Genomic DNA, 52,030 nt, shown 5'->3' with positions numbered 1-52,030 from the left:
TCACATTCCGAACCCGGAAGCTAAGCCCTCCAGCGCCGATGGTACTGCACTCGTGAGGGTGTGGGAGAGTAGGACACCGCCGGACAATCTTCCAGTCGAGGGGCGCCCCATCCGGGTCGGCCCTCGACTGCGTAGCGCCATTGGTGGCGCAATCAGGAAGGATGTACCTGTGAGTTCAGGACCGCAGGGCGGAGATCGTCCCCGTCGTTACGAAGACCGCACCGACGGCCCGGGTGGACGCGACCGTGGTGCGCGCCGCGACGACCGGCCCCCGTACCGGGGAGACCGGGACAACGCTGGCGGCGCCCGAGGCGGATACGCCGGCGGTCGCGACGGCGGTTCCCGTGGTGGCGACCGTTCTGGTGCGCCGCGTGACGGCGGTTTCCGCGGCGGCGATCGCGAGGGCGGCTTCCGCGGTGGTGACCGCCGCGAGGGTGGCGGCTTCCGTGGTGGCGACCGTGATGGGTCGCGCTCGGGTGCGTCGCGTGAGGGTGGTTTCCGTGGCGGTGACCGCGAGGGCGGCTTGCGTGGTGGTGAGCGTCGTGAGGGTGGTTACCAGGGCGGCGGCGACCGTGGCCGTTCCGGCCCGCCCCGTGAGGGTGGCTTCCGTGGCGGTGACCGCCGCGAGGGTGGCGGCTTCCGTGGTGGCGACCGTGATGGGTCGCGCTCGGGTGCGTCGCGTGAGGGCGGTTTCCGTGGCGGTGACCGCGAGGGCGGTTTCCGTGGTGGCGACCGTCGTGAGGGTGGTTACCAGGGCGGCGGCGACCGTGGCCGCTCCGGCCCGCCCCGCGAGGGTGGCTTCCGTGGCGGAGACCGCGACGGTGGCTTCCGCGGCGGTGACCGTCGCGAGGGTGGCTTCCGTGGCGGCGACCGTGACGGTGGTTTCCGCGGCGGCGACCGTCGTGAAGGCGGTTTCCGTGGTGGCGACCGCGATGCCCCGCGTACCGGCGCGCCGCGTGAGGGTGGTTTCCGTGGCGGCGACCGCGACGGTGGCTTCCGGGGCGGCGACCGCCGCGAGGGCGGCTTCCGTGGTGGCGACCGCGATGGGTCGCGCTCGGGTGCGCCGCGTGAGGGCGGTTTCCGTGGCGGTGACCGCGAGGGTGGCTTCCGTGGTGGTGAGCGCCGTGAGGGTGGTTACCAGGGCGGTGGCGACCGTGTCCGCTCCGGCCCGCCCCGCGAGGGTGGCTTCCGCGGCGGCGACCGGGAGGGCTTCCGCGGCGGTGACCGTCGCGAGGGTGGCTTCCGTGGCGGCGACCGTGACGGTGGTTCCCGGGGCGGCGACCGTCGCGAGGGCGGCTTCCGCGATGGGTCGCGCTCGGGTGCGCCGCGCGAGGGTGGCTTCCGTGGCGGAGACCGCGAGGGCGGCTTCCGCGGCGGTGACCGTCGTGAGGGTGGTTTCCGCGGCGGCGACCGCGATGCCCCGCGTACCGGTACGCCGCGCGAGGGTGGTTACCAGGGCGGCGGCGACCGTGGCCGTTCCGGCCCGCCCCGCGAGGGCGGCTTCCGCAGCGGCGACCGCGAGGGCTTCCGGGGCGGCGACCGTCGTGAGGGTGGCTTCCGTGGCGGCGACCGCGACGGCTCCCGTGCACCCCGCGAGGGTGGCTTCCGCGGTGGTGACCGTCGTGAGGGTGGTTACCAGGGTGGCGGCGACCGTGGCCGTTCCGGCCCGCCCCGCGAGGGTGGCTTCCGTGGCGGCGACCGCGACTCCGGCGGCTTCCGCGGCGGCGAGCGTGGTGGCTCGCGCCCGGGTGCGCCCCGTGAGGGCGGTTTCCGTGGCGGCGACCGCGACGGCGGCTTCCGGGGCGGTGACCGTCGTGAGGGCGGCGCGCCCCGCGAGGGTGGCTTCCGGGGCGGTGACCGCCGCGAGGGTGGCTTCCGCGGTGGGGACCGTGACGGTGGCTTCCGGGCGGACGAGCGGCCCCGTCGCGAGGGCGACTTCCGGCGCGACGACCGTGGCGCCGGCTCCGAGTCGTCCGAGGGTGGGCGCAGCCTGGCCCCGGTGTTGCCGGACGACATCGTCGCGACCGACCTGGACAAGGACGTCCGTGCCGAGCTGCTCTCGCTGAACAAGCCGGTCGCCGAGACGGTGGCCCGACACCTGGTCGCCACCGGTCAGCTGATCGACGAGGACCCGGCCGAGGCGTTGGCGCACGCGCTGGCCGCCCGACGGCTCGCGTCGCGCATCTCCGCGGTCCGTGAGGCGGTCGGCCTGGCCGCGTACCACGCGGGGGAGTGGCAGACGGCGATCGCCGAGCTGCGGACGTACCACCGGATGACCGGCCTGCAGAGTCACCTGGCCGTGCTCGCCGACTGCGAGCGCGCCCTGGGCCGGCCGGAGCGGGCCATCGACCTGTTCCGCGGCGCCGACCAGGCGAAGCTGGACCAGGCCGTCGCGATCGAGCTGCTGATCGTCGCGGCCGGCGCACGGGGTGATCTCGGCCAGAAGGACGCCGCTGTCGCGATGCTCCAGGTGCCGGACCTCACCAGCGAGGCGACCGTGCCGTGGACCGCGCGACTGCGGTACGCGTACGCCGACGCGCTGCTCGCGGTCGGACGACGCGAGGAGGCCCGCGAGTGGTTCTCCCGCGCCGCCGACGTGGACACCGAGGGCGAGACCGACGCCGCGGAGCGGTTGCTGGAACTCGACGGCGTCGTCATCGAGGGTGATGACGAGGACGAGGCCGAGGAAATCGCCGCCGGCCCGGGCGCGCCCGGCGCGGTGCCGGCCCAGCCGGACACCGACCTGACCGCCGGCGACGTCCTCGACGCCGACGACCTCGAGGACGCCGACGACCTCGAGGACGCCGACGACCTCGAGGACGCCGACGACCTCGAGGACGCCGACGACCTCGAGGACGAGGACGACCTCGAGGACGAGGACGACCTCGACGGCGACGACGAGGACGACGAGGACTACGACGACGACGAGGAGGACGGCGTCACCGGCCGCTCGGACGAGCACGAGGACGGCGAGGACGTCGAGGGCGACGACGAAGACGTCGACGACCGCCACCCGGACGCGGGCGACGTCGCCCCGGCAGCCACCACGGACCGGAGCACGTCCGTCAGCGACGACAGCCGCGCAGGCGGCGCGGTGAGCGGCGACGGGACCGCCCCCACCCGGGGTGACGAGCCGGAGTCGACGCAGCGGTGAGCGCGGACGCCGGGAAGCGGCTGATCGACGGGTACACCCTGGTGGTCTTCGACCTGGACGGGGTGATCTACCTGATCGACCGGCCGATTCCCGGCGCGGTCGACGCGGTGGCTCGGCTGCACGCCGAGGGGCGGGCGGTGGCGTACGCCACCAACAACGCCTCGCGCCGCTCCAGCGACGTCGCCGACCTGCTGACCGGGATGGGCGTGCCGGCGCGGCCGGAGGAGGTGCTGACCTCCGCCGCCGCCTCGGCCGAGCTGCTGCGCGAGCGGTTGCCGGCCGGGGCGCCGGTGCTGGTGGTCGGCGCGGAGGCGCTGCGCGCCGAGCTGCGCGCGGTCGGGCTGACCCCGGTCAGCCGCGCCGACGAGAAGCCGGCCGCGGTGGTGCAGGGCTACGGTCCGCAGGTCGGCTGGGCCGAGCTGGCCGAGGCGTCGATCGCCGTACGGGCCGGGGCAATCTGGGTCGCCACCAACACCGACCGGACGCTGCCCAGCGCCCGGGGTCCGCTGCCGGGCAACGGGTCGCTGGTCGCGGTGCTGCGAACCGCGTTGGAGCGGGAGCCCGACCTGGTGGTCGGCAAGCCGGAGTCGGCGCTGTTCGAGACCGCCGCCCGGCGCGGCGACGGCGGCCGAGCCCTGGTCGTCGGGGACCGGTTGGACACCGACATCGAGGGCGCCCGCCGAGCGGGACTGGACAGCCTGCTCGTGCTGACCGGCGTCAGCGGCGTACCCGAGCTGCTCGCGGCCGAGCCACGACGGCGGCCCACGTACGTCGCGCGGGACCTGGCGGGGCTCTTCGACCCGGCGGCGGCCGTGCAGGTTCCGGGCTCGGCGAACGGCGGCGGCTGGTCCGTCACGGACCGCGACGGGAGGCTGGAACTGGCCGGCGCCGGCCGGGATCTGGACGCCCTCGCCGCGCTCTGCGCGGCGGCGTGGTCGGCTCCGGAGCTGCCGGCGATCCGTGCGGTGGGCCCGGACGCGGCTGCCGCGCTGGAGAGCTTCGGGCTGGCCACCGACGGGTGACGCCGCCGAGCGCGCTCGTCAGAGCAGCTTGCGCAGCTTCATCAGGTCGAACGGGTTGGCCTTGATCGACACCCGGCGGGAGGTGACCGCCTTGGTGACGTCCAGGTCACCGCGGACCAGGGCGAGCAGGTCGTCGCTGGACGTGCTCAGCGCGATCTTGGCCTTCGGGTCGTCGCCGTCGGTCAGCTCGACGAGCCGGCCACCGCTGATCTTGCCGTGGAACGCCGTGTCCAGGTCGGTGATCCGGCAGGCCAACGTCCGGTCCAGGTCGATCCGTTCGCGGACCGTCTCGGCGTTGCGGTCCAACCGGGCGGCCAGCTCCTGCAACGCCTGCCGGCACTCGTCCACGCTGGCCACATCTCCCCCTCGCCGATCGCCACGCCGTCCCCGGCACCGTACCGCACGAGACAGTCCGGGGTGCCCGGTAGCGTGACACCTGCAGACCCCGCCCCATGGAAGGACTCAGGCATGCAGGACGCGTGGCGCGCCTACCTCGAACTGGCCCTGGGCCTGGCGGAGGCGCCCCGGAAGAAGGCCCAGGACGCGGTGCGTCGCCTCGTCGGCTCGGGCGGCGCGACCGCCGCCCAGCTGCAGGCCCTCGGCGAGGAGCTGGTCACCACCGGCGCCGCCAACCGGGAGGCGCTGACCAAGCTGGTCCGCTTCGAGGTCGACCGGGCCCTGGGCGCGGTCGGTCTGGCCACCGCCGACGAGGTGGCCGAGCTGACCCGACGCGTGCGCGACCTGGAACGCCAACTGCGCGAGGCGCGCGCCACCGAGATGACCGCCGGGCCCGCCCCGCAGGCGGCCGCGCCCTCGACCGGGCCCGCGCCGCAGCCCGATCCGACCCGCGCGGCGCAGCCCGGCAGCGGCCCGGTGCGCTCGGACGGCCCCGCCGGAGCCCCGGTCTCGGCGCCGGTGGCCAGGAAGGCCTCGGACGGCCCCGCCGCAGCGCCGGTCTCCGCGGTGGCCAAGAAGGCCGTCGCCAAGAAGGCGCTGGCCAAGAAGGCCATCGTGAAGAAGCCGCCCGCGACCATCAGCCGGACCGGCGACGACACCCCGCCGCCGGTGGTGCAGGACGACACTCCGACCCCGGCGGTCATGCCGGCGAAGAAGGCCGCCCGTAAGCGCCGTCCGGACGGTGACTCGTGAGCGACGGCGCGCGTCCCGGCCCGCCGCCCGGCATCCGCCCCGGCCCGCCGGGAGGCTTCCGGCCCGGCCCGCCGCCGGCCGGGTCGTTCGCCGCCCGGCCCAGCCCGCCGGTGGGCGCCCGCCCCGGCCCGCCGCCCGAGGGCGTCGACGTCGGCGACGACACGGCCCGCCACCCGGCGGTGGACGCGGCCGTGCGGGCCATGGACAACGCGGCGACGCTCGCCCCGGCCGACCAGATCGCGCAGTACGAGGCGGCCTACGAGACGCTGCGCGAAACGCTCGCCACCATCGACCAGACCTGAGCAGGACGACCAGGTCGGACAGACCGGAGAACCACCCATGGCACGTCGCAACCGGCTGGACGCCGAACTCGTCCGCCGCGGGCTGGCCCGCTCGCGTGAGCAGGCCGCCGCGCTGGTCGAGGCCGGCCGGGTCCAGCTGCGCGGAGTGCTCGCGCGCAAGGCCGCCGCGATGGTCGACCCCGCCGATCCGCTGCTGGTCACCGGCGAGGACCCGACCGAGGAGTACGTCTCCCGGGGCGGGCACAAGCTCGCGGGCGCGTTGGCGGCGTTCGCGGCCGGTGGGCTACGCGTCGCCGGCCGGCGCTGCCTGGACGCTGGCGCGTCGACCGGGGGCTTCACCGATGTGCTGCTGCGCGCCGGCGCCGCCGAGGTGGTGGCGGTGGACGTCGGCTACGGGCAGCTCGCCTGGTCGCTGCGCACCGACGAGCGCGTCCGCGTCCTGGAACGCACCAACGTCCGTACCCTCGTCGCGGACGCGATCGGCGGGCCGGTCGATCTGACGGTGGCCGACCTGTCGTTCATCTCGTTGCGGTTGGTGCTGCCGGCCCTGGCCGGCTGCACCCGCGACGACGGCGACCTGGCGTTGATGGTGAAGCCGCAGTTCGAGGTGGGCAAGGAGCGGGTCGGCGCCGGCGGCGTCGTCCGCGACCCGGCGCTGCGCGCCGAGGCGGTGCTCGACGTGGCCGCCGCGGCGGCTCAGCTCGGCCTCGGGTTGGCCGACGTGGCGGCCAGCCCGCTGCCCGGGCCCAGCGGCAACGTCGAGTTCTTCGTATGGTTGCGCCGGGGCGCACCACCGGCCGACCCGCAGCGCGTGCGGGCCGTGGTGGAGGCCGGGCCGAACGGCCCGACGACGGCCGGCGACGTGCCGGGCGTGGCGGCGGAGGAGGTCGCAGGGTGAAGGCGTACAGCGAGCGGCGCACGACGGCACGCGGCCGTGCCGGTGCGGCGGCGACGGCGGTGTGCCGTCCGATGGCGGACGGGCGGCCGCTCCGATGAGCCGCACGGCGCTGCTGGTGACCCACACCGGCCGTCGACGTAGCACCGAGCACGCCCGGTCGGTCGCCGCCGACCTCATCGCCGCGGGCTTCGAGGTGCGTGTCATCGCCGAGGAGGCCGACGACCTCGACCTGCCCGGGATGGTTCCGGTCACCGGCCCGGAGGCCGCCGAGGGTGCCGAGATCGTCTTCGCGCTCGGTGGGGACGGCACCTTCCTGCGCGCGGCCGAGCTGGCCCGCCCGGCGAAGGCGCCGCTGCTCGGCATCAACCTCGGCAAGGTGGGCTTCCTCGCCGAGGCGGAGATCAACGATCTGGACACCGCGGTCCGGGACGTCGTCGAGCGCAACTACACCGTGCACGAGCGGCTCACGCTCGACGTCACGGCCGAGTTCGACGGTGGCCCGACCATCGAGTCCTGGGCGCTCAACGAGATCAGCGTCGAGAAGGGGGAGCGGGCGCAGATGCTCGAACTCCTCGTCGACGTGGACGGCCGCCCGCTGTCCCGCTACGGCTGCGACGGCGTGGTCTGTGCCACCCCCACCGGCTCCACCGCCTACGCGTTCTCCGGTGGCGGTCCGGTGGTCTGGCCGGAGGTGGAGGCCCTGCTGCTGGTGCCGATCAGCGCGCACGCGTTGTTCAGCCGTCCCCTGGTCACCGCGCCCACGTCGACGTTCGTGATCACCGTCGACCCGTTCACCACCCTCGCCGTTCTCGCCTGTGACGGCCGGCGGGTCTACGACCTGCCGCCCGGCGCCCGGGTGACGGTGCGTCGAGGCGCCCTCCCGGTACGCATCGTCCGGCTGCGTGCCCGTCCGTTCACCGACCGGCTCGTCGCCAAGTTCGGTCTGCCGGTGCACGGGTGGCGGGGCAGCCGCCGGTGACGGTGGCGCACACCGTCGGTGTCCGGCGGTTGTCCACCTGACGACATGTCGCCGCTGCGGCGGCGCAAGGCTAGTGACCTGGTTGTGCGCTGCGTCGCAGACTCCGATCGGTCCTCATCTACGGATGGCGGGCCCACCGGAGTTAAGGAGCGCATCGCATGCACTGGTCCCCCCGCTGGCTCAGCGCCGGCGCGGTCGGCGCGCTGGTCGTCGGCCTCGCCGCACCGGCGTCCGCCGAGCCGCCCGTCCGGCCCACCGGCCCGAGCCTGGGCACGTCCGCCCCGGGCGCCGCGCCCGTCCGCATCACCCTCATCACCGGCGACCAGGTCGAGTTGGCGCCGGCCGCGCCGGGCCGGGTCGCCGCCACCGTACGCCCGGGACCCGGGCGTGAGCGGGTCATCTTCCAGACCCTGGAGGTCGACGGCGGGCTGCGGGTGCTGCCCAGCGACGCCCTGCCCTACGTCTCCAGCGGCGTCCTCGACGCCAACCTGTTCGACGTGCAGGAGTTGGCCGCCGAGGGCTACGGCGACGCCGCGCAGGGCGCGCTGCCGCTGATCGTGCGCTACCAGGAGCAGGCGGCCGGCCGGGTCCGGCCGCTCGGCGGCGTCACCGACGCCCGCCCCCTGGAGAGCATCAACGGCGCCGCGTTGCGGGTCGGCAAGGCCGACCTCGGTGGACTGTGGAGCACCCTCGCCGGCACGCCGACGAGCCGGACCACGGCCGCCGCGCCCCGGCTGGGCGGCGGTATCGCCCACGTCTGGCTGGACGGGCGGGTGCACCCGACGCTGGAGCACAGCGTCCCGCAGATCGGCGCCCCGACGGCTTGGGCGGCCGGCCGCGACGGCAGCGGCGTGCAGGTGGCCGTCCTCGACACCGGCGTCGACGCCACCCACCCCGACCTGGCCGGACGGATCGCCGAGGCGCGGGACTTCTCCGGCAGCGGCAGCGCCCGAGACGGCCACGGCCACGGCACGCACGTCGCGGCCACCATCGCGGGCAGCGGCGCCGCGTCGGCGGGGCTGCGCAAGGGCGTCGCGCCGGGCGCGCGACTGCTGATCGGCAAGGTGCTCGACGACGCCGGCTCGGGCTACGACTCGGCCATCATCGCCGGCATGGAGTGGGCCGCCCACTCCGGCGCGAAGGTCGTCAGCATGAGCCTCGGCGGCGACCCGACCGACGGCACCGACCCGATGAGCCAGGCGGTGAACGACCTGACCGCCGAGACCGGCGCGCTCTTCGTGGTCGCCGCCGGCAACGCGGGCGCGGCGCGTACCGTCGGCTCGCCGGGCGCGGCCGCGGCGGCGCTCACCGTCGGCGCGGTGGACCGCGACGACAACCTGGCCGAGTTCTCCAGCCGCGGGCCGCGCCTGGGCGACAACGGCCTGAAGCCGGAGATCACCGCGCCGGGCGTCGGCATCGTCGCCGCGCGGGCCGCCGGCACCACCATGGGTACGCCGGTGGGCGACGCCTACACGACGGCGTCCGGCACCTCGATGGCCACCCCGCACGTGGCGGGCGCGGCGGCGATCCTCGCGCAGGACCACCCGGACTGGTCCGCCGGCAAGCTGAAGGACGCGCTGGTCAGCACCACCAAGGCGAACCCGGCGCTTACCGTCTTCGAGCAGGGCGGCGGTCGGGTCGACGTGGCGCGGGCGCTCACGCAGCGGGTGTACGCCTCGGCCACCGCCGACTTTGGCCGGGTCACCACCGGCGGACCGGTGGCCGAGCGCACCGTGACGTACACCAACGACACGGCGGTCGCGCGGACCCTGCGGCTGGCCCTGGACCTGCGCAACCTGGACAGCGGCGCGGCCGAGAACGACGGCGTCGTCGTCGCGTCCGGCGAGGTGACCGTGCCGGCGGGCGGTAGCGTGGCGGTGCCGCTGCGCGCCGACCCGGCGAAGCTGGCCCGGGGCCCGCACGGCGGTTGGCTGGTGGCGACCGGCGCGGACGGTGTCGCCGTACGCACGCCGGTGGGCCTCACCGTCAGCGGTCCGATCCACGACGTCACGATCAAGGTGCTGGGCCGGCAGGGTCAGTTGACCCTCTCGCCTGCCCTGACCCTCTTCGGTGAGCAGCCCGAGTCGGACTACTGGGGCTGGTGGCCGGGCGAGGGCACCCTGCGGGTCGAGGAGGGCACCTACCTGCTGACCGCGCTGGTCGAGCACGGCGCCCCCCTCGACGAGCAGCTGACCGAGGCCGTCGAGCCGGAGCTGACCGTCGACCGGGACCTGACGGTCGTGCTCGACGCCCGCACGGGCACGCCGGTGCGGATCGAGACGCCGAAGCCCAGCGAGCAGCGGGCCACGCTCAGCTTCTACGTGCACCGGGTCCTGGGCAACGGCCGGCAGATCGACCACGGCGTGATGGCCTACAGCACGGTTCAGCAGGTCAACGTCACGCCGACCCGCCAGGTGCGTCAGGGCGAGTTCGAGTTCGCCTCGCGCTGGCAGCTCGTCGCGCCCATGGTGGACGCCACGATCAGCGGGGTGTCCGGCCCGTCGGACATCAACCTGCTGGGCACGTCCCCGGCGCCGACCGGTCGACGGAAACTGCCGCTGGTCTGGGCCGGCACCGGAACCCCGGCCGAGCTGGCCCGGGTGCGGGGCGCGGCAGCGCTGCTCGCCGCCGACCCGAACCGCAACGAGGATGAGCAGGTGGCCGCCGCGGCGGCGGCCGGCGCCGCGGCGGTGCTGATCGTCCGGCCGCAGGACCAGACCGCGTGGACGGTCTGGCGGCCGGCGGGGGAGCGGCTGCCCATCCCGGCGATGGTCGTCGCGTACGACGACGGGCAGCGGCTGATCGCGGCGGCGCGCAAGGGCCGGGCGACGCTGGACCTGACGCTGACCGTGGACAGCCCGTACCTGTACGACGTGTGGCAGGTGTCGAAGGGCCGGGTGCCGGAGCGGATCGTGCACACGGTGACCGCGGCGAACACCGCCGAGGTGACCACCAGCTACGGCGACACCGGCGCGGGCTGGGCCACCGAGGAGCGGTTCGGCTGGCGCCCGTGGCAGGAGTACTCCTGGAACGACGACCAGCGCCTGGTCCGCAACGGGACCACCCGGCAGGAGTTCGTCAGCGCCGGGGACAACTGGTGGCAGCACCGGGTGCTGCACAAGGAGATGTTCATGCAGTGGGGGCAGGTGACCGGTGGGCTGACCCAGGAGCCCCGGCGGTACGCCGCCGACGACCGGGAGACCGAGACCTGGCACGCGCCGGTGGTCCGTCCGGCCGTGCCGGCCAGCGGGACGCCGGTGCCCACCCGGACGGTCGACAGCCTGGACGTGCGGGTCCCCGAGTTCGTCGACGCCGACGGGCACTACAGCGTGGCCGGCAACAGCGAGGAGGCGGACACCGTCGAGGCTCGCCTCAGCCGCGACGGTCAGCAGATCGCCGACCTGTCCGGCGGCTGGGCGCCGGTGCCGACCACCGCCGGGGCGGCCCGCTACCGCCTCGACGTGACGACGCGGCGGGCCTCGGACCAGTGGCGCTGGGCCACCCGCACCGACACGGCGTGGCAGTTCAGCTCGGCCCGGCCGGCGGGTGACGCCGCCGTGCCGCTGTCGCTGCTGCAGGTGGACTACCGGGTGCCGGCCGACCTGCTCGGCACCGTACCCGGCAACCGGCCGCACCAACTGGGGCTGACCCTGCGCCAGCCGAGGGGAGTCGCCGCGCCGACGGGCACCAGCCTGACGGTGCAGGTCTCCTTCGACGAGGGCGTCACCTGGCGGCCCGCGCCGACCAGAGGGTCGGGGACCCGCTGGACCGCGACCGTGCCGGCCGGGCGCGGAACCGTGTCGCTGCGGGTGCACGCCACCGACCGGGCCGGGAACTCCGTCGACCAGACGGTGCTGCGCGCGTACGGGCTGCGCTGACTCCGAGCGTGTCCGGCAGGGCCCGCCGTCGCTTCCGACGGCGGGCCCTGCCGCGTTCAGAGCCAGCCGCGCCGGGCGACCTGGAACGCCAGCCCGGGTCGGGTGTCCACGCCGGCGGCGTCCATCAGGTCGGCGAGGCGGCGCTGCACCGTCCGGCGGCTCACCCCGAGCTGGGAGGCGATGGACTTGTCCGGTACGCCGGCCACGAACAGCGACAGCAGCCGGGCCTCGTCGGCGTCGGGCTGGTAGCCGTCGACCGGACGGTCGTCGGCCTCGTCGCGCCAGCTCTCGGTGGCGGCGAGCGGGTCGTCGAGTCGCAGCCGGGTGGCCACCCGCCAGTGGCTCTCGAAGAGGGCCAGCAGCGCGTCGAGCAGTTGGCTGCGGCCGATCACCGCGGCGCTCGGCTCGCCGCCGTCGCGGTCGGGCACCAGCGGGCAGATGGCGGTACGCGCGTCCACGATGGCCAGTCGGACCGGCAGCCGGTCCAGCACGCGGGCCTGCTCGCCGGCGGCCACCCCCTTGGCCAGGTCGGCCAGCGCGCCCGGCTCCAGCAGCAGGTCCCGCTCGTAGATGGCCCGGTAGGTCACCCCGCGGGCCAGCGCGTCGAACTCCTCGACGTTCTCCGGGCCGGCCATGGCGAGGGGGTTCGCCCGGCAGAACCACAGCACCTCGTCGCGGGCCGAGTTCTGCAGGTCGCGCAGCCGGTCGCGTAGCACCCGACCGCCCCGGATCACCTCGACCAGGTGGTCCACGTGGTGGCGGCGCAGCCCGGAGCGGTACTCCTCGGCCAGTTGGGTGACCCGGCGCCGGGCCGCCTCCAGGTCCTCCTGGCGGCGCAGCAGCGTGGCGCCGAGGGCGACGTCCGGGGCGGTCGGGCGCAGTGGGGCGTCCGGGTCGTTGTCGGTGGGCTGCACCAGACCCTTGGCCCGCAGCGCCTCGACCTGCTCGACGACCTGCGCCCGGGGCCGTCGCAGCCGGTGGACCAGCTCGTCGACGCGGGCCGTGGTGAGCTGGAGCAGGCAGCGGTAGAGCTCTTCCTCGGCGGGGGTCAGGCCGATCACGTCCGACACGGGGCAAGACTGTACGTCGGTAAGGTGCGGGCCGTGCCGGGGCCCGGTCGTGGGGCCCGTCGGCTGGTCAAGTGTCGGCCCTCGCGTCTACTGTCGGGTGCTGTGCTGGAAGAGCTGCGCATCACCGGACTCGGCGTCATCGAGGACACCACGCTGCCGTTGACCGGCGGGATGAACGTCATCACCGGCGAGACCGGTGCCGGCAAGACGATGGTGGTGACCGGCCTCGGCCTGCTCTTCGGCGGCCGGGCCGACGCCGGGCGGGTCCGTGCCCAACCGGGCCGGGCCGTGGTCGAGGGGCGGCTACGCCTCTCCGGCCGGGTCGCCGACACGGTGCACGCCCGGATCAGTGACGCCGGTGGCGAGCCCGACGAGGACGGCTCGTTGCTGCTCAGCCGCACGGTGACGGTGGAGGGCCGCTCCCGGGCCCACCTCGGTGGCCGGAGCATGCCCGTGTCGATGCTGGGCGAGGTCGGCGAGCAGGCGGTGGCCGTGCACGGCCAGTCCGACCAGTTGCGGCTGCTGCGCCCCGCCGAGCAGCGGGCCGCTCTGGACCGGTTCGCCGGGCCGGCGCACGAGAAGCTGCTCGACGCGCTGCGCGAGGCGTACACCGGGTGGCGGCGGGTGGTCGACGACCTGGCCGACCGGCGGCGCAACGCCCGCGAGCGCAACCAGGAGGCCGACCTGCTGCGACTCGGCCTCGACGAGATCACCCGCGTCGACCCGCAGCCCGGCGAGGACGACGAGCTCAAGACCGAGGCGCAGCGGTTGGAGCACGCCGAGGGCCTGCGGACGGCCGCGCAGGTGGCCCAGCAGTGCGTGGCGGGCGGCGCGGAGGCGGCCGACGAGACACCCGACGCGGCGGCGCTGCTCGGCACGGCCCGGCGCACCCTGGAGGCGCAGGCCGGCACCGACCCGGCGCTGGGCGAGCTGGCGGCCCGCCTGGAGGAGGCGGCCACGCTGGTCACCGACGTCTCCGCGGAGCTGTCGGCGTACCTGGCGACGCTCGACGCGGACCCGGCCCGGTTGCAGCACGTCTACGAGCGGCGGGCCGCGCTGCGGGCGTTGACCCGCAAGTACGCCGACGACGTCGACGGGGTCATCGCCTGGGCCGACCGGGCCCGCACCCGACTGTCCGACCTGGACACCTCCGACGACCTGCTCGACGAGCTGGACCGGGAGGGGCAGAGGCTGGCCGGCGAGGTGGCCGACCTGGCCTCCCGGGTGTCCGTGTCCCGGCAGGAGGCGGCGGTCCGCTTCGCCGACCAGGTCACCGTCGAGCTGGCCGGTCTGGCCATGCCGCACGCCCGGATCGAGGTGGCGGTGCTGCCCCGGCCGGCCGGGCGGGCCGAGCCGACGCTGACGATCAACGGCGTCGAGGCGGGTGTCGCGGCGGACGGCGGCGACGAGGTGGAGCTGCGGTTGCTGGCCCACCCGGGCGCGCCGTCGTTGCCGTTGCAGCGGGGCGCTTCCGGCGGCGAGCTGTCCCGGGTGATGCTCGCCATCGAGGTGGTCTTCGCCGGCTCGGGTGGCCCGCCCACGCTGGTCTTCGACGAGGTCGACGCGGGCGTCGGCGGCCAGGCTGCGGTGGAGATCGGCCGTCGGCTGGCCCGGCTGGCCCGCAGCCACCAGGTGTTGGTCGTCACCCACCTGCCGCAGGTGGCCGCGTTCGCCGATCGGCACCTCGTCGTGGCGAAGGACACCGGCGGCGCGGTGACCACCAGCGGGGTGCGGGTCGTGGAGGACACCGAACGCGCCCGCGAACTGGCCCGGATGCTCGCCGGTTTGCCCGATTCGGATCTGGGTATCGCCCACGCCGAGGAGCTGCTGGCCGTGGCCGCCAAGGAAAGGCGGTTGTGACGCCGCGTATTGTGAGCGCAAGCACACCGGCTTGTGCCGACGTGTGCTTCCCTGGGTAGGCGGCCCTGCTCAGGCATGTCGCGACAGAAAAGCCTGCCTCACATGCCAGGATGGTCACGATGCGTCTACCCACGTTGCGCCGGAACCGAAACGCGGAGCCGGGCAGAGTCCTCGGCACCGCGCGCCTTGATCGCCGGACGAAACGGCTGGTCGGCCGGCTGCGCCCCGGTGACATCGCGGTCATCGACCACGTCGACCTGGACCGGGTGGCGGCCGACTCGTTGGTCGCTGTCGGTGTCGCGGCGGTGCTCAACGCCAAGCCGTCGGTCTCCGGCCGCTACCCCAATCTCGGGCCGGAGGTGCTGATCGCCGCCGGCATCCCGCTCCTGGACGATCTCGGGGAGGGCGTCTTCGAGCGGATCCGCGAGGGCGACCAGGTCCGGATCGAGGGCAACACCGTCTTCGCCGGCGAGGAGCCGGTGGCGCACGGCACCCTGCAGGACGCCGAGTCGGTCGCCAAGGCGATGTCCGACGCCCGGGAGGGGCTGTCGGTGCAGTTGGAGGCGTTCGCCGCCAACACGATGGACTACCTGCGCCAGGAACGCGACCTGCTGCTCGACGGCGTCGGCGTTCCGGACATCCAGACCCAGATCCAGGGTCGGCACTGCCTGATCGTGGTGCGCGGCTACGACTACAAGGCCGACCTGGACGTGCTGCGCCCGTACATCCGGGAGTTCAAGCCGGTGCTGATCGGCGTGGACGGCGGCGCGGACGCGCTGGTCGAGGCCGGTTATACCCCCGACATGATCATCGGGGACATGGATTCGGTCACCGACGACGTGCTGCGCTGCGGCGCCGAGGTGATCGTGCACGCCTACCCCGACGGGCGGGCGCCCGGCCTGCCCCGGGTCAACGGCCTCGGCGTCCCGGCCATCACCTTTCCGGCCGCGGCCACCAGCGAGGACCTGGCGATGCTGCTGGCCGACGAGAAGGGCGCGTCCCTGCTCGTCGCGGTCGGCACCCACGCCACGCTCGTCGAGTTCCTGGACAAGGGACGCGGCGGAATGGCCTCCACGTTCCTGACCCGGTTGAAGGTCGGGGGCAAGCTGGTCGACGCCAAGGGGGTGAGCCGGCTCTACCGGCAGAGCATCTCCGGCTCGTCGCTGCTGCTGCTGGTGCTCTCGGCGATCGCGGCGATGGCCTCCGCGGTGGCCGTCTCCACCGTCGGGAAGGCGTACCTGGGCGTGGTCGCCGAGTGGTGGGACAATTTCGTGTTCCAGCTGTACCGGCTCTTCTAGTTCCCGACCGATCAAGAGGCTGCAAGCGTGATCAACTTTCGCTACCACGTGGTGTCCCTCACCGCGGTGTTCCTGGCTCTGGCGATCGGTCTGGTGGTCGGCACAGCCGCCCTCAACGGCCCGGTCGCCGACTCGCTCAAGGAGCAGGTCACCGGTCTGCGCAAGGACAACCAGCAGTTGCGTCAGCAGGTCAACAGCATGGAGAAGCAGCTCGGTCTGGAGGAGGAGTTCGCCGAGCAGGTGTCCCAGGTCGTCCTGCCGGGCACCCTCACCGGGCGCCGGGTGGTGGTGCTCAGCCTGCCCAACGGGCGCGACCACACCGAGGGCGTGCTCAAGAAGCTCCAGCTCGCCGGCGCCACCATCACCGGCCGGGTCGACCTGCAGGACAAGTTCATCAACCCGGACAACAACTCCAACCTGCTGGAGCTGGCCGTCACCGCCGCGCGGCCGACCGCGCAGACCACCGGCCTGCCGGGCAACGGCCACGGCGTGGAGACCTCCAGCGCGCTGCTGGCCAGCGTTCTGCTGGACCGGGCGCAGGGCACCGCGCCGGTCAGCGACGCCGACCGGCGGGCGGTGCTCGCCGCGTACAACAACGCCGGCTACCTGACCACCGACAACAACAAGGTCACCGGACCGGCCGAGGCTGTCGTCGTGGTCAGCGGGCAGCCGTACGTCGACAAGGACTCCGAGAAGCGGGACGAGTCGGTCGTCAAGATCGCCGAACAGTTCGACCGGACCGGGTCGATCGTGGTGGGCGGCAACGGCTCCGCCGGTGGCAACGTGGTGTCCGTGGTCCGCGGTGACCCGGTGCTGTCGCAGACCATCTCCACGGTCGACAACGCCAACACCGTGCAGGGCCAACTGGTCACCAGCCTCGCCCTGGTGCAGCAGCTCACCGAGAAGAAGGCCGGCCAGTACGGCGTCGGCGACAATGCCGCGTCCCTGCTGCCTAGACTGCCCCAGTGAGCGAACGACGTACCCCGGTGTCCGGAACCGACGCGCCTGAGCGGGCGACCCTGCGCCCGAGCGAGGTGACGGCGTGAGGATGCTGGGCCGGCTGCTGATCGCCGGGGCCGGTGCCGCCGCCGCCCGGTACGCCCTGCGTGAGGTGCGGACCGCCCCGGTGGGGCCGGCGCTGGAGCGCACCAACTTCCGGGGCCGGACGGTGACCCTGGCCGCCGGGCCGGCGCTCGCCGCCGGTGCGACCGCCGCGGGCGTGTTCGGCGCCACCAGCGCCGCCTCCGGTGGCGCCGCCCTGGTCGCCGGTCTCGGCGCCGGCGGTGTCGGGCTCTACGACGATGTGGTCGGAGCGCGTCCGGAGCAGAAGGCGGCCAAGGGCTTCGCCGGGCACCTCGCCGCGCTGCGCGAGGGACGCGTCACCGCCGGGCTGGTCAAGATCATCGGGGTGGGCGCGGCCGGGCTGGGCGCGGCCGCGCTGCTCGCCGCCGACCCGCGGGTCGCCGCGCACCCGCGCCGGCAGCGCCACGGCGCGCTCGGCCGGGGGGTCGACGTGCTGCTCGGCGCCGGGGTGATCGCCGGCACCGCCAACCTGCTCAACCTGCTCGACCTGCGGCCCGGCCGGGCCATCAAGTCCGGGCTGCTGCTGGGCGTGCCGCTGGCCGGTGGCCCGCACGGCGGGATCGCCGCCGGCGCGGCCGGCGCCGCCGCCGGCCTGCTCCGCGACGACCTGTCCGAGGACGTCATGCTCGGCGACAGCGGCGCGAACGCGCTCGGCGCCCTGCTCGGCGTCGCGCTCGCCGCCCGCAGCGGCCCGCTCGGTCGGGCCGGTCTGCTGGCCGTGCTCGCCGGGCTCACCGCCGCCAGCGAGAAGGTCAGTTTCACTGCGGTGATCCAACGGACTCCGGGCCTGCGCCAGCTCGACGCACTGGGCCGACGCGCCGACTGACGTGACCAGACCGGCACCCCTCGCCGGCGCCGGCCGGCTGGCCGGGGCAGCCGCGCTCATCGCCGTCCTCACCGTGCTCAGCCGGCTCGCCGGCTTCGGCCGTACCGCCGTTTTCACCTGGAGCCTCGCCCCGACCGACCTGGGCGGCGCCTACGTGGTGGCCAACGCGGTGCCGAACTTCATCTTCGAGATCGTCGCCGGTGGCGCGCTGGCCAGCCTCGTCGTACCGCTGCTGGCCGGGGCGGTCGAGGCCGGCGACCGCGCGGCGGTTGCCCGGACCACTGGCGCGCTGCTGAGCTGGACGCTGGCCCTGCTGGTGCCGCTCGCGCTGGTCGTGGTGCTGTTCGCCGGCCCGGTGGTCGAGTCGCTGGGCCACCACCTGACCGACGCCCAGCAGCAGAGCGGCGTACGGATGCTGCGGGTCTTTGCGCCGCAGCTACCGCTGTACGGCGTCGGCATCGTGCTCACCGGGGTGCTGCAGGCGCACCGGCGCTTCGCCTGGCCGGTGCTCGCCCCGCTGCTGTCCAGCCTCACCGTGATCGTCGTCTACCTGGGGTTCACCGCCACCCAGGGCCGGTACGCCACCGTCGCCGGGGTGAGCCCCGGCGGCGAGTTGCTGCTCTCCGCGGGCACCACCCTGGGCGTGGTGACGCTGTCGCTGTCGCTGCTCGTACCGGTGCGCCGACTGCGCCTGGGGTTGCGGCCCGGGTTCGGGTTCCCCGCCGACGCGCGGTCCCGGGTCGGCGGGTTGGCGGTGGCGGGCGCGGTCACCGTCACCACGCAGCAGATCGCCCTGATCGTCAGCCTGAACCAGGTCACCGCGGGCGCGCGCAGCAACCCGGGCGTCTACAACCTGGCGCAGACCGTCTACCTGCTGCCGTGGGCGGTGCTGGCGGTGCCGCTTGCCGTGGCGGCCTATCCGACGCTCGCGGCGGCGCGGTCGGCCGGCGACGAGGACGGCTACCGGGCGACCCTGGCGCCGGCCGTGCGGGGGGTGCTGCTGTTCAGTTGCCTCGGCGCGGCCGCGCTGGTCGGGACCGCGGGGCCCGTCGGGCACTTCTTCTTCCCCGCGTCCACCGCGCCGACCGCCGCCGCCGCGATCATCGGGTACGCCCCGGGCCTGGTCGGCTACGGCCTATTCGCGATCCTCACCCGGGCGCTCTACGCGCGCGGGGAGACCCGGGCGGCGACCGCCGCGACCGCCGTCGGTTTCCTGGTGGTGCCGCCCGTCGTCCTGCTGCTCGGCGCGATCCTGCCGTTGACCGACCGGGTGCTCGCCGTGACGTCCGCCAACTCGGTGGGCATGGTGGTGCTCGGCGTGTTGCTCGTCACGGCGGTGCTGCGCAGCGCCGGCCGGCCGGCGCTGGCCGGCGCGGGGCGCGCCGGTGCGGCCGGTGGCCTCGCCGGGCTGCTCGCCGCGCTCGCCGGGCTGGGCGTGAGCCGCTGGCTCGACAGGCTGGACGGCGGCACCCCGACGACGGCCGCCGCACTCGGTCAGGGCATGCTGTCCGGGGTTCTGGTCGGTGTCGTGTTCCTCGTCGTGGTCTGGTTCGTCGACCGGCGGGACGTACGGCCGCTACTGACCGGGGTGGTACGCCGCCTCGGCCGGCGAGGGCCGCGGGGCCGGGCCGGCACGTCGGCGCCGGGCGCGGTCCCCCCGGAGCGGGGCGACGGGAAGGAGACGGCGGTTCGGTGAGCGTTGTCAACACCAACCGGCGGTGGCCGGCATGACGGAGACCAACGGTTGGTCGGGCTCCGTGGCGCTGCTACTGGCTTCCAGCACCGGTGGGGTCGGCCAGCACGTCCGCTCGGTGGCGCGCGGGCTCGTCGCGGCCGGTGCCACCGTGTTGGTCTGCGGGCCGGCGGCCACGCAGGAGCAGTTCGACTTCACCGGCGTCGGCGCGCGTTTCGAGCCGGTGGAGATCCCGGCCAGCCCGACCCCCGCCGACGCGCGGGCGGTGCTCGCCCTGCGGCGGGCGCTCGCCGCGGCCCGCGTCGACGTGGTGCACGCCCACGGCCTGCGCGCCGGTCTCGTCGCCGTGCTGGCCCGTCCGTCCGCCCCGCTGATCGTGACCTGGCACAACGCCGTCCTCGCGGGCGGCCTGCGCGGCGGGGTCTCGCGGTTCGTCGAGCGGGTGGTCGCCCGGGGCGTCCGGGTGGCGCTCGGCGCCTCCACCGACCTGGTCGAGCGGGCCGCCGCGCTGGGCGCCGCCGACGCCCGACTCGCCCCGGTCGCCGCCCCGACGCTGCCCGCGCCGCGTCGACGCCGCGCCGCCGTGCGCGCCGAGTTCGGCGTACGACCGGAGCAGCATTTGCTCGTCTCGGTGGGGCGGCTGCACCCGCAGAAGCGCTACGACGTGCTGATCGACGCGGCCGCCCGCTGGCGTACGCGTACCCCGCCGCCGGTCGTGGTGATCGCCGGGAGCGGCCCGGCGTACCTGCCGTTGGCCGCGCGGACCTCGGCGGCCCGAGCCCCGGTGACCCTGCTGGGGCACCGCACCGACGTGGCCGACCTGCTTGCCGGCGCCGACCTCGCGGTGGTCACCAGCGACTGGGAGGCCCGGCAGTTGTTCGCCCAGGAGGCGATGCGGGCCGGCGTGCCGCTGGTGGCGACCGCGGTGGGTGGCCTGCCGGAGCTGGTCGGCGACGCCGCCGCGCTGGTCCCCGCCGGCGACGTGGACGCGGTCGACGCGGCGGTGCGCGCGCTGCTGGACGACCCGCAGGCCCGGGCCGAGCTGGGTCGGCGCGGCGCCGAGCGGGCGGCGACGTGGCCCACCGAGGCGGACACGGTGGCCCTGCTGGCGGCCCTCTACGCCGAACTGGCCGCCCGTTCGACTCCTCCGGCGGCCCCCGGCTCCGACGCGCCGATGACGGGACACCGGTGATGCTGCGTCGACTCGCTCCCGCCCTGTTGACCGTGCTCGTGGTGGTGTTGGGCGTCACCGCGCTGTCCGCCCGGCCACCCCAGGGCACCCCGCAGCGCACCGCCGACTTCGTGGTGCTCGCCGGGATCGCCGGGCTGCGCTGGGAGGACGTCGACCAGCAGAGCACCCCGACGCTGTGGCGGATGGCCCGGGACGGCTCGATCGGCTCCCTGTCGGTGCGGTCGGCGCACCGGCCCACCTGCCCGGTCGACGGGTGGTTGACCCTCGGCGCGGGGAGCTTCGCCGCGTGGAACGCCACCCGGCCCGATGGCGGCTGCCCGCCCGCCGGCGTGGCCGTGGAGCAACCGGACGGGATCGGCGCGAACCTGCCCGACCAGGAGAGCGTGGTCCAGTACAACCAGCAGCGGCTGCCCTGGGGCACCATGCCCGGGTCGCTGTCGGAGTCGGTGCGCTGCTCGGTCGCCGTGGGTCCGGGCGCCGCCGTGGCCGCCGCCCGCCCGTTCGGCCGGGTCGACCGGTATGCCGCGGGTCTGCCGGCCGATCCGCGCCGGCTGCTCGGCTCGTGTGTGCTGAGCATCGTCGACCTCGGCACGGTCGAGGGGAGCGACCCGGCGGCGCGCGCCGAGCAGGCGCGGGCGGCCGACGCCCAGTTGGCCCGGGTCCTGGCCGCCCGGCCGGAGCGGTCGCTGGTGCTGGTGGCCGGAATCTCCGACACCGAGCAGCCGTCGCGGCTGCACGTGGTGGTCGCCGACGGGCCGGGCTGGGAGCGGGGTTGGCTCACCTCGGCCAGCACCGGCCGCGACGGTTACCTGCAACTTGTCGACCTCGCGCCGACGGCGCTGACCGCGCTGGGACGGCCGATGCCGGAGCGGTTGTTCCTCGGCCGGCCGGCGATCAGCACCGGTGGCCGCCCGTCCGACCTGACGGAGGCGATCAACGCGCCGGCGGACGCCGACCGGGAGGCGACGGCCCAGCGGGCCGTCTCCGGCCGGTTCTTCGCCCTGCTCGCCGGGCTTCAGGTGCTGCTGGCCCTGGCGGTGCTGCCGTTGCTGCGCCGGGCCCGACCACACGCCGGCCCGGCCGGCCCGACCCCGGTCTCCGCCCGCGTCGTGGCGGTGGTGGAGTTGCTGCTGGTGGCGGCCGCGTTGGCCGTTCCGGCCGCGCTGCTCGCCGACGCCGTGCCCTGGTGGCGGGGCGAACACCCCGGATGGATCTTCGGCGCGGTCACCGCGCTGCTGGTCGCGGGGGGCACCGCGGCGGTCCGGTTCGCCCCCGGATATGCGAACACGCTCGGCCCGTTCGGCGCGGTGGCCGGCCTCACGACCCTGACCGTCGGGCTGGACGTGCTCACCGGGTCGAGCCTGCAGCTCAACAGCGTGGTCGGCTACTCGGCGTTGCAGGGTGGCCGGTACGCCGGGCTGAGCACCGTCGGGCTGGGAGTGTTCCTCGCCGGCGCGCTGGTGACCGGCGGGTGGTTCGCCCAGCGGGTGCACCGCCGCTGGCGGCCCGCCGTGATGGTCGCCGTGGGCGGTCTCGCCGTGGTGGTCGTCGGCAGCCCGTACCTGGGCGCCGACCCGGTCGGCGCGATCGCGCTGACCGCCGGGCTGAGCGTGGCCGCGGCGATCAGCGCCGGCGGCTGGCTGACCATCACCCGACTGGCGTGGGCCACCATGGCCGCACTGGCGGTCGGCATCGGCTTCGCCGTGGTGGACCTGCGGCGCCCGGCGGCCGAGCGGGGGAGCCTCGGCCGGTTCCTGTCCGCGGTCGCGGACGGCACCGGCGGGTTCACCGTGCACCGGTCCAGCACGGCGAACTTCGAGACGTTGGTGAACAGCCCGTTGACAGTGCTGGCGCTGGCCGGCGGGCTGCTGGTGTGGTTCGCCCTGCTGCAGCCGTGGGGCGGGCTGATGCGGCTGTTCGGCATCTACCCGGCGATCCGCGCCGCGCTGGGCGGCACGGCGGTCGCGGCGGTGCTGGGCGGCGTGCTCGACGGCGCGGCGCTGGACGTGGCGGGCGCGGCGGCCGCCCTGGTGGTGCCGATGGCGGCGCTGGCGTCGCTGCGGGTGCTCGGGCATGCCGCCGACCGGACCCGCCCGGGCACGGGCCGTGCCCGGGAGAACGGGGCCGACGACGACTCGGGCTCCGGTGGCGACGGGCCAGCCGGTGGAGGCGACGGTCCGACCGGTGGCGGTGGACCGCTGGGCGCGGGTCATCCCCGGCCGATCGGCGGCCCGCCCGCAGCACCCCCACGAGCGGTCGTGCTGCCCCCGGGCCTGGACGCGCCCGTGGGCCCTGCGGTGGTCGACGGGCCCGCCCAGTCGCCGCCGGAGCGTCCGGCGGCGGACGCGGCGGCCGGGACATCCTCCGCGCCGGCGCAGCGACGACCGGCGGACACACCGGCGGACACACCGGCCGCGCCGGTCACCCGGCCATCGACCGAGGTTGCCGCTTCCTGACCGTCGGGCGTCGCCAGGGTGACCCGTTCCTGTCGCACCCGGGGTGCGGCCTGCGAGTACCCGCCGCAGAGGTGTTACCGTGGAATCCCGTGGATCGCGTGATCACTTTGCTGATCGAGCACGGCGGTCTGCATGACCGCGACAGACGACACGGGAGCAGGCCTTGGCCCCATCAGCACGGACGACCAGGCACATTTTCGTCACCGGGGGCGTCGCCTCCTCGCTGGGTAAGGGCCTCACCGCCTCCAGCCTCGGCAACCTGTTGACCGCGCGCGGGCTGCGCGTGGTGATGCAGAAGCTCGACCCCTACCTCAACGTCGACCCCGGGACGATGAACCCGTTCCAGCACGGCGAGGTCTTCGTCACCGAGGACGGCGCCGAGACCGACCTCGACGTCGGGCACTACGAGCGTTTCCTGGACCGGGCGTTGTCCGGCAAGGCGAACGTCACCACCGGCCAGATCTACTCCGACGTGATCGCCAAGGAGCGCCGGGGGGAGTACCTGGGCGACACCGTCCAGGTCATCCCGCACATCACCAACGAGATCAAGTCGCGGATCCTGGCGATGGCCGACCCGGACGACGACGGCGTCCTGCCCGACGTGGTCATCACCGAGGTCGGTGGCACCGTCGGCGACATCGAGTCGCTGCCGTTCCTGGAGGCGATCCGCCAGGTCCGCCACGACCTGGGCCGGGACAACTGCTTCTACCTGCACGTGTCGCTGGTGCCGTACCTGGCGCCGTCGGGCGAGCTGAAGACCAAGCCGACCCAGCACTCCGTGGCGCAGCTGCGCAACATCGGCATCCAGCCCGACGCCATCGTGCTGCGCTGCGACCGGGAGATCCCGGTGAAGCTCAAGGAGAAGCTGTCGCTGTACTGCGACGTCGACGCCGAGGCGGTCGTCGCCGCTCCGGACGCCCCGAGCATCTACGACATCCCGAAGGTGCTGCACCGCGAAGGGCTCGACGCGTACGTGGTGCGCCGGCTCGGGCTGTCGTTCCGGGACGTGGACTGGGCGAGCTGGGACGACCTGCTGGAGCGCGTGCACCGGCCCCGGCACACGGTCACCGTCGCCGTGGTCGGCAAGTACGTCGACCTGCCGGACGCGTACCTGTCGGTGAGCGAGGCGATCCGGGCGGCCGGCTTCGGTCACCGGGCGCGTGTGCAGCTCAAGTGGGTGCCCAGCGACGAGTGCGTCACCCCGGCCGGCGCGGCGGCCGCCCTGGCCGGCGTGGACGGCATCCTCATCCCGGGCGGGTTCGGGGTCCGCGGCATCGAGGGCAAGATCGGCACGGCCCGGTACGCCCGGGAGAACGGCATCCCCCTGCTCGGCCTCTGCCTCGGCCTGCAGTGCATGACGATCGACGTGGCCCGGCACCTGGCCGCCCTGGACGGCGCCAACTCGTTGGAGTTCGACGAGCAGGCCGCGCACCCGGTCATCGCCACGATGGCCGACCAGGAGGACATCGTCGCCGGCAAGGGCGACCTGGGCGGCACCATGCGGCTCGGGGCGTACCCGGCGACGCTGACCGACGGCTCGATCGTCGCCGAGGCGTACGGCAGCACCGACATCAGCGAGCGGCACCGGCACCGCTACGAGGTCAACAACGCCTACCGGGACGCGCTGACCAAGGCGGGCCTGCACATCTCCGGCACCTCCCCGGACGGCCGGCTGGTCGAGTTCATCGAACTGGACCGGGAACTGCACCCGTTCTTCGTGGCCACGCAGGCGCATCCGGAGCTCAAGAGCCGTCCCACCCGCCCGCACCCGCTGTTCGCGTCGTTCGTCAAGGCCGCCGTGACGTACTCGCAGGCCGACCAGTTGCCGGTCGACCTGGAGGCCGCGTCCGAGGCCGCGTCGGAGGCCCCGTCGGCGCGCAAGGCCGCCCGCAACGGCGCCGCGACGAAGGCCGCGTCGGCCTCGTGAGCGCTCTTGAGCACCGCTACGAGGTGCGCTCCCGCGAGGAGCGCTACCGGGGTCGGATCTTCGACGTGGTCACCGAGGAGGTGACCATGCCGGGCGGCGGGACCGCGCTGCGCGACCTCGTCCGGCACGTCGGGGCGGTGGCCGTGGTGGCCCTCGACGACGCCGGTCAGGTGGTGCTGATCCGGCAGTACCGGCACCCGGTCGGCCGGCACCTGTGGGAGCTGCCCGCCGGGCTGATGGACGTCTCCGGTGAGGAGCTGCCGGCCGCCGCGCTGCGGGAGCTGGCCGAGGAGGCCGACCTCACCGCCGGGCGGATCGACGTGCTGGTCGACCTGCACAGCTCGCCGGGGTTCACCAACGAGATCGTCCGGGTCTACCTCGCCCGGGACCTGGCCGACGTGCCGGCGGGGGAGCGTCACGAGCGCCGCGACGAGGAGGCCGACCTGCAGATCGTCCGGATGGCCCTGGACGAGGCGGTCGACATGGTCCTGGCCGGCGAGATCACCAACGCGTCCGCGGTGGCCGGCCTGCTCGCGGCGGCCCGCGCCCGGGACACCGGCTTCGCGGCGCTGCGTCGGGCGGAGGCTCCGCTGCCGCGCTGAGCGCCGCCGCCGGTCCTTCCCGATCGGTCGGTACGCGAAAAGGGGCCCCGCGGTCAGCCGCGGGGCCCCTTCACGTGTCGGCGGTCAGTCCCGCAGCGGGCGACCCTGCGCGTCCGTGCCGCCGTTGACCAGGATCAGGATGCCGTCGATGACGCCCCAGAGCGCGCCGACGCCGCACGTCACCAGGCTCACGACGAGCTGGAGAACGGCGATCTTGGTGTGTCCGGTGTAGAACCGACCGGCCCCGAAGGTGCCGAGCAGGATGCCGAGGATGCCCGCGACGACCTTGCTCTTGTCGGAGTAACCCGGGGCGTACCCCGGCTGGTAAGGAGGAGTGGTCATGGGCGGACACACTAGTGATCCACTCGCCGGCTGTCCGCACCGCCACACGGCAGATGGGACGATAATGGGCGAACACTGTCCTGACGGCTGAGGTGACGTCCCACTGCCGGCCCGTTCGGCGCCCTGACACTCCGTCAGGTCACCCGGGCACCGGATGCCACTGTGCTGGCTCCCGGCGGGGCCGGGCGGGCCTAGACTGCCGCCGGCGGGACCGGTGGACCGTGGCGGCAATGGGGCCGTCGCGGCACCGAGCACTCGGGGGGAACCCAGCCCCGAAGAGAGGTGTCTGCATCGTGAAGGTCGGAATCCCACGCGAGGTCAAGAACCACGAGTACCGCGTGGCGATCACGCCGGCGGGCGTCAACGAGTTCACCCGCAGCGGCCACCAGGTCTTCGTCGAGTCCGGCGCCGGAGTCGGCTCCAGCATCACCGATGAGGAGTTCGCCGCGGCGGGCGCCAAGATCCTGGCCACCGCCGACGAGGTGTGGGACACCGCCGAGCTGGTGCTCAAGGTCAAGGAGCCGATCGCCGAGGAGCACCACCGGATGCGTGAGGGGCAGGTGCTCTTCACCTACCTGCACCTGGCCGCCTCCAAGTCGTGCACGGACGCGCTGGTCGACCGCAAGGTCACCGGCATCGCGTACGAGACCGTCGAGCTGCCCGACCGGTCGTTGCCGCTGCTCGCCCCGATGTCCGAGGTGGCCGGCCGGCTCGCCCCGCAGGTCGGCGCGTTCTACATGATGCGCACCGGCGGTGGGCGCGGCGTGCTGCCCGGCGGCGTCTCCGGCGTGTACGCGGCGAAGACCGTCGTCATCGGCGCCGGCGTCTCCGGCATGAACGCCGCCGCCATCGCCCTGGGCCTGCAGTCCGAGGTGCTGCTGCTGGACAAGAACGTCGCCCGGCTGCGCCAGGCCGACGCCATCTACCGGGGTCACCTGCAGACCGTCGCCTCCAACGCGTACGAGATCGAGCGGGCCGTGCTCGACGCCGACCTGGTCATCGGCGCGGTGCTGGTGCCCGGCGCGAAGGCCCCGACGCTGATCTCCAACGAGCTGGTCTCCCGGATGAAGCCGGGCAGCGTGCTCGTCGACATCGCCATCGACCAGGGCGGCTGCTTCGAGGACTCGCGCCCCACCACGCACGCCGACCCGGTCTACAAGGTGCACGAGTCGATCTTCTACTGCGTGGCGAACATGCCCGGCGCGGTGCCGAACACCAGCACGTACGCGCTGACCAACGTCACCCTGCCGTACGCCCTGGAGTTGGCCAACCACGGCTGGCGCGAGGCGCTGCGTCGCGACCCGGCCCTCGCCCTGGGTCTGAACACCCACGACGGCCAGGTCACCTACGGTCCGGTCGCCGAGGCGCACGGCATGACCGTGCTCCCGCTGGCCGACGTCCTGGCCTAGCGCGGTGGCGGTCTGACCGGGGTCGCGCAGCAGGCCGGCGTGGGCGCGGAGCCCGCGCCGGCCCTGCGCCGTGCCGTCCGCGGCTACCTCGACCACCTCACCGTCGAGCGCGGCCTGTCCGCGAACACCCTCGCCTCGTACCGCCGGGATCTGGAGCGCTATCTCATGACCCTGGCCGACGCCGGCGTCGCCGACCTCGCGTCGGTCGGCGCCGGCGTCGTCGAGTCGCACCTGGCCCGGCTGCGCGCCGGCGACGACGACCATCCGCCCCTCGCCGTGTCGTCGGCCGCCCGCGCGGCGAGCGCGGTCCGCGGCCTGCACCGCTTCGCGTTGCGCGAGGGGCTGGCCGGCGCCGACCCCAGCCGCGACGTCCGCCCGCCCACCCCGCCGCGCCGGCTGCCCCGCGCGCTGGGAGTCGACGACGTGGTCCGGCTCCTGGAGACCGCCGGTGCGATCACCGCGACCGGCGAGGACGCGCCGCTCGCGCTGCGCGACCGGGCGTTGCTGGAGTTCCTCTACGGCACCGGAGCGCGGATCTCCGAGGCGATCGGCGCCGCGATCGACGACCTCGACGCCGACGAGGGCACCGTGCTGCTGCGCGGCAAGGGCGGCCGGGTGCGGCTGGTGCCGATCGGGGGGTACGCCGTCGAGGCGGTGCGCGCCTACCTGGTCCGGGCCCGCCCCGCTCTGGCCGCCGGCGGTAAGGGAACCCCCGCGGTCTTCCTGAACGCGCGCGGCGGAGCGCTGTCCCGCCAGGGCGCCTGGGCCATCCTGCGCCGCGCCGCCGGGCGGGCCGGCCTGCCGGTCGAGGGCGCCGCGGCGGTCTCCCCGCACACCCTGCGCCACTCGTACGCCACCCACCTGCTCGACGGCGGCGCCGACGTCCGGGTGGTCCAGGAGTTGCTCGGCCACGCCTCGGTGACCACCACCCAGGTCTACACCCTCGTCACCGTCGAGCGGCTGCGCGAGGTGTACGCCACGGCCCACCCACGCGCCCTCGGCTGAACCCCGGCCGTCGTCGGCTTCGACACGCCGGGCCGGTGCCGAACGCCCTGCTGGTCGGTGGCGTACAGTCGGCATCGGCGCGGACCTCCTGGGGCGACACGACCGGGGTGCGCAGCGGCGCCGCGAAGGACGTCGGACGGCTCCGACGCCGGGTGGGTCGTCGGGAGGGGGCAACGAGCACATGGCTGGCAACGGTGACCGTGCCGAGACCTGGACGTCGGAGCTCCGCGAGCAGCAGGCCACGCTCGGCGCGGACCTGGGTCCCGCGGACCCGGCTGCCTACACGATGCGCAAGCCGATCCCCGAGCCGATGCCCACCGACCGGCACGGCCCCGCGCGCATCATCGCGATGGCCAACCAGAAGGGTGGCGTCGGCAAGACCACGACCACCATCAACCTGGGCGCGGCGCTGGCCGAGTACGGCCGCAAGGTGCTGCTCGTCGACTTCGACCCGCAGGGCGCGCTCTCGGTGGGCCTGGGGGTCAACCCGCACAACCTCGACCTGTCCGTCTACAACCTGCTCATGCAGGACGACGTGACCGCCGAGGACGTCCTCATCAAGACCGACGTCGCGGGTCTGCACCTGCTGCCGGCCAACATCGACCTCTCCGCCGCCGAGATCCAGCTCGTCAACGAGGTCGCCCGGGAGATGGCCCTGGCCCGGGTGCTGCGGACCGTCCGCAAGGAGTACGACTACATCCTGATCGACTGCCAGCCGTCCCTCGGCCTGCTGGCGATCAACGCGCTGACCGTCGCGCACGGCGTGCTCATCCCCCTCGAATGCGAGTTCTTCAGCCTGCGCGGCGTCGCGCTGCTGCTGGACACCATCGACAAGGTGCGCGAACGGCTCAACTTCGACCTGGAACTCGAAGGCATCCTCGCCACCATGTACGACAGCCGCACCACCCACTGCCGTCAGGTGCTCCAGCGGGTGGTCGAGGCGTTCGGCGACAAGGTCTACCAGACGGTCATCACCAAGACGGTGAAGTTCCCCGAGTCCACCGTGGCCGGCGCCCCGATCACGACGATGGACCCGGCGTCCTCCGGGGCGCGCAACTACCGTCAGTTGGCCCGTGAGGTGATCGCCGCCCAGTCGGAGCGGTAGCCGGAACGCCAGGTGTCCGTGTCGTGGACTACGGTCGTGCGGTGACCGCGCCACCCCTCGACCCGCCCGAAGCCGCTGCTGCGGCCGTGGTCGACGGCGTGCCGCCGGCCGCCCCGCCGGCCGAGCCGCCTGCCACCGGCTTCACGGTGCGGCTGGCCAACTTCACCGGCCCGTTCGACCTGCTGCTGCAACTGATCGGCAAGCACAAGCTCGACGTCACCGAGGTGGCCCTGCACACGGTCACCGACGAGTTCATCGCCTACATCCGCGCCATGGGCGACAGCTGGGACCTCGACGAGGCCAGCGAGTTCCTGCTCATCGCCGCGACCCTGCTCGACCTGAAGGCGGCCCGGCTGCTGCCCGCCGCCGAGGTGGAGGACGAGGCGGACCTGGCCCTGCTGGAGGCGCGCGACCTGCTCTTCGCCCGGCTCCTGCAGTACAAGGCGTACAAGGAGGCCGCTGCCCACATCGCCGAGCTGGAGGCGGTCGGCGGTCGTCGGTATCCCCGGGCGGTCAGCCTGGAGCCCCGCTACGCCGAGGCGCTGCCCGACCTGGTGCTCGGCATCGGCCCGCAGCGACTGCTGAAGCTGGCCGTGCGGGCGATGACCCCGAAGCCCGTGCCGGAGGTGTCCATCGCGCACGTGCACATGGTCCGGGTCAGCGTCCGCGAACACGCGGCGATCCTCGCCTCCCGGCTGCGCCGGGCCGGCACGGCGACGTTCTCGCTGCTGTGCGCGGACTGCGAGGCCACCCTGGAGGTGGTGGCGCGGTTCCTGGCGCTGCTGGAGCTGTACCGGGAGGGTCTGGTGGCCTTCGTGCAGGAGCAGGCCCTGGAGGAGCTGACCGTGCGCTGGACCGGCCCGGTTGACGGCGAGACCGAACTGCACGTCGACGAGTACGCCGGCACCCCCGCCGACCCCGACCCGCCCTCGCGGCCGGAGCCGGCGCGCGAGCCTGAGCCTGGGTCGGCGGGGGAGCCTGGGCCGGCATCGGCGTTCGTGGCCGGGCCGGAGCCGGCGGGGGAGGCCGGGTCGGAGTCCGCGGGCGTGGGCGGAACGGGAACGACGGAGGTTGAGCGGGATGAGTGACGAGGAACGCCGGGACTCCCTGGCCGACCAGGCCGCCGCCTGGGTCCCGCCGTGGAATCGTCCCCGCCCACCGGCCCTCACCCCTGCCGAGACGCCCGAGTCTCCCGAGGCTGTTGAGTCTTTCGAGGAGGCCGAGGCTTCCGACGCTGCCGAGTCTTCCGACGCTGCTGAACCTGCCGAGGCTGCCGCTTCTGCCGGTGCACCCGAAGCGCCCGCGCAGCCCGGGACCCGCACGCTCCCCGAGGCTCCCAGCGCCGTCGCGGTCGACGGGGAACGCGACACCGACCAACCCGCAAACGCACCTGGGGCGGTCACCGTCCCGCCGATGTCCGCCGAAGATCTTGGAAGCGAACCGCCCCTCCATGAGCCGGAGTCTGCCGAGCCGGCTGAGTCTGCCGAGTCGAGCGAGCCCTCCGAGCCCCGCGAGGCGATCGGGGTGGCCGAGACTCCTGCGGCTCAGGTGGGGGAGAGGGCTGGGGGCGTACCTCGGCGGGAGGTTGTGGGGCGGCGGCGGGTGACGGCCGCGCCGGAGCCCGCGCCCGAGCTGCCCGACGCCGAGCTGCGGGGCGCGCTGGAGGCGATCCTCCTGGTGGTGGACGAACCGGTCAGCGAGCTGGTTCTGGCTCAGGTGCTGGAGCAGCCGGCCGAGCGGATCGGGCCGATGCTCGACGAGATCGCCGCCGGTTACACGGCTGCCGGGCACGGGTTCGAGCTGCGCAGGGCGGCGGGCGGTTGGCGGTTGTACACCCGGCCGGAATACGCTACGTACGTCGAGCGGTTCGTCCTGGACGGGCAGTCCGTGCGGCTGACCCAGGCGGCGTTGGAGACTCTGGCCGTGGTCGCGTACAAGCAGCCGGTGACCCGGTCGCGGATCTCGGCCATCCGGGGTGTCAACTGCGACGGCGTCATCCGTACGCTGGTCACCCGCGGCCTCATCGAGGAGTGCGGCGCCGAACCGGACAGCGGGGCGTTCCTCTACCGGACCACCACGCTGTTCCTGGAGAAGCTCGGGCTGAACACCGTCGACGAGCTGCCACCCCTCGCACCCTTCCTGCCCGACGACGTAGAAGAGCTTGCTGATGCGACCCGATAACCGTTCCCCGAAATCCGACGCCCCCGTCTACGAGGGCGCGGAGCGCCTGCAGAAGGTGCTCGCCGCCGCCGGCGTGGGCTCCCGGCGTGCCTGCGAGGACCTGATTTTCCGGCGGCGGGTGACGGTGGACGGGCGCGTCGCGAAGCTCGGCGACAAGGTCGACCCGGCCACCGCGGTGATCCACGTGGACGGCGAGCGCCTCCAGGTCGACATCCGCCTGGTCTACGTGGCGATGAACAAGCCGCGTGGGGTGGTCACCACCATGGCGGACGAGAAGGGACGCACCGAGCTGGCCGACTTCATCGGCAGGCGGCTGGATCAGCGGGTCTACCACGTCGGGCGGCTCGACGCGGACAGCGAGGGCCTGCTGCTGCTCACCAACGACGGCAACCTCGCGCACAAGCTCATGCACCCGTCGTACGAGGTGCTCAAGACCTACCTCGCCGAGGTGGTCGGGCCGATCCCGCGCAACCTCAGCAAGCGGCTCCTCGCGGGCGTGGAGCTGGAGGACGGGCCGGTCAAGGTCGACTCGTTCAAGGTGGTGGGCACCCTGGGTAAATCCGCCCAGGTGGAGCTGAGCCTGCACGAAGGGCGCAAGCACATCGTCCGGCGGTTGATGGACGAGGTCGGGCACCCGGTCACCCGTCTGGTGCGTACCTCCATCGGTCCGATCCGGTTGGGCGACCTGCGCACCGGGCGTCTCCGGCGCCTGACCAACGCCGAGGTCGCCGCCCTGTTCAACGCGGTGGGTGACTGACCCCCGAGTTCGGGGTACGGCTGCCGGTAGGCTCGCGACGGCCGGAACGCGGCCGCCGGAGGTGGCGTGGGTCGCCTCGGGCGGCGGCGCGCGTGGGTCCGCCACGGATCCCGGGCATGATTGATGACGATTGACAAACCGCTTGCGGCGCCAGAGCACCGGGCGATCCGTGAGGTACGGGCTGAGGAGGACACGGTGGAGGAAAACGTACGGGCCGGGCGATGTGTGGTCGCTGTGGACGGGCCGTCCGGTTCGGGTAAGTCCACCGTGTCGCGGCGGCTCGCCGCCGACATCGGTGCGCGCTACCTGGACACCGGGGCGATGTACCGGGCGATCACGTGGGCCGTGCTGCGCTCCGGCGTGGACCTCACCGACGCCGCGTCGGTGGCCAAGGTCGCCAGCGAGGTCAAGCTGCACATCGGCACCCATCCGCAGGGGTACGCCGTGAGCGTCGACGGCGTGGGCGTGGACGCGGAGATCCGCGGCCCCGAGGTGACCGGGGCGGTCTCCGCCGTGGCCGCGGTGCCGGCGGTCCGTGAGCTGCTGGTCGCCCGACAGCGCGAGATGATCGAAAACGCCGGTCGGATGGTGGTCGAGGGCCGCGACATCGGCTCGGTCGTGGCGCCGGACGCCGACCTGAAGGTCTTCCTCACCGCCTCCGAGGCGGCCCGTGCCGCCCGGCGCAGCGCCGAGGACGCCGCCGACGTGGCGGCCACCGCCGCCGACCTGGCCCGCCGGGACCGGCTCGACTCGACCCGCAAGGTCAACCCGCTGGCCCAGGCGCCGGACGCCGTCGTGCTGGACACCACCGAGCTGGGCATCGACGAGGTCGTGCTCCGGCTGCGTGACCTGCTCACCGAGCGGGGCGTGGCATGAGCGATCCAGGTGGATGGGTTGAGTTGCGCGAGCCCGACGTCGCCGTCGAGGAGCCGACCGGCCCGCAGCCGGTGGTGGCCGTGGTGGGTCGTCCGAACGTGGGCAAGTCCACCCTGGTCAACCGGATCATCGGCCGTCGACAGGCGGTCGTCGAGGACGTCCCCGGCGTGACCCGCGACCGGGTGCCGTACGACGCGCAGTGGAACGGCCGGTCGTTCACCGTGGTGGACACCGGCGGTTGGGAACCGGACGCGAAGGACCGGGCCGCGGCCATCGCGGCGCAGGCCGAGACGGCGGTGGTCACCGCCGACGTGGTCCTCTTCGTGGTCGACTCGATGGTGGGCTCCACGGACGTGGACGAGGCCGCGGTGAAGATGCTGCGGCGCAGCGCCAAGCCGGTGATCCTGGTGGCGAACAAGGCCGACAACACGGCCATCGAGATGGAGGCCACCTCGTTGTGGTCGCTCGGTCTCGGTGAGCCGTTCCCGGTGTCCGCGCTGCACGGGCGTGGCTCCGGTGACCTGTTGGACGCCATCCTCGCCGCGCTGCCGGAGGCCCCGGAGATCGTGGAGAACCGGCCGCGCGGGCCGCGCCGGGTGGCGCTTGTCGGTCGGCCGAACGTGGGCAAGTCCAGCCTGCTCAACCGGTTCTCCGGCGAGGAGCGGGCGGTCGTCGACTCGGTCGCCGGCACCACTGTGGACCCGGTGGACAGCCTGGTCGACATCGGCGGTCAAACCTGGCAGCTGGTCGACACGGCCGGTCTGCGCAAGCGGGTCGGCAAGGCCAGCGGCACCGAGTACTACGCCAGCCTGCGTACCGCCGGCGCGATCGAGGCCGCCGAGGTGGCCGTGGTGCTGCTGGACGCCAGCGAGCCGATCAGCGAGCAGGACCAGCGGATCCTGACGATGGTCACGGAGGCGGGCCGGGCGCTCGTCATCGCGTTCAACAAGTGGGACCTGGTCGACGCCGACCGCCGGTACTACCTGGACAAGGAGATCGACCGGGAGCTGCGCCGCATCCCCTGGGCGATCCGGCTGAACCTGTCGGCGATGACCGGCCGCGCGGTGGACAAGCTGGCCCCGGCCCTGAACAAGGCCCTCGCCAGCTGGGAGACCCGGGTGCCGACCGCGCACCTCAACCAGTGGTTGACCGCGCTGGTGCAGGCCACCCCGCACCCGGTGCGCGGCGGACGCGCGCCACGCATCCTGTTCGCCACCCAGGCCGGGGTGGCGCCGCCGCGGTTCGTGCTCTTCACGACCGGCCCGCTGGACGCCGGCTACCAGCGCTTCGTCGAGCGCAAGCTCCGCGAGGAGTTCGGGTACGAGGGCAGCCCCATCGAGATCTCCGTACGCCCCCGCAAGAAGCTCGGCCCCGGCGGCCGAGGCAAGGCGCACGGCTGACCCTGCACGCCCTGAAATGCCGGATGATCCTTCGGGATCATCCGGCATTTCTTTACCCCACCCTCCTAGGACGCTCTAGGCGGTGTGCGGTGGTTCGCGGCCCGCACGACCCGGGTGGGGCCTGTGCGGACGACCGGGAGGTGCTGCGCTAAGCTGTACCGGCTGTCGCGGGGGAAACCACGCGGGGGCGGGACGTGGCGCAGCTTGGTAGCGCACTTGACTGGGGGTCAAGGGGTCGTCGGTTCGAATCCGGCCGTCCCGACCGGTTGACCTGGGGAGATGAAGATCTTCTCCGGTAACGGCGGTAACATCCGGTAACGGATGATCTTTGTTGGCGGTAACCGCGTGGATGGTTGGCCGTTGACGTGCCCGCTGCACAACGCTCTGACCTGCCGCTTCATCTGCGCCCCGGATGGAGCGGCAGTTTTGCTCTTGATTGCGCGTCAAGCGCTGCAGATGTTGCCAGCTGTCGGTACACCGGGTGTTTCGGCGAGTCTAAATGCGAGGCGCGATCCCTTGGCGCTCTCTGGTCCTGGGCTTCACGAGTTGACCGGTGGACAGTGGAGGAACCTGTCATCCCGTCGACGGAGAGGGCGACGTCGGCCTGGCTCGGGCGACTACTTCCTGAGCATTCGATGATGGCGGTGTCGGCTTGGGCCAGGATCGGCAGGCCGTACAGCGGTGTGGCCAGAACCGGTCGGTGTCAACGCCGGCTGAACTTTGACCCCTCTGTTCCGGGCGGGTTCCACGGGGTCAGTTTTCAGGCGGAGCCGACAGTCGGCAGTGGTCGAGTTCGACGTAGACCACTTCGCCCGTGATTGTGGCGTCCCGGTATGTCGCGCTCGGTGATCAGCTTTGCCAGCGGTATCGATGAAGGCCGCGACGAAGTCCTGAGCGTCCCGGTCGCCGAGCCGGCGCGGGCCTCCTCAACGACCGAGTTGCGGGCGCCCGAATCACCGCCGCCAGTTCTCACTCCCCGAGTGGCGCGGGGTCCGACCTGACCTGTCCACCCCTGCCGCCGACCGGGCCCACCCCGACGACCGATCGGGCAGGGCGGTCGGGGACACCGGGTGGCGGGTCACCTACGTAGCATCGCGCCATGCTCGGAATGCTTGGCGCTGGTTGGGTGCCTCCTGATCCCGTACGTGCTGATCTTCCTGGTCACAGGTGGGGAGTTCATCCGGGACTTGTCTCAACCGCGCCATGAGTCGGTTCCGCGGCAGCCCCGACCGCATGGCCTGTTCGCTGAGTTGGCGTGGCGGCATCGGCGGGCAATGCAGGTGGTGCGGGAGCTTGATCGGCACCAGCGCGATCATGAGGACGAGTAGTTCGGGCGACCCGCTCGGTCGGATCCCATCAGGACCAGGATGAAAACGGCCACCGCCACCATGAGTCCACCTGAGCCGATTGTCAGCAGCCACGGAGATAGGAGGAGCCTTGCTTCCTCGGCCCGTACTTCCGGGCGTCCGTCGGGGGTCAGGCTGTCGGAGCCCTTTGGCAGGATGGCATAGGTCCTCGTCGTGGTTGAGTGGGAGTGGCACCAGTGAAGGCAGACGCGCTGAGTCCCCGTCAGTTGTTCGACGGCAGGGTGCACTACGAGATTCCGCCGTTCCAGCGGCCGTACGTCTGGAACGAGGAAGATCAGTGGGCGCCGTTGTGGGCCGACGTGATTCGGGTCGCGGAGAGCCGTGTCGTCGCCGCCGGCGCTGAGCCGGTTGTGCCACATCACTTCTTGGGCGCGGTTGTCTACGAGTCGAAGCCTCCGGTGGTAGGGGATGTCACTCGGCACCTGGTGATTGACGGGCAGCAGCGCATGACCACGATCCAACTGATGATCGATGCCGTCCAGGCGGCAGTCGACGAGCGTGGGCACGACTTCCTCGCTGAAGACCTCGAAGGGCTCATTCTCAACCGCTCGTCCGCCTTCAAGGGCAAGCCTGAGCGGTTCAAGTTGTGGCCGTCGAAGCATGACCGACCTGCGTTTGCCCAGGCGATGGATCCCAAGCCCGGCTGGGTGGGGGAGCACCGGATCATCTCCGCCCACGAGTTCTTCTCCGACGAGGCTCACGCGTGGCTCACCGGGACGCATGACGACGATGGCAACACCCCGCCTGGCTCCGAGCAGGCCCGTGCGGAGGCGCTGTCGGCAACGCTGCGCGATGGGCTGTACATCGTCGCGATCAATCTGACAGGCCACGACGACTCCCAGCTGATCTTCGAGACCTTGAACGACCGCGGGACGCCGCTTCTCAAGGCCGACCTGATCAAGAACTGGGTGTTCCAGCGGGGCGTGAAGGCCGGCGCTGACGTCGAGGACTGGTCGGAGACACACTGGGTCGACTTCGACGATGACTGGTGGCGGGCCGAGATCGTGCAGGGCCGCCACCAGCGCTCCCGCATCGACATCTTCGTGCAGTACTGGCTCACCATGCGGTTGCGAGACGAGGTGAAGACCGAGCAGGTCTTCCGGGTGTTCACCGAACATGCCGGGCCCTATATGTCCAGCCCTGACGGCGCCAACAAGCTCCTGAGCGAATTCCGAAAGGACGCTGACACCTACCGTGCCTTGGCGAATCTCCCCGAGGACACGGCACAAGGGTCGTTCTACTCCCGGGTCATCGAAACGATGGGACTCGCCGCGACAAGCCCGCTGCTGCTGTGGCTGCTGTCGGACAACCATAAGGTGCCCGAGAAGCAGGTAGAGATTGCCCTCGAGGCGCTGGAGAGTTGGGTCATGCGCCGGACGTTGCTTCGGATGACGATGAAGGACGTCAACAAGACCATGGTCTCCATCCTCAAGCTCCTCGACCGGTCACCGATCGACACGGCGGGGGACGCGGTCTGGAACTTCCTCGCGAACCAGCGGGCAGATGCGCGTCTGTGGCCTACCGACGCCACCATGAAGGCCGAGCTTCCCTCGCTCAAGCTCTACGGATACCTGCGCCAAACGCGTCTGCGCGTCGTGCTGGAGGCGATCGAGAAGAAGCTTCGCACCAAGTTCCACGAGAACATCACGCTCCCGGCCAAGCTCGAGATCGAACACATCATGCCCCGGTCGTGGCAGACCCACTGGAACCCTGAGCCGCGGCTCACGCCCGAGCAGGCGGCGGACCGTGACCGACGCATTCAGACCCTTGGCAACCTCACCCTGGTAGCGAAGAGCCTCAACGGGGCTCTGTCGAATCGACCGTGGACCGACACGGAGGCTGCGGGCATGACCTCCGGAGGCGAGGTCGGCTTGGGCAAGCGCAGTCTCCTAGAGAAGTACAGCCTGCTGGTGCTGTCGAAGGACTTGATCAAGGACCATCCTGACGCGTGGCGTGATGCCGATATCGAGGCGCGGGCAGCAGAACTGACGGAACACATATGCCAGGTTTGGACCGGTCCGCCGGCCCACGCGCACGCAGGGGGAACGACGCAGCCAGGCGGCTCTTCGATACCTTCCCAACCGACCCGGGATGAAATGCCAACGAACGCCGCCCACGACCCGACGTGACTCGGCGGCTGTCCCAGCGGAAGGCGGCCGGAGCCTTCCGCACGACATCGGCCCCTCGTGGCGCTCGAACAGCACGTCGGCGTCCTTCCAGCACCCGTGTTGTTTTCGGCGCGTGGAAGCACGCGCCCCGGAACTGGTCTTTGCCCATGCCTACCCTCTGGGCCTCGTAGGCGTGGGCCGCCAGTCATCGACGGTCCAGTTGGGCTAGGTTCCTCACCTCGGTCGACGCCGGAGGGCACAATCTACGTCTATGAGGATTGGACGGGTGGCCGTCGTCGCGTTTTCTGTGGCGGCCCTCGTGTTGGCGGGTGTCGCGGCGGTGTGGATGTTCGCTGGCGACGCGGCCGACAGCGCCCTAGTCGGTAATGCGAACGTTGTCGGAGGGGTCGCGGGCCTCGTGGACCTGGGGCTGGCGATCGTCACGACCGTACTGAGTTACCGGCCGAGGCGGGATACGGCGGACGAGGCAGTAGAAGGCTCGACGTCGGTATCCACGGATGCGGCTGTTGACCTGACCGCTGTGGTTGTGGCTCACCCCGCGCGATCAGATGGCGCACCGGCCTTGCCGATGCAAAAGGTGACCGGCGAGGTCGATGACGGTCGGGCTCGTAGCGGTGCCGTGGCCCGGCATCTGTTCAGCGCCAACTGGCGTCCGATGCTGGGCGATGGCGACGAATATGCATTCGAGCCGACCGGTGAGGTCACCGTGGCGTCCGTCGAGGTACCCGTACTGTCTGATTGGTTGGCAAGCGAAGGCCGGCGGCTGTCCGTCGCCGATATTCCCGACTGGATGCGGCCGCAACTGCTGAGGCCCGTCAGGAGGGCACAGGACAAGCTGCGGAAGCTTGGCCCAGAATTGAGCTGGTTGGCTCGAGCCACGCGCCAGGCCAGGTACACCGACGCCGAGACGCGACTGATTCTGGATCGGGCCCTGTCTCTGCAGGTCAACTACCTGCTCGCCCGTACCGAGCATTCGGGGCGGTCGATGTCCCTGGAGCCTCATGCTATGGCGGCCTTCACCTTCGGATACGCAGAGGAGGACCTCGTCGAACTTGGCTTCGACGGCGGCAAGGGCGATGGGGGGTGCGTGGCGTCGGTGCCTCGTCGGATCCTGATGGAGTCGCCGGAGCTGATGGCGGTGGGTGAAGCTCTTGCACCCGCCGGAGCCACAGCGTCCACGAAGTTCTTTACCGCCTGCCGGCTCGCTCAGGACTTCTCCTTCGTCGGACTCGTCGATCAACGGCGTCTCTGGACGGAGTTCGTCCTACCTCAGGCATTCGTCCGGTACCCATTGGAGCGCTTGATCATGGACGTCGGCCGGATCCAGCGATTCGGCCTCCCCTGAGAGTGTCATGGAGCCCGTTTTCTCTTCGTGATCACGCCCGCCGCACCTCGGTCGGGTGAGGGGAGCGCATCTTCTTGAGCACGGGCGACGAGGCTCGCTGACCCTACCGAGCGGCAAGATCAGCGGCTTCAGCTGACCGCTGTGCTGCGGGTGAGGGAGGTTCGACAGAGGCTCATCCGGGTTAAGGCTCGTCGTTCTCCACGAGGGCTGCCCCGGCGACTATCGCGCCGTCACGCTGACCGACGTGTGCAGGAGGCGCGAAGAAAGGATCTGGAGCTTGGTGCCGCGCCCGGGCTGTGCGGCGTGGCCCAGAGTATCCGCGCTGCCGGGGAATGCCCAACGCCGTTGAGGTGAATGGCCTCCTCGATTGCTGTCGATCTCTGCAGTGGGGTTGCCACCGGACAGCGGAGGAGGGCAGGGCACGAGCGTCTGTGGTTCGTGTCGAGCGGAGCAACCGCGTTCCGCCCCCCGTTTACCCCCCGAAAACCCCCGCTGGCGGCTGACAATCAGTGACAAACGACGGCTGCCGCTTGGCCCTGTCGGTGCAGCTCAGCGCACCAACGACAAGGCTGCGGCCGCTACGGATCGTAGCAAGGGGTTTGACAAGCAATGACAAGCCCTGAACGAGGCTCGACAAGAGGTTCTCGTGGGTTCGAGTCTTCTCGTTCCCCACAAGCGCCTGGTTCTGAATAAGGGGACGCGCCGGCTGAGAGTTTACTATCAGCGAACCCGCTCGCCGACTACGCGAAGTCCGCGGCCCAACGTCTCCAGCAGTGCCAGGAGGTGTGGACGTGACCGGCAGGGGGGCGATCCCTTGGTGGTGACCAGAAATGGTCATTACCATGGTAATCACCGCAGCCGTCCGCAGCCGGTCTAGCAAGCGGCTTACCATCGGTGACCTTCCGGGCTACCGCAGTGCTGGTGCACACGGAATCATAAGGGTCATGACTCGACTACGCGCTGCAGCCCTAGCGGTCGCATGTTTCCTGCTCGGCGTTGCCTCAGCCAGTTGGGTGGCGTTCCTGATGTGGCAAGGGCTCGACAAGTCTGACAAGTGGTCGAGTGTGGCGGGGGTGATGCTAACCGTCGCGTTTGGTATCGGGAGCCTGTGGGCGTCGCGGCGCGGGACGGACACGCAGGCAGCCGGACCCACTAGCCCGGCCACTGCCGAGGACCCTGCAGCCAGCCTGGCTAGCCTGCCCCCTGCGGCCGGTCAAGCCGCGCCGTCGCCATCGGGTGGCTCGGTGTTCAATGTCAACGCCACGACGGCGTACAACGCGCACGAGATGACCGTCCACCACTACGACGAGGACTGAGACCGACCGGTGGATGAGCACTTGCAGGCTCGGGACGTATTCGCCGCGGACACCATGCACGTCTACTACGGCCGGCCCGGCTCGTACCGGGTCAGCCGATGGGCGCCGCCCGACCCAGTGCCGCCGCATGATCTGGCGCCCAGCCAGCTGCTGGACGTGCGCAACCGGATCGTGCCGTTCCACGGGCGCGCGGAGCTACAGGGCGAGTTGAGCGCATGGCGCGACGATCAGAGCATGCGCTGCGCGGTTCTGCTGGTACACGCCCCTGGCGGCCACGGTAAGACCCGGCTTGCGGACAAGTTCGCCGCCGACTCGGCCCAAGCTGGCTGGCAGGTGGGGGAGGCATTCGCCGACACCAGCCGGCACCAGCCGCTGCTGGACCTACGCAGACCGGGCGACACGCCGGGGCTACTAGTAGTGATCGACTACGCCGAGCGGTGGCCGTCCGAGTTGCTTATGGACTGCTGCGGCCGGCTGACCCGCGTCGAGCACCCACTGATCCGGGTACTACTGCTGGCCCGGCCCAGCAGTTGGTGGGACGGGGTGCGGCACACGATCGTAGACATCCATCGCTATCGTGCGCGGACTGAGCGACTTGACGCAGTGGCGGCCAGCTCCGCTGAGCGGCGTTTGGTCTTCGACACCGCCCGGGACTGCTTCGCCAAGGCCATGGGTGTGTCCGATCCCCAGGCGATCCACCCGCTCATGGACCTGACCGACTCGAAGTTCGACTCGGTGCTGGAGACCCACATGGCGGCGCTCGTCGCCGTCGACGCGGCCAGGAGCGGCGCCAGGATACCCGGCGCGCCCGACGAACTCTCTGACTACCTGCTACGCCGGGAGCAGCAGCACTGGTCTGACATGCACGCGAAGGGCCGAATCAGCACCCGTGAGCACGTCATGCGCCGCACCGTTTTCGTCGCCACGCTCACCGGGGCGGTAAGCAGTGGCGATGGGATCAAGGCGCTGCGTTCTGCCGGACTGGCTGATACACGCAGCGATGGTGAACTGATTCTTCAGGACCACGGCTTGTGCTATCCGCCGGCGCGGTCTGGCACGGTGCTCACCCCGCTGTACCCGGACCGCCTGGCTGAGGACTTCATCGCATTGCAGCTGCCCGGCCTGGCACGCGGCGCCGCAGTGGGTGAGCCGTGGGCCGGCGCCGTGCCGCTAGAGCTGCCCGAGGCCCACCGTGGCCGAATGTTCACGATGCTGTCCGAGGCGTCGCAGCGTTACCCCCACATCGATCCTGAGCTACTGCTGCGGCTACGCCCCGAGCCGGAGAGCGCCATGGGTGTGCCCGAGCAGCCGCCGCCCGCCGTTGACACGTTTCGCGGTGCGGCGCAGGCGCTGCTGCCGCTCGCACCTACCCTCCGACAAGAGACAGTCAAGCTGTTGGGTTACGGGGTAAATCGCACGGCGCAGGGATGGCGCGACTACCTGACCCACGCTGCAGCGCTGGCACGACGGCTGCTCGCGACCGTGCCGCGGGTGGCCGAGCTCACCGGGCCGCGTCGCCGGCAGGCCACACTGGCGATCCACACGGTCGTCGCAGTCAAGGCGCTACTGGAGGCCATTGACGAGGCACTGCCGACCGGCCCATACGGCGGCCCACCGGTGCCGGCTCCTGGTGTCAGCCAGTTGGCCGCCACGAGCCTAGGGCCGCCCGAGAAGTTCTTGGAGAAGCGCGATGACCGCTTCCAGGCGTTGGTACGAGCCGTGCTAGCCGACATCGCCCCGCATATCGACTCGACTATGACTCTCAACGACGCGCTGCGCAGGTGCGCCGAGGACTACGTGCGGGTTGCCGTATCGTTGCCCGAACTTGCTACATGGTCCCTGCTTGCTGAACACGCCCGCGCGCAAGGCGAGATCCGGCAGCAGACGAGTGCGCTGCGAGGCCTCGTCGAGCTGCTGTCCGATGACCCGCTCCCGGAGCTGCCGGCGCCGCAGGCGATGCTCGTCAAGATGCATCGTGCTGAGCTGCAAAGGCCGCTATTTCCGCCTACGGAAGGGGTGCACAGCCCGACCGTCGAGGAGGCCTACCTCACCCCTCGGTATCGAGCGGCGATGGCCAAACCGGGCCAGCCGATCTGGGATCACGGTTGGTGGGCCAGCCAGTCGGCGCGTGATGATATCGATGTCTTTCTGTTCGCTCACCTTACCCAGCCCGGTTCGGTCGAGCGCCCACTGCTCGTTCTCGGGGCCCCCGGCAGCGGCAAAACAATGCTGCTCAAAGTCCTCGCGGCGCAACTGCCGGCCACAAACTTCACCACCGTGCGGGTGCCTCTGCGCACCGTCGACCCCAACGCGCCGGTATACGAGCAGGTGCAGCAGGCCCTGCACTACACCAGCAACGGCCGCATCGCCTGGTCAGAGCTGGCCGCCTATGGCGACACCACCGTGCGCGTGCTGCTGCTCGACGGCGTCGACGAGATGGGCGGGCATGGCGCCGAGCGCCTGAGCTACCTCGCGGAGCTGGCGCAGTTCCAGAAGATCGAGGCTCAGCTCGGCCGGCCGGTAGCGGTGATCGTGACCGGCCGGTCGGCCCCGTCCGATCGCCTGCTGCTTCCCGAGCAGACTCCGGTCGCGCTACTCGAAGCGTTCGACGACGAACGGATCACGCGGTGGCTGCATGTGTGGAATCAGACCAACGCCGACGAGATCGCCGCTCGCAGCCTCGTGCCCATAACCGTGCAGGCCGTTCAGCCGTATCGGCAGATGGCTGACCGTCCGCTGCTGCTTCTACTGCTCGCGCTGCACCTCGCCCACAACGGTGCCGATCAAGAAGCCACGCCGGTCGACCTGTACGGCGCCCTCGTCGAGAGGGTCATCCGCAGGGAGTTGGCTCTTGCCCCAAACCGATCGGTCGACGATGAGCTGGGGCAGCTCGGCATCCTGGCCCTTGCCGGATTCAACCGTGGGCGTTTGATGGTGAGCGAGGACGAGGTAGCCCGGGACCTCACAGCGTTGGACGCGGGCGGGGACAGGACCGCGGCGCTCCTCGCTCGCTATCCGTTGGTCTACACCTCCAGCAGCACGTACGCCGGGTCGCCCAGTCGCTCGTACGAGTTTCTGCACGCCACTATCGCCGAATACCTTGCTGCGGCACACCTGGTACGCCTGCTGGACGAGCTCGCCAAGGTGCCATGGCCCCCAGGGGGCCGGCCCTCATATGACATGCTGCGCGCCTTGCTGTCCCACCAGCCGCTCTCGGCGCGGCTTCCGATCCTCACCATGGCGATGGACCTGACCGGGGCGCTTTCGCAGGCGTCGCGCAGCGGCATCCCCAGGCTGCTGGAGTCGGCCTTGGCCGAGGCCGCCCTGCCGACTATCGGATTTGCCTATCCCGACTATCAGCCCACCCCGCCGAATCTCCTGGCCCGATTCGCGGCGTACACCGCGAACTTGGTGCTACTGCGGGTTGCCCTGGCTGAGCCGCCCGGCGGTGTCGCGATTTCCGCGCTTGCCCCAGCGAACGCCGACCCGGTGGAGTTCTGGCGGTCTACCGTACGGGCATGGGCGGCCGGGCTGCCGTTCGACACTTGGGCGACGGTGATCGACCAGCTCGAGCTGGCCGGCGCCCGGATTGTCCGCCGCTCGGTTCACCTGGCCTATGATGCTCGCCTATACCTGGCCGAAGCCGAGCTGTGCGGCGACGCCGACCTGGTCCGAATCCTTAGCAATGGCCTCGCCGACGATTAGAAGTGGTCACTCTCATGATCGGTGCTCGAGCTGACCGCTGTAGCCACAAGGCCCAGCCCCATGGCTCGCCGAAGTACCCCTCCTCTTCGCCGAGCAGCAGCGGCACGTCGTAGACGAGCAGGTCCCTTGCTTGGGGTCAGCGCGTGTCGCGATGGGTCGGGACGCGCCGTTCCCTTGGTGACGGGTGTTCTGCTGATGGGGGAGCGGGACGCGGTGGACCTGGCGACGTCCTGTCGGTCCCCGTTTACCCCCGAAAACCCCCACCCGTGGTTGACAATGAGTGACAAGTAGCGATCATCGCCTGATTATGTCTACGCAGCTCATCGCCTACTTCTGACAGTCAATGACAAGGCCAGGATGGCTGCTTTCGGTAACAAGGGGTTTTGACAAGCAATGACAAGCCCTGAACGAGGCTCGACAAGAGGTTCTTGTCGGTTCAAGTCTTCTCGTTCCCCACGAGTGCTGCCTGGGCGAGTACCTCGCCGTCACGCTAGCCGACTTGCATAGGAAGGTTTGGACAGAGAGCTAGGTCCCGGAGGTCCCGTTGGTGTCTGGTCGAAGAGCAGCATGCCGACGCGCGAGGGATCCGTCAGCCATCCGTACCCGATCCCGCAGCAGGTCGTCGTCAGAGACGCTGCAACACCACAGGACGATGAACCCCATGTCGAGGCGGACCATCAAGCCGACGGGTACGTTGAAACGGGGCGGCCTGCCGCCGCGGTTCCTTGTCTGCCGCCTACGAGGGGGAGGGGCGCCGGCGCCGAGATTCAATAGCTCGGATTAGCAGGTTTACGCCCTCCTCGGAGACGCCGTCGCGCATGTCAACCCCCTGCCGGCGCCGAACGAAGCTGGGAGCGGTGGAGAGATCTGTGCCAGGGAGTAGGACGGGGATGATCAACGCTTCCGCCCGATCGAGTACGAGGTCCAACTCCCGCGTCTGCCATTGCGACTCGCCGGTGCGCGCCCCGACGCAGAGGAGCAGGACACTTGACGAGCTCAGGGCGCTGTTCAGCGTCTCCTGCCAGTCTGTGCCGGGACTGATGTGTTGGTCGAAGAAGATTCGCAGACCGGCCTGGGAAAGCCCGTCGACGATCTGGATGGCCTCGCGGCGGTTGTCGGCCTGGTAGGACACGAAGGCGTCGTACTTGACGCTGACCTCGGAGGTGTCCAGCTGAGAGAGGTCGTTACCCCGGAAGGTTCATCTATCGAGGAGTCGGCCCGGACTTCCTCGACACGCTTACCGGGAAGTTGATCGAGCTGACCACACCCAAGGCGAAGAGGAGCCACGTTAAAAAGGGCGGCGATTATGTCACGTGCGACTACGCGTTGTACAAATGGAAGAAATAGAACGGCAGGGCGGATCGTGGCAGCTGAGAAGGACCACCGGTTGGTTGTCGAGCACCAGCATGTTGTCGAAATGGACTACTCCACGCACGGGCTGAACGGGCTTGTCAGCCTCGGTGCCTACTTCGAACGGTGCCGCTTCGACGGGCTCCGCTTCCAAGAGGTAGCGCTCGGTGCCGGCATGGAACAATCGCAGTTCGTGCAGTGCTCCTTCGACAATGTTGTGCTCAGAGGCTCAACCGGCTACTCGCGATTTGTCGGGTGCACCTTCCGAAACACCGACATACGTGACCTGACAGCGGACTACTTGGAACTGGTCGACTGCATCTTCACCGGCCGAATCGGGTCAACAACGTTCTGGGGCGCTCCACCTCCCGGCTCCGATCGACGGTTTGCCAGCGACCTTGCTTTCCTCCAGAAGCAGGGACGACCGGAGCCACCGGGATACCGGGCGCTCGCGTTAAGGGAATCCAACGATTTCCACGGCAACGACTTTTCAGGCGCTGATCTGACCGACGTTGCCTTCCGCCACGGCGTCGATCTGTCGCAGCAGCGCCTACCAACCGGTGCGGACTACCTCTATCTGCCGGACGCCGAGGCCACGCTCCATCGTGCCCTGACGCTGCTTGCCGATCGGCCTGCGGACGATCTTTCCGCCAGGGTCGAGCGGACTTTACGGCGTATCCTCGACCGGGAGATTGGCAACGGTCAACGTCAACTCTTGTTCCGCGAAGCGGACTACCTGAGCAGAGGCGTGCTCAAGCCTCACACCCGGCTCATGTTCGACCTCCTACGGGAGGCAGCCGCGGGATCGGGGTCCTGAAAGAAGATCTCGCTCGACAGGCCGGATCGGCCGAACGTGCACGTGTATGACATGCCGTTCGTACCGGCGGGCAGGGACTGCCAATCTTGCGGCGAACCCTTGGTCGACGTCGTCCACCCGAGCTTGCGGTCATGGACTGCCTCCAGGAACCTCGTCCAGGACTCCTGGTAGGCCAATGCTCGGTCGCTTGCCGCGGTGTCGCCCTTGGCGATCGCCTTGACCTTCTTGCCCCAGTCGTTCGGCTGCACGACCAGCGCCATCTACGTCGACCAAAATGGCTATCCGCACCGCAATAATGGCAAGCGAAAACTGATTACGGCCATGATAGTGATTGGGGGTTGCGGTGAGTGTGCTAGGGGATCTTGCGCGGCTTAGCATCGGCGAGTTGGAAGAGATCCGTCGTTTGAGAGTCGCGGATGCATACGACCGGCTTGCGGACTTCGATCCGGTGCGCCGCCTGGACCTGGATCGGGATTGGAGGAGGCTCGCCGCACTCACGGATGCTGCGGGCTTTCCCGTCAATCCCATCACCGGTGGATCGCTCTTTCCAGACGAGCGCAGGGCATGGGGAGACGAAATTCGCTCACGGCACTTAAACGTAGACGAGGTCGCGCAAGGGGCCGAGCACCTGAATCGAGTGCCTTTTGATCTCCTGGTGCCGCATATGCGGGCCGTGCTCGATGCGGAGGATGGCCAACACGTCGACCTTGACCCAAGCTCCCCCGACTACCTGAAATCGATCGCTTTGCCGAAGGGGGGCCGCATCGCTATCCCTGACGAGGTAGTGCACGATGCCGCGCAGGTCGTGGGCGAAAGGTATCACGGTTTGGTAGCCTTCTTTGATGCGGCCGCCCGCCATAACCAATGTACCGTTTTCTGGGCTGGCTGAAACGGCGCATGATCCAACACTAGCGTCGGATGCGCACCACTTATTCGAGGCAGATGCGGCATCAGGTCAGCAAAGAGCTTGGTGCCGCATCTGCACCGCTCTATTGAGAGCGCGTTTGGAATGTGGGCCGGTCGACTGTGTCGCACAGTGGGCCCGGTCGCTGGACGCAGCTCGGTCGGTAGGCAGGCATGGATCGAGTGCGGCGCTACCCGTCTGACCGGATGGCAGTGGGGGAGCATCGAGCCGATGCTGCCTTCTCCGCAGTGCGTGGGCAGACCAGGGAAGTATCCATCGTCGTGCATCCGCGTCGCTGGGCCGTGGAACGGAGCCTGGCCCGGCTCACCGCCCACCGCCGCCTGGACCGCGACTACGGGACCTACCCCGAGCACGTCAGAGGCCATGATCCGATGGGCAGGCCTTCGGCGGCATGCTTCGCGGTGTCTCACCCGAGGCGAAGCCGCCGTCCGCCCAAGAGGCGACGACTCCCCGGCCACCGTCACCGCTCTGCTGCACGAGCGTCGAGCCTGGGCGCATGCTGTCGTCGGCAACGCCCGTGAGACTGACGCGGCACTGGCAACGGCGCGCGCCGCCTTGGAGCGTCGCAACGCGACCGAGGAACCCGATTGGTCGACGTGGGTTGACGACCAGGAGGTGACCATCATGACGGGCCGCTGCTGGGCGGAGCTTGGCCGGCCGCTGCGCGCCGTTCCGCTTTTGGAGGACGTGCTAGCAGGCTTCGATGACGCCCACGCCCGAGACAAGGCCCTCTACTCGTGCTGGCTGGCGGACGCCTATGCCACGGCGGGTGAGCCGGAGGAGGCTGCCCGGGTCGCTGGCCGCGTGCTGGACCTTTCCGAAGGCGTCGCCTCCGTGCGACCGCGTCAGCGTCTCGACCCAGTCCTGCAACGGCTGCGGGTTCACGCTGCCGTGCCGGGAGTCCGGGAAGTCTTGGAACGCTCCAGGGCGTAGCCGCTACGGCTCCACGTCCAGCAGGAGTGTCCTGCCGACCCAGGTGGCGTACTCGTCCGAACTCATCACGACCGGCACGGCCGCGATCTCGGGGTTCTGCCAAGGGTGGTGGTCCTGGAGGAACGCCCGCAGATCCTCGAAGCGCTGAGCATGCGTCTTCAGGAGGAGCTGCCACTCCTCGCCGGTGCCGAACTCGCCTTGGTGCCAGAACGCCGAGATGACCGGCCCGACGATCTGCGCGCCGGCCGCGAGCCTCGCCTCAACGACAAGGCGCGCCAGCTCGACGGCTGCGTCCCGTGTCTCGACGGCCGTCGAGACCTGGACGACGGTCCAGGGCTGACCGTTGCTCGCGTCAGCGGCGCGACTTCCGGGCCGGGGCCGACCCTCATGCCAGGACGTGATCGTCTGCGGGCGCCACAGGTGGGTGCGGCCGAGCGTCTTGTCAGGCTCCGCCATCTGGCCGCGGTTCCGGTAGGAACTCACGGTGCCGACCTGGACGCCGAGGTACTCGGCGACCTCCGACGTCGTCCACCACTCCGCGTCTGGATCAGGGGTTGTCACGTATGCCATTTGCCTGCGTTGGCCGATCAACGCACCTAAGCATCCCCTCTCCCCGGCCGGCCCCTCGCCGTCAAGTTGTCCATCCTTCAGCAATACCGACCTTGAGCGTGCCGGACACGCTCTGTAACCTAGGCGTGCTTCGACCTACCGTGCGGCTCAATCTGTAAGTGGTGGAGGAAGATGACTACCGAGGATCCGGCCGTTCGGCGCGTCAGGTTCTACGGCACCACAGACTTTGCGACATACTGGCAATCTGGCCGCGCCGCCGAAATCGCTGAGCGGTTCGACGGTACGGACCCCCCGACGTGTGCCGCAGACATCATCGAGTTGTACAACGTCCAGCAGTACGTCGAAGCTGGACTCTTCCCGGCGGACTATACCGAAAGTCAACGCGCGCATGCCCGAGCGCAGATCCCGGCCATGCGCGGCGTAATTGCGAGATTCTTCACGGCCATCAACGACACAAATGTCAAAAACTTCGTCACTGCGGTAGACCGCGATTTTCATCGCGATCTCATTGAGCTCCTTGGCAGAAACAAGGCGTTCGAGCGCTGCAAATCAGAAAATATGCTATCCGCCCTCAATGCTACAGGTGTCAATCTCGGATTGATGCTGGGAAACAAGAGGCTTGTGCAGGCATACGACAGTGAGCTGCGCGACGTCCTCATGTCTGAGGTAAGCAACGCCGAGCATGTGGTACGGAAGTACATGCACAAGGACGCCAGGAACGAAGTCTATCTTCCGAGAAGTTTCTCCTCCGTCGACGCTCGGGAGTTGCTGCAAGGGTATGTCGATAGCGCCGGGGCGAACCTCAATTACATCGGGCTGATTGAGACCGCCCGAGTGAGTAGTGAAACCGGCGTCGACGCCAAGCTCAAGTTGAGGGCAAAGCGACGCAAAGACCAAATGACCGAGGAGTTCTTCCGCGACAACGCGGGGATTAAGACCGGCTGCGAAGTAAGCATTTCTGAGACTCAAGATGATCCGGTCAAGGTCGAGATGGATGGAACGGTGGCTAAGCTAACGTATAGCCGCGGTTGGGTCGATCAGACCCTGGACAACCCTAGCATCCTGAACAACTTCCAGCACCTCTTCGAGTTCGCCGACGATAACGTCCTTCTCACGCTTCCTTCGTACCCGGCGAACCTAGGTGTGCTCGAAAGGTTTCTGACGACTACAGGCAAGACCGACTACTGCATTGGTGATGTATTCCGCGCTCTTGACATGAGTTCACTGCTCCAGACACACCTCTACCACCACTATCTGGCCTCGAAAGACATAGACCTGGAAGCAGTAATCGCCTGGTTCTTCGAAGAGTATATTTCCGAAGAGTTCGGTGTATCTAGCTTTTCCTTCTCGCCTTCAAGTAGTGGCTCGTCCTACCTCCAGAAGGTTAGGCACCTCTTTGCCGAGATGGAGAGCGTCGCCATGCAATTCGCCTTGTACGTAGAGAATGGCGAGCTTGACAGGGACCTTCTTGCAGTCACATCTGATCCGGTCCTCTATAAGCAGCTACCGAGCTTGCTGGGCGGGAAGTACGCTTACCCGGTCGAAGGCAAGGAGATCGCCAACGTTCTCCACGTACTCTTCTCCGACCAATCCGAGTTGGCATATATCAGTGAGACACTGAACGCCCGGAGCGGCGCGCAGCTCCTTGTTAAGAATGAGGTGTCCTACGCCGACTTTGCGGAACACCATAGGCCAACAGTCGACTATCTAATTGCGCTCGGCGTACTTGAGGACACCGGCGCGCGCGTTCAGGTCGCTAGCCGGGAGCAGTTCCTAATTTTGAGGTCACTGTTCAGTACTCAAGCGGTCAGCTACTACCACCTCTCGGATCAGGGACGGGCCGAGATCGACTCGATGGTTGCGAAGGGTTGGGTGACCCGGTCCACGTCGCTGCTGTCCGTGCCAGAAAGCAGCTACTTCAACTACTACCTTAATAAGGTGGAGTTCAGTAATGGGCCAGAGCTGCGAAATAAGTACCTTCACGGGACGCAGGCGAACGCAGACGGTGAGGCAGCGCACTTCCGCACCTACATCACGGCGCTGAGGTTGATCGTCGCCCTGGTGATCAAGATGAACGACGACTTTATTCTGTCAGCCGCAGAAGGGGATTCGACCTAATAGCGCTGCGCTCTACATGTGTGATGCTCAAAGCCCGTGACCGACGAGATGAGGTCGTCGGGTATCCCGTCAGCGGAATCCACGCTTACCCTGTACGCGCGTACGGCAATAAATAGACCTACTAGACCTGCACTAGTGGCGAAGGTGTTGAAGATCAGGCTTGCCAAGTCGAACCAGTCACGTTCCAGGTAGACCATTGAAGCGGATGAAGTCAAGGGTTAATCAAGTCGCTTCCGCATTGCATCATGCAGTTCGTCGTAGAGCGCACCTAAGACATTCGTACTGAACGCACGGTCTGAATCGTCCTCCTGATGCCGCGTGAGCCTTGCTTTGAAGTGAGGGTCGGCTCGAATGTCGTCCATTGTGTCTCTGTCTTCTCGCCACCTAGACACTGATCTCCAAAGTGGCAATTCTCCTTTGGGCAACAATGGAAGGCGAGCGAAGGAAACCCCACCCGTGTCTGGCAGCAGCGGATTTCGGGCGTTCCTCTTATTCTCTATTACTACTCGGTCGAGGACTCCAACCAACTCCCGGAGGATTTCCATCTCGAAGTTGTTCCTGCTCTGGGCCTTTGCGACTCTGTAGGCATCAACACCAACCTTGTATGCCCTGTAGGCAAGGATTAGCCCTATCAAGCCGACAGCAGTGCTGAGCCCAATGCTCAGGTAGTCAAACAAGTCATGCCCCTGGTCGGAAACCACAAATACCGGACTAGGAGTCGCAACCGGCGTAGGTTGCAGGCTCGGGAGCTGGGTGACGTTAGGGCTTGGGTTGGGTGTCGGGCTGGCGCTGGGGGAGGGAGCTGGGGCGAGCAGAGCCAGCTGTAGGAGGGGATTCAGCACGAGAACATCTAAGCAGACAGATGCAACGCCCAGAGTCAACCCTTCCTTGCATGCCTAAGAGCGTGTTTCACATTGCTGTCAGTCGGGTGTGTTGAAGGTGCGGCGTTGTTGGCGGGTGGCGGTTTCGCCTCGGGCAAGGCGGCGGAGCA

At 70.6% G+C, this 52,030-nt stretch carries 38 protein-coding genes, 1 tRNA gene, 1 rRNA gene and 1 pseudogene; 34 read left to right on the top strand and 7 right to left on the bottom strand.

All coding sequences use genetic code 11. The features are described 5' to 3' along the window. Positions 1-85, top strand: a 5S ribosomal RNA gene (gene rrf, locus ACGGAQ_RS31800); the annotation flags it as partial. Positions 86-175: 90 nt separating this feature from the next. Here the strand turns inward: rrf and ACGGAQ_RS31795 are convergent. Further along, complete coding sequence (locus ACGGAQ_RS31795) at positions 176-2,098, bottom strand: hypothetical protein (protein WP_393055688.1); 1,923 nt, start codon at positions 2,096-2,098, stop codon at positions 176-178. On the opposite strand from ACGGAQ_RS31795, the gene ACGGAQ_RS31790 reads away from it, so the two are divergent. Together ACGGAQ_RS31790 and ACGGAQ_RS31785 are read left to right on the top strand one after the other, a co-directional pair. Then, positions 2,087-3,154 carry a hypothetical protein gene (locus ACGGAQ_RS31790; protein ID WP_393055696.1) on the top strand — a complete coding sequence of 356 codons (1,068 nt, stop codon included), beginning with the start codon at positions 2,087-2,089 and terminating at the stop codon, positions 3,152-3,154. The genes ACGGAQ_RS31795 and ACGGAQ_RS31790 overlap by 12 nt on opposite strands. Beyond that, complete coding sequence (locus ACGGAQ_RS31785) at positions 3,151-4,176, top strand: HAD-IIA family hydrolase (RefSeq protein ID WP_393055685.1); 1,026 nt, start codon at positions 3,151-3,153, stop codon at positions 4,174-4,176. The genes ACGGAQ_RS31790 and ACGGAQ_RS31785 overlap by 4 nt, the downstream gene beginning before the upstream one ends. Positions 4,177-4,194: 18 nt before the next feature. Here the strand turns inward: ACGGAQ_RS31785 and ACGGAQ_RS31780 are convergent, their stop codons facing one another. Next, positions 4,195-4,533 (bottom strand): SCP2 sterol-binding domain-containing protein, encoded by a 339-nt coding sequence (locus ACGGAQ_RS31780; protein ID WP_355069041.1) that lies wholly within the window; start codon positions 4,531-4,533, stop codon positions 4,195-4,197. Between the two features lie 111 nt (positions 4,534-4,644). On the opposite strand from ACGGAQ_RS31780, the gene ACGGAQ_RS31775 reads away from it, so the two are divergent. The 5 genes from ACGGAQ_RS31775 (at position 4,645) to ACGGAQ_RS31755 (ending at position 11,382) form a co-directional block, all read left to right on the top strand. Next, positions 4,645-5,325, top strand: coding sequence for a phasin family protein (locus ACGGAQ_RS31775; protein WP_393055682.1), 681 nt, complete (start codon positions 4,645-4,647; stop codon positions 5,323-5,325). Beyond that, complete coding sequence (locus ACGGAQ_RS31770; RefSeq protein WP_387264261.1) at positions 5,322-5,627, top strand: hypothetical protein; 306 nt, start codon at positions 5,322-5,324, stop codon at positions 5,625-5,627. The genes ACGGAQ_RS31775 and ACGGAQ_RS31770 overlap by 4 nt, the downstream gene beginning before the upstream one ends. A 37-nt stretch (positions 5,628-5,664) precedes the next feature. Continuing rightward, a complete protein-coding gene (locus tag ACGGAQ_RS31765) occupies positions 5,665-6,525 on the top strand; it encodes a TlyA family RNA methyltransferase (RefSeq protein ID WP_393055679.1) in 861 nt (286 codons plus the stop codon). 94 nt (positions 6,526-6,619) lie between these two features. Continuing rightward, positions 6,620-7,504, top strand: a complete 885-nt coding sequence (locus ACGGAQ_RS31760; protein ID WP_354861623.1) for an NAD kinase — start codon at positions 6,620-6,622, stop codon at positions 7,502-7,504. Positions 7,505-7,662: 158 nt separating this feature from the next. Further along, entirely contained in the window at positions 7,663-11,382 is a 3,720-nt protein-coding gene (locus ACGGAQ_RS31755) for a S8 family serine peptidase (RefSeq protein WP_393055676.1), read from the top strand. Positions 11,383-11,438: 56 nt separating this feature from the next. On the opposite strand, the gene ACGGAQ_RS31750 is transcribed toward ACGGAQ_RS31755, so the two are convergent. Beyond that, positions 11,439-12,452 (bottom strand): helix-turn-helix domain-containing protein, encoded by a 1,014-nt coding sequence (locus ACGGAQ_RS31750; RefSeq protein WP_393055673.1) that lies wholly within the window; start codon positions 12,450-12,452, stop codon positions 11,439-11,441. Positions 12,453-12,554: 102 nt separating this feature from the next. Between ACGGAQ_RS31750 and recN the strand changes: the two genes are divergently transcribed. The 9 genes from recN (at position 12,555) to ACGGAQ_RS31705 (ending at position 25,389) form a co-directional block, all read left to right on the top strand. Next, the gene (gene recN, locus ACGGAQ_RS31745; RefSeq protein WP_393055670.1) at positions 12,555-14,312 is read left to right on the top strand and encodes a DNA repair protein RecN; all 1,758 of its coding nucleotides are present in this window, start codon (positions 12,555-12,557) and stop codon (positions 14,310-14,312) included. A gap of 119 nt (positions 14,313-14,431) precedes the next feature. After that, entirely contained in the window at positions 14,432-15,610 is a 1,179-nt protein-coding gene (gene steA / locus ACGGAQ_RS31740; protein WP_234591007.1) for a putative cytokinetic ring protein SteA, read from the top strand. Between the two features lie 27 nt (positions 15,611-15,637). Beyond that, entirely contained in the window at positions 15,638-16,579 is a 942-nt protein-coding gene (locus tag ACGGAQ_RS31735) for a copper transporter (RefSeq protein ID WP_355139524.1), read from the top strand. A 73-nt stretch (positions 16,580-16,652) separates the two neighbouring features. Next, a complete protein-coding gene (locus tag ACGGAQ_RS31730; RefSeq protein WP_393055665.1) occupies positions 16,653-17,519 on the top strand; it encodes a hypothetical protein in 867 nt (288 codons plus the stop codon). A 1-nt stretch (position 17,520) separates the two neighbouring features. Then, entirely contained in the window at positions 17,521-19,215 is a 1,695-nt protein-coding gene (gene murJ / locus ACGGAQ_RS31725) for a murein biosynthesis integral membrane protein MurJ (protein WP_393055663.1), read from the top strand. A gap of 31 nt (positions 19,216-19,246) precedes the next feature. Next, on the top strand, positions 19,247-20,404 hold the full coding sequence (locus tag ACGGAQ_RS31720) for a glycosyltransferase family 4 protein (protein WP_393055660.1): 1,158 nt from the start codon (positions 19,247-19,249) through the stop codon (positions 20,402-20,404). Further along, entirely contained in the window at positions 20,404-22,860 is a 2,457-nt protein-coding gene (locus ACGGAQ_RS31715) for a hypothetical protein (RefSeq protein WP_393055658.1), read from the top strand. The genes ACGGAQ_RS31720 and ACGGAQ_RS31715 overlap by 1 nt, the downstream gene beginning before the upstream one ends. Positions 22,861-23,023: 163 nt before the next feature. Continuing rightward, entirely contained in the window at positions 23,024-24,787 is a 1,764-nt protein-coding gene (locus tag ACGGAQ_RS31710; protein ID WP_393055655.1) for a CTP synthase, read from the top strand. Further along, positions 24,784-25,389: an NUDIX domain-containing protein gene (locus ACGGAQ_RS31705; protein WP_393055652.1), complete on the top strand. Its 606-nt coding sequence runs from the start codon at positions 24,784-24,786 to the stop codon at positions 25,387-25,389. Before ACGGAQ_RS31710 ends, ACGGAQ_RS31705 begins: the two co-directional genes overlap by 4 nt. 84 nt (positions 25,390-25,473) lie before the next feature. Here ACGGAQ_RS31705 and ACGGAQ_RS31700 read toward each other — a convergent pair whose 3' ends face one another. Continuing rightward, positions 25,474-25,797, bottom strand: a complete 324-nt coding sequence (locus ACGGAQ_RS31700; RefSeq protein WP_387186438.1) for a TM2 domain-containing protein — start codon at positions 25,795-25,797, stop codon at positions 25,474-25,476. 227 nt (positions 25,798-26,024) lie between these two features. Here ACGGAQ_RS31700 and ald point away from each other — a divergent pair, with 227 nt between their 5' ends. From ald to ACGGAQ_RS31635, 13 genes are all read left to right on the top strand, one after another. Beyond that, positions 26,025-27,140: an alanine dehydrogenase gene (gene ald, locus ACGGAQ_RS31695; RefSeq protein ID WP_387186414.1), complete on the top strand. Its 1,116-nt coding sequence runs from the start codon at positions 26,025-26,027 to the stop codon at positions 27,138-27,140. 12 nt (positions 27,141-27,152) lie between these two features. Continuing rightward, positions 27,153-28,145: a site-specific tyrosine recombinase XerD gene (locus ACGGAQ_RS31690; RefSeq protein WP_393055693.1), complete on the top strand. Its 993-nt coding sequence runs from the start codon at positions 27,153-27,155 to the stop codon at positions 28,143-28,145. A gap of 181 nt (positions 28,146-28,326) precedes the next feature. Further along, positions 28,327-29,250: a ParA family protein gene (locus tag ACGGAQ_RS31685; protein ID WP_030334877.1), complete on the top strand. Its 924-nt coding sequence runs from the start codon at positions 28,327-28,329 to the stop codon at positions 29,248-29,250. A gap of 41 nt (positions 29,251-29,291) precedes the next feature. Beyond that, positions 29,292-30,338 (top strand): segregation/condensation protein A, encoded by a 1,047-nt coding sequence (locus ACGGAQ_RS31680; RefSeq protein ID WP_393055649.1) that lies wholly within the window; start codon positions 29,292-29,294, stop codon positions 30,336-30,338. Further along, a complete protein-coding gene (gene scpB, locus ACGGAQ_RS31675; RefSeq protein WP_393055646.1) occupies positions 30,331-31,431 on the top strand; it encodes an SMC-Scp complex subunit ScpB in 1,101 nt (366 codons plus the stop codon). The genes ACGGAQ_RS31680 and scpB overlap by 8 nt, the downstream gene beginning before the upstream one ends. Next, positions 31,418-32,188: a pseudouridine synthase gene (locus ACGGAQ_RS31670; protein ID WP_234581858.1), complete on the top strand. Its 771-nt coding sequence runs from the start codon at positions 31,418-31,420 to the stop codon at positions 32,186-32,188. Before scpB ends, ACGGAQ_RS31670 begins: the two co-directional genes overlap by 14 nt. A gap of 195 nt (positions 32,189-32,383) precedes the next feature. Beyond that, entirely contained in the window at positions 32,384-33,064 is a 681-nt protein-coding gene (cmk, locus tag ACGGAQ_RS31665; protein ID WP_393055643.1) for a (d)CMP kinase, read from the top strand. Next, on the top strand, positions 33,061-34,464 hold the full coding sequence (gene der, locus ACGGAQ_RS31660) for a ribosome biogenesis GTPase Der (RefSeq protein ID WP_393055640.1): 1,404 nt from the start codon (positions 33,061-33,063) through the stop codon (positions 34,462-34,464). The genes cmk and der overlap by 4 nt, the downstream gene beginning before the upstream one ends. 188 nt (positions 34,465-34,652) lie before the next feature. Continuing rightward, positions 34,653-34,726, top strand: a tRNA-Pro gene (locus ACGGAQ_RS31655). A 1,281-nt stretch (positions 34,727-36,007) separates the two neighbouring features. Further along, positions 36,008-37,960, top strand: coding sequence for a DUF262 domain-containing protein (locus ACGGAQ_RS31650; protein WP_393055637.1), 1,953 nt, complete (start codon positions 36,008-36,010; stop codon positions 37,958-37,960). 265 nt (positions 37,961-38,225) lie between these two features. Continuing rightward, positions 38,226-39,305: a hypothetical protein gene (locus ACGGAQ_RS31645; protein WP_393055635.1), complete on the top strand. Its 1,080-nt coding sequence runs from the start codon at positions 38,226-38,228 to the stop codon at positions 39,303-39,305. A 944-nt stretch (positions 39,306-40,249) separates the two neighbouring features. Then, positions 40,250-40,621, top strand: a complete 372-nt coding sequence (locus ACGGAQ_RS31640) for a hypothetical protein (RefSeq protein ID WP_393055632.1) — start codon at positions 40,250-40,252, stop codon at positions 40,619-40,621. Between the two features lie 9 nt (positions 40,622-40,630). Beyond that, the gene (locus tag ACGGAQ_RS31635; protein WP_393055629.1) at positions 40,631-44,326 is read left to right on the top strand and encodes an AAA family ATPase; all 3,696 of its coding nucleotides are present in this window, start codon (positions 40,631-40,633) and stop codon (positions 44,324-44,326) included. Positions 44,327-45,062: 736 nt separating this feature from the next. On the opposite strand, the gene ACGGAQ_RS31630 is transcribed toward ACGGAQ_RS31635, so the two are convergent. After that, positions 45,063-45,497 carry a toll/interleukin-1 receptor domain-containing protein gene (locus tag ACGGAQ_RS31630; RefSeq protein WP_393055690.1) on the bottom strand — a complete coding sequence of 145 codons (435 nt, stop codon included), beginning with the start codon at positions 45,495-45,497 and terminating at the stop codon, positions 45,063-45,065. 192 nt (positions 45,498-45,689) lie between these two features. On the opposite strand from ACGGAQ_RS31630, the gene ACGGAQ_RS31625 reads away from it, so the two are divergent. Continuing rightward, positions 45,690-46,493: a hypothetical protein gene (locus ACGGAQ_RS31625; protein WP_393055626.1), complete on the top strand. Its 804-nt coding sequence runs from the start codon at positions 45,690-45,692 to the stop codon at positions 46,491-46,493. Here ACGGAQ_RS31625 and ACGGAQ_RS31620 read toward each other — a convergent pair. Beyond that, complete coding sequence (locus tag ACGGAQ_RS31620; RefSeq protein WP_393055624.1) at positions 46,436-46,753, bottom strand: hypothetical protein; 318 nt, start codon at positions 46,751-46,753, stop codon at positions 46,436-46,438. The two genes, ACGGAQ_RS31625 and ACGGAQ_RS31620, sit on opposite strands and share 58 nt — an antisense overlap. A gap of 83 nt (positions 46,754-46,836) precedes the next feature. Between ACGGAQ_RS31620 and ACGGAQ_RS31615 the strand changes: the two genes are divergently transcribed. Both ACGGAQ_RS31615 and ACGGAQ_RS31610 read left to right on the top strand, forming a co-directional pair. Then, complete coding sequence (locus tag ACGGAQ_RS31615; protein ID WP_393055621.1) at positions 46,837-47,382, top strand: DUF1877 family protein; 546 nt, start codon at positions 46,837-46,839, stop codon at positions 47,380-47,382. A 651-nt stretch (positions 47,383-48,033) separates the two neighbouring features. Further along, a complete protein-coding gene (locus tag ACGGAQ_RS31610) occupies positions 48,034-48,351 on the top strand; it encodes a tol-pal system YbgF family protein (RefSeq protein WP_393055618.1) in 318 nt (105 codons plus the stop codon). 3 nt (positions 48,352-48,354) lie between these two features. Here ACGGAQ_RS31610 and cutA read toward each other — a convergent pair. After that, positions 48,355-48,675 (bottom strand): annotated as a pseudogene (gene cutA / locus ACGGAQ_RS31605) (divalent-cation tolerance protein CutA); the annotation flags it as partial. 417 nt (positions 48,676-49,092) lie between these two features. On the opposite strand from cutA, the gene ACGGAQ_RS31600 reads away from it, so the two are divergent. Next, the gene (locus tag ACGGAQ_RS31600; protein ID WP_393055615.1) at positions 49,093-51,039 is read left to right on the top strand and encodes a hypothetical protein; all 1,947 of its coding nucleotides are present in this window, start codon (positions 49,093-49,095) and stop codon (positions 51,037-51,039) included. Positions 51,040-52,030: the final 991 nt, after the last annotated feature.

This window comes from Micromonospora sp. NPDC047557 (assembly GCF_043205095.1).
In the GTDB taxonomy this organism is placed as follows: Bacteria; Actinomycetota; Actinomycetes; order Mycobacteriales; family Micromonosporaceae; genus Micromonospora.
The sequence above is the reverse complement of the archived record's forward strand: the minus strand, read 5'-3'. Positions and strand labels throughout refer to the sequence as shown.

What these genes read in the sequence shown, in the direction of transcription:
- scpB (WP_393055646.1), top strand. Translation starts at nt 30,331, where the DNA reads ATGAGTGACGAGGAACGCCGGGACTCCCTGGCCGACCAGGCCGCCGCC.
- ACGGAQ_RS31765 (WP_393055679.1), top strand. Translation starts at nt 5,665, where the DNA reads ATGGCACGTCGCAACCGGCTGGACGCCGAACTCGTCCGCCGCGGGCTG.
- ACGGAQ_RS31715 (WP_393055658.1), top strand. Translation starts at nt 20,404, where the DNA reads ATGCTGCGTCGACTCGCTCCCGCCCTGTTGACCGTGCTCGTGGTGGTG.
- ACGGAQ_RS31720 (WP_393055660.1), top strand. Translation starts at nt 19,247, where the DNA reads ATGACGGAGACCAACGGTTGGTCGGGCTCCGTGGCGCTGCTACTGGCT.
- ACGGAQ_RS31640 (WP_393055632.1), top strand. Translation starts at nt 40,250, where the DNA reads ATGACTCGACTACGCGCTGCAGCCCTAGCGGTCGCATGTTTCCTGCTC.
- der (WP_393055640.1), top strand. Translation starts at nt 33,061, where the DNA reads ATGAGCGATCCAGGTGGATGGGTTGAGTTGCGCGAGCCCGACGTCGCC.
- ACGGAQ_RS31670 (WP_234581858.1), top strand. Translation starts at nt 31,418, where the DNA reads ATGCGACCCGATAACCGTTCCCCGAAATCCGACGCCCCCGTCTACGAG.
- ACGGAQ_RS31775 (WP_393055682.1), top strand. Translation starts at nt 4,645, where the DNA reads ATGCAGGACGCGTGGCGCGCCTACCTCGAACTGGCCCTGGGCCTGGCG.
- ACGGAQ_RS31760 (WP_354861623.1), top strand. Translation starts at nt 6,620, where the DNA reads ATGAGCCGCACGGCGCTGCTGGTGACCCACACCGGCCGTCGACGTAGC.
- ACGGAQ_RS31600 (WP_393055615.1), top strand. Translation starts at nt 49,093, where the DNA reads ATGACTACCGAGGATCCGGCCGTTCGGCGCGTCAGGTTCTACGGCACC.
- ACGGAQ_RS31755 (WP_393055676.1), top strand. Translation starts at nt 7,663, where the DNA reads ATGCACTGGTCCCCCCGCTGGCTCAGCGCCGGCGCGGTCGGCGCGCTG.
- ACGGAQ_RS31685 (WP_030334877.1), top strand. Translation starts at nt 28,327, where the DNA reads ATGGCTGGCAACGGTGACCGTGCCGAGACCTGGACGTCGGAGCTCCGC.
- ACGGAQ_RS31620 (WP_393055624.1), bottom strand. Translation starts at nt 46,753, where the DNA reads ATGGCGCTGGTCGTGCAGCCGAACGACTGGGGCAAGAAGGTCAAGGCG.
- steA (WP_234591007.1), top strand. Translation starts at nt 14,432, where the DNA reads ATGCGTCTACCCACGTTGCGCCGGAACCGAAACGCGGAGCCGGGCAGA.